Consider the following 57671-nt stretch of genomic DNA (forward strand, 5'->3'; position numbering starts at 1 on the left):
GATCGACAGGCCATCGAGATGGCGACCGATCGAGAGGCGGTATTTTACCGAATCGGGCGTTTCCGTCAAGCGGGAATTTCGTCAACTTGCTCGAAAAACCCAAACTGAAACAACCACTTCTGCCTCTCATCACCGCCTGCAACGTTGCCCGTCGCCGGCAGCGTACTTTACGGATTCTCCCGGGGCCACGCAAGACCCTCGGGAAGAAAAATGTCACGGCGATGATCGGCGCGTGAACATGCCATGACGGCTCGCCCTCCTCGCCCCCTATCCACAGCCTCTTGCAGCCCACCACCTGTGGATGAAACACCCCGCGGGCAGAGACAAAGACGCCCGCGCAGGGCGGGCGTCACGGGAAGGCTTGCCGACAGGCGTCAGGCGATGGTCACCCGGGCATAGCGCTTCTTGCCCGCCTGGATGACATAGCTGCGACCGGTCTCCAGCATATGGTCGCGCTGGACCACGTCACCATCCACCTTGACCCGGCCGTTACCGAGCATGTCCTTGGCCTGGGCGCTGTTGTTGGTTAGCCCCGAGCGGTTCAGCACCGCGGCGATGGGCGCCTGGGCGCTGCCCTCGAAGTCGACCTCGACCTCGGGCAGGTCCTCGGGCAACTCTCCCTCGGCCAGCTGGTTGCCGGCGCTGCGGTGGGCGTTGGCCGCCGCCTCCTCGCCGTGATAGCGAGCGATCAGCTCGCGGGCGAGGAGCATCTTGATGTCTCGCGGGTTGGCACCGGCCTCGACATCGCGCTTGAGCGCCTCGAGTTCCTCGTTGGGCTTGAGCGAGAGCAGCTCGAAATAGCGCCACATCAGGCTGTCGGGCATGGAGACCAGCTTGTTGAACATCGCCCCCGGCGCCTCGTCGACGCCGACATAATTGCCCAGGGATTTGGACATCTTCTGCACGCCGTCCAGCCCCTCGAGCAGCGGCATGGTGATCACGACCTGGGGCGCCTGACCGAAGTGCTTCTGGATCTCGCGCCCCATCAGCAGGTTGAACTTCTGGTCGGTACCGCCGAGCTCCACGTCGGCTTCCAGGGCCACGGAGTCGTAGCCCTGCACCAGCGGATAGAGGAACTCGTGGATGGAGATCGGCTGACCCGCGCTGTAGCGCTTGTCGAAGTCGTCGCGCTCGAGCATGCGCGCCACGGTGCTCTGGCCGGCCAGCTCGATCATGTCGGCCGCGCTCATGGCGGAGAACCATTCGGCATTGAAGCGCACCTCGGTCTTGTCAGGATCGAGGATCTTGAACACCTGCTCCTTGTAGGTCTGGGCGTTGGCCTTGACCTCCTCCTCGGTGAGCGGCTTGCGCGTCACGTTCTTGCCGGTGGGGTCCCCGATGCGGCCGGTAAAGTCGCCGATCAGGAAGATGACCTCGTGGCCCAGGTCCTGGAACTGGCGCATCTTGGTCAGCAGCACGCTGTGGCCGAGGTGCAGGTCGGGGGCCGTGGGATCGAAGCCCGCCTTGATGCGCAACTTGCGCCCGGACTCCAACTTCTTGACCAGCTCCTCCTCGAGCAGGATCTCATGGGTGCCGCGCTTCAGCAGCGCCAGGGCGCCAGCAACATCGGTCATTGTCTCCTCTCCACTCAGCAGGCGGCCCGCGTTCCCGCGGGCACTCGGTAGTCGAATGGTCGAGGATGTTACCATGTCCGGCCATCCACGGTTGAGCCCGCCCGGGAGTCCCCATGAGCCTCTTCATCGGCCTGATGTCAGGCACCAGCCTCGACGGCATCGATGCCGCCCTCGTCGAGATCCGGGAGGGAGGCACACCACGCCTGGTCGCCACCCATGAGACGCCGATGCCCGAGACGCTGCGCGACCTGCTGTGGCGGCTCTGCCATGCCGACCGGGTGGCCTTTGCCGAACTGGCGGCCGCCGAGGACGCCTTCTGCCGCCTGCAGGCCGCCGCCGTCGAGGCAGTGATCGCCGCGAGCGGGGTGGAGAGATCGACCATCTCGGCCATCGGCAGCCATGGCCAGACCATCGAGCACGCGCCCGGGGGCCATGACGGCGGCCCGGCCTATACACTGCAGCTTGACAACCCGAGCCTGCTGGCCGAACTCACCGGTCGCCCGGTGGTGGCCGACTTCCGGCGGCGTGACCTGGCCGCCGGCGGCCAGGCCGCGCCGCTGGCCCCGGCCTTCCATGAGGCGCTGTTCCGGGCGCCCGGCGAATGGCGCCTGGTGCTCAACCTGGGCGGCTTCGCCAACCTGACCCTGCTGCCGCCCGCCAAGGACGAGCGAGCACCGCTGGGCTTCGACACCGGCCCGGCCAATGCCCTGCTGGATGCCTGGCATGCCCGGCATCGCGGGGGGCGCTTCGATGCCGGCGGCACCTGGGCGGCCTCGGGACGGGTCGACGAGGCGCTGCTGGAACGCCTGCTCGCGGAGCCCTTCTTCCACCGGCCACCGCCGCGCAGCACGGGCCGCGAACTGTTTCATCTGGACTGGCTGCAAGGGCAGCTGCAGGGAGGAGAGTCGCCGCAGGACGTCCAGGCCACCCTCGCCGAGCTGACCGCAGCCAGCGTGGCCCTCGGCGTGGGGATGGCCAGGGAGCGCCTCGATGCCCCGCCGGCCGCGCTGCTGGTGCCCTGCGGCGGCGGCGCCCACAACCCGGACCTGCTGGCCCGCCTGGCCCGCCGGCTGCCCGAGACGCCGTTGCTCGCCGGGGACGACTGGGGCTGGCCCGCCGCGTGGCTGGAGGCCGGTGCCTTCGCCTGGCTGGCGTGGCGGCGGCTGGCCGGGCTGCCCGGCAACCTGCCCTCGGTGACCGGCGCCGCCGGCCACCGGGTGCTGGGCGGTCTCTACGCCGCCTAGAAGTCGTCCTCGCCGCGCAGCGACAGGTGGCTGGCCGCCTCCCTGGCCCCGGCCACGCCCTCGCTGCTCTCGTCGCTGTACTTGATCATCATGCGCAGGTCATTGGCCGAATCGGCATGCACCAGCGCCACCTCCTCGGTGATCTTGCCGGCCTTGAAGAGGTCGAAGAGCGCCTGGTCGAAGGTCTGCATGCCCAGATCCCGCGAGCGGGCCATGACGTTCTTGATCTCGGAGACCTCGCCCTTGCGCACCAGGTCACCGATCAGCGGCGACTTGAGCATGATCTCGATGGCCGGGCAGCGCCCGCCGTCCGCCGTGGGCAGCAGCTGCTGGGCGACGATGGCCCGCAGGTTGAGCGAGAGGTCGAGCCACACCTGGGCGTGTCGCTCGATGGGAAAGAAGTTGATGATCCTGTCCAGCGCCTGGTTGGCATTGTTGGCGTGCAGGGTGGCCAGGCAGAGGTGGCCGGTCTCGGCGAAGGTCAGGGCGTGCTCCATGGTCTCCCGCGTACGCACCTCGCCGATCAGGATCACGTCCGGCGCCTGGCGCAGGGTGTTCTTCAGCGCCACCTCGAAGGATTCGGTGTCGATGCCGACCTCGCGCTGGTTGACGATCGCCTTGCGGTGCGGGTGCACGTACTCGATGGGATCCTCGACGCTGATGATGTGGCCGCCGAGGGTCTCGTTGCGTTGCTGGATCATCGACGCCAGGGTGGTCGACTTGCCGGTGCCGGTTCCCCCGACCACGAACACCAGGCCACGCTTGTTGTTGGCCAGCTCGCCCAAGGTGGAAGGCAGCGACAGCTCCTCCAGGTGGGGAATCTCGAAGCCGATGCGCCGGATCACCATGGCCATCTGGTTGCGCTGCTGGAAGGCACTGACGCGGAAGCGCCCCTTGCCTTTTAAGCTCAGCGCGAAGTTGGCCTCGTGCTCGACGCGGAAGCGTTCCAGCACCGTGTCGGGGATCGAGGCACAGACCAGTTCGGTGACCTGTGCCACGCTGAGCCCCTGGTCGCCCAGCGGGGTGAGCTGGCCGGCCATCTTCAGGGTCGGCGGGGCGTTCACCGAGATCAGCAGATCCGACGCCTCCTTCTGCACCATGATGTCCAGCAGCTGGTGGAGCCACTCTTTCGCCGTCATGTCCCTGCTCCTTGTTGTCGTTGTGTCTTCCTAGCTTGCCAGCACGCCCTTGGCCTTCGCCTGGGCCTCCTCGCGCGCCACCATGTTGTCCGCCACCAGTCGCGCCAGCGAGGCGTCCAGGGTCTGCATGCCCAGGTTGCCGCCGGTCTGGATCGCCGAGTAGATCTGCGCCACCTTGTCCTCTCGGATCAGGTTACGCACCGCCGCGGTGGCCACCAGGATCTCGTGGGCCGCCACCCGGCCGCCGCCCTGGCGCTTGAGCAGCGCCTGTGAGATCACCGCCTGCAATGACTCGGAGAGCATCGAGCGCACCATGGACTTCTCGTCGCCGGGGAAGACGTCGATGATCCGGTCGATGGTCTTGGCCGCGGAGGTGGTATGCAGGGTGCCGAACACCAGGTGGCCGGTCTCGGCCGCGGTCAGCGCCAGGCGGATCGTCTCCAGGTCGCGCAGCTCGCCGACCAGGATGATGTCGGGGTCCTCGCGCAGGGCGCTGCGCAGCGCCGGGGCGAAGCCATGGGTATCGCGGTGCACCTCGCGCTGGTTGATCAGGCAGCGCTTGCTGCGGTGGACGAATTCCACCGGGTCCTCGATGGTGAGGATGTGCTCGAAGCGGTTGTCGTTGATGTAGTCGATCATCGCCGCCAGCGTGGTGCTCTTGCCCGAGCCGGTGGGGCCGGTGACCAGCACCAGGCCGCGGGGCAGCATGGAGAGCTGGCGGAAGACCGGGCCCATGCCCAGGTCCTCCAGGGTCAGCACCTCGGTGGGGATGGTACGGAACACCGCCCCGGCCCCGCGGGCCTGGTTGAAGACGTTGACACGGAAGCGCGAGACGCCCGGCACCTCGAAGGAAAAGTCGGTCTCGAAGAACTCCTCGTAGTCGCGGCGCTGGCGGTCGGCCATGATGTCGTAGATCAGCTTGCGGACCTCTCGGTCCTCCATGGCCGGCACGTTGAGCCGGCGGATGTCGCCATCGACGCGGATCATCGGCGGCAGGCCCGCCGAGAGGTGGAGGTCCGAGGCGTTCTGCTTTGCCGAGAATGCCAGCAGTTCGGTAATATCCATGCGTTTCCCCTGCTCCCGGGATAAGGTTCCCTTCAGTATGACCAGTATGACAGACACTCAGACATGACGGACCTGGTACTTTCCGAGTCCCTGGCCGCGGCCCGCACCCGGCTCGCCGAGGCACTGAATGCCGCCGGCCGGCCCGCCGATGCCGCCCGGCTGCTGGCCGTCAGCAAGACCAAGCCCGCCGCCATGATCCGCGAGGCCTGGCACCTGGGGCAGCGCGAGTTCGGCGAGAACTATGTCCAGGAAGCCCTGGACAAGCAGGCCGAGCTGACGGACCTGGACCCCATCGTCTGGCATTTCATCGGTCCGCTGCAATCCAACAAGACCCGCGAGGTGGCCGAGCACTTCGCCTGGGTGCATAGCGTAGACCGTGAGAAGATCGCCCGGCGACTGAACGATCAACGCCCCGCGGCGCTCGGCCCGCTGGACATCTGCCTGCAGGTCAACATCAGCGACGAGGCGAGCAAGTCCGGCGTCTCGCTCGAGGCACTGCCCGCCCTGGCCGAGGCGGTCCTGGCGCTGCCGCGCCTGCGCCTGCGCGGGCTGATGGCGATCCCCGCGCCGGCCGAAGGGCGTGACGCCCAGCGCGCGCCCTTCGCCCGCCTGCGCGAGGCCCTCGAGGGGCTCCGCGAGCGCTTCCCCGAGGCGCCGCTGGACACCCTCTCGATGGGCATGTCCGCCGATCTGGAGGCCGCCGTGCTGGAGGGCGCCACCCTGGTGCGCCTGGGCACCGCGATCTTCGGGGAGCGCTCCGCACGAGAGTGACAACCACCCGACGCCGGTGCACCACGCCGGCCACATTCGTCGACCGACACAGGACAGACCCCATGGCCAGCAGAGTCACCTTCATCGGCGCCGGCAACATGGCCGGCGCCATCATCGGCGGGATGATCGAGAGCGGCTTCTCGCCCGACGACATCACGGCCACCTCGCCCAGCGACGACATCCTCGCCCCGCTGCGCGAACGGCTGGGCATCCAGACCGCAACCGACAACGCCGCGGCCGTCGCCGAATCCGACGTGGTGGTGCTGGCGGTCAAGCCGCAGATCATGCGCGAGGTCTGCGAGAAGATGCGCGATGCCGTCCAGGCGCGCCGGCCGCTGATCGTCTCGGTGGCCGCCGGCCTGCCCGCCGAGACCCTGGAACACTGGCTGGGCGGCGACCTGCCGCTGGTGCGCTGCATGCCCAACACCCCCGCGCTGGTCGGTGCCGGGGCCGCCGGACTCTATGCCAACGCCAGGGTCGACGACGCCCAGCGGCGGCTCGCCACCGAACTGATGGAAGCCGTGGGCCTGGTGGAGTGGGTCGACGACGAGGCCCTGCTCGATGCGGTCACCGCCGTCTCGGGCAGCGCCCCGGCCTACTTCTTCCTGATGTTCGAGGCCATGGAGGAGGCCGGCGCAGCGCTGGGGCTGCCCGCCGACACCGCCCGGCGGCTGGCCATGCAGACCGCCCTGGGCGCGGCAAAGATGGCACTCTCCAGCGACAAGCCACCCGCCGAGCTCAAGCGCAACGTGATGTCGCCCGGCGGCACCACCGAGCGGGCCATCGAGCACCTCGAGCAGGCCGGCCTGCGCCGCATCTTGGCCGAGGCGATGACCGCCTGTGCCGACCGCGCCCGCGAAATGGCCGACGAGCTCGGCCAGCGCTGACCCGTCAGCCCGCCACGCAGGCGGGCTGACACGACGACGTTTCAAGGACATGGAGGAGCCCCGATGGGCAGTCAACTGGGAAGCGCCGGCCTGCTGCTGGTGAACACCCTGATCAACATCTACATCTTCCTGCTGATGCTGCGCTTCCTGCTGCAGGCATCCCGGGCCGACTACTACAACCCCATCAGCCAGTCGGTGGTGAAGGTCACCCAGCCGGCGGTACGCCCCTTCCAGAGCTTCCTGGGTCCGGTAATGGGGCGCTTCGACCTGGCCACCCTGGCCACGGCCTTCGTCATCAAGGCGGTCGCCATCATCGTGATCCTGCAGATCGCCGGCTTCGGCATGGCGCCCATCGCCGGCGTGGCGATCGGCTCCGTGGCCGCCATCGCCAACGCCATCCTCAAGATCTACTTCTTCGCCCTGATCGTGATGATCATCCTCAGCTGGGTGGCCCCCCAGGCCAGCCACCCTGGCGCCCTGCTGGTGATGCAGCTGGTGGAGCCGATCATGGCGCCGGTGCGCAAGGTGATCCCGCCGCTGGGCATGATCGACCTCTCGCCCATCGTGGTGTTCATCGCCATCAGCCTGATCGATGGTATCGTGGTGGGCTCGCTGACCCGTGCCGCCGGCATCGCCGGTGCCCTGGTCGGCCTGTGAGGCCGGCCGACACCCACGACTGGACACGACACGACTGATGCCCGAGTACCCCCGCGATTCGGTCGGCCTGGTGACGCCCGAGACGGCCCACTTCGACGACCCCCTGGCCCTGGCCTGCGGCAGGACGCTGCCGGCCTATGACCTGGTGTACGAGACCTACGGCACCCTCAACGCCGAGCGCTCCAATGCCATCCTGATCTGCCATGCCCTCTCCGGCCACCACCATGCGGCCGGCTACCACGCGTCGGACGAGCGCAAGCCGGGCTGGTGGGATGCGCACATCGGCCCTGGCAAGTCGATCGACACCGAGCGCTTCTTCGTGGTCTCGCTGAACAACCTCGGCGGCTGCCACGGCAGCACCGGCCCCACCAGCGAGAACCCGGCGACAGGGCAGCAGTGGGGACCCGACTTCCCGATCATGACCGTGGAAGACTGGGTCAACAGCCAGGCGCGGCTGGCCGACCGGCTGGGCATCGAGCGCTTCGCCGCGGTGATCGGCGGCAGCCTCGGGGGCATGCAGGTCCTGCAGTGGACCCTCGCCTACCCCGAGCGCATCGCCAATGCGGTGGTCATCGCGGCGACGCCGAAGCTGTCGGCCCAGAACATCGCCTTCAACGAGGTGGCCCGCCAGGCGATCCGCTCCGACCGCGACTTCTTTGAGGGCTGGTACGCCGACCATGACACGGCGCCGCGCCGCGGCCTCAAGCTGGCCCGCATGGTGGGCCACATCACCTACCTCTCCGAAGACGCCATGGGCAGCAAGTTCGGCCGCGACCTGCGCAGCAACGACCTGAACTTCGGCTATGACGTGGAGTTCCAGGTGGAGTCCTACCTGCGCTACCAGGGCGACACCTTCTCCACCTCCTTCGATGCCAACACCTACCTGCTGATGACCAAGGCGCTGGACTACTTCGATCCGGCCGCGGCCCACGACGGCGACCTGGCCCGGGCCCTGGCCCCGGCCGCCTGTCCCTTCCTGGTGGTCAGCTTCACCACCGACTGGCGCTTCCCGCCGTCGCGCTCCAAGGAGCTGGTCAACGCCCTGGTCCGCGCCGACAAGGCGGTCAGCTACGCCAACATCGACTCACCGCACGGCCACGACGCCTTCCTGATGCCCGAGCCGCGTTACCAGGCGGTGTTCGCCGCCTTCATGAACCGCGTCGCCCGCGACCAGGGCCTGGAGGAGCGCCCATGATGCGTGCCGACCTCAAGCTGATTCACGACTGGGTCCCGCGGGGCGCGAGGGTGCTCGACCTGGGCTGCGGCGAGGGCACGCTGCTGGCGGCGCTGGCGCGCGACAAGCAGGTCACGGGCTATGGCCTGGAGATCGACCCCGCCGGCATCACCGCCTGCCTAGCCAAGGGGGTCAACGTCATCGAGCAGAACCTCGACGAGGGGCTGGCCAACTTCGAGGACGACGCCTGCGACCTGGTGGTCATGACCCAGGCCCTCCAGGCCCTGCGCCGCCCGGACCTGATGCTCGACGAGATGCTGCGCGTCGCCGGCGAGTGCATCATCACCTTCCCCAACTTCGCCTACTGGCGCCACCGCGCCTACCTGGGCTTCAAGGGCTACATGCCGGTGTCCCGGTCGCTGCCCCATGCCTGGTACGACACCCCCAACATCCACCTCTCGACCTTCAACGACTTTGAACGCCTGTGCCGCGACAAGGGTCTGAGCATTGTCGACCGGGCGGTGGGCATCGGTGACCACGAGGGACACTGGACCTCGCGGTGGTGGCCCAACCTGTTCGGCGAGATCGCCATCTTCCGGGTCGCCCGCCGCAGGGCGTGACGCCGGGGAGGCACAGGCGCGAGACCCCGAAGGAGGGAGAACCGACGATGATCCGACACAGCCTGGCGGCCCTGGCCATGGGCCTGGCGCTGCTGCTGACCCTGCCGGCCCAGGCCCAGCAGTTCGAACAGGTGGGGGACTACCAGATCCACTACAGCGCCGTGAACACCAGCTTCCTGCCGGAGGAGGTGGCCCGGGAACATGGCATCCAGCGCAGCCAGGTCATGGCGCTGCTCAACGTCAGCGTGATGGAGGAGCTCGAGGATGGCTCGACCCGTCCGATCACGGCCTCGGTCGACGGGCGCATCGGCGGGCTCGACGGGGGGGATGCCACGTCGCTGGCGTTCCGCCCCCTGCGCATCGGCGACACGCCCTCCCAGGTGGCGGTGTTTCGTATCCACGAGGACGAGCCGATGCGCTTCGACCTGCGCGTGCGCTACGACCGCAATGCCGAACCCGCCGAGGTCAGCTTCATCCAGCGCTTCTATATCGATCGCTGAACCGGCGAACCATCCGGCTCAGTCGACGACCACAGCCGGGCCCAGCTCGCGGAAGAGCGAGACCGGCAACCGGCGGCCCAGGCGGATCGCCACCGGCACGCCGGCCTCGCGGATCACCTCGCAGCGCCGCGCCAGCACCTCCACGCCACGACCCGCCACCTCGCGCAGGGTATCGGCATAGGCCGGGTCCAGGTGGGCCGCGGGGGCCACGTCCCCGATGCCCTCGTGAGCCACGCAGAAGAGCAGCACGGCGCGGTGCCCCTGTGCCGCGAGGGCGGCCAGCGCCTCAAGATGCTTGCGGCCCCGCGCGCTCACAGCGTCGGGGAAGTAGCCGTGGCCATCGGCCTCCTTCAGCGTCACCTGCTTGACCTCGACGAAGGTGCTGCCGCGCTCGTCGTCATCGAGGCGGAAGTCGAGCCTCGCCCCCGCCACCGCGGCCTCGCGCCGGATCGTCGCCTGGCCGGCCAACTCCTCGACCCAGCCGCCGCGCAGCGCCTCCTCAACGATGCGGTTGGCCCGTCCGGTATGCACCGAGGCCGCCGCCGTGGTGCCGTCGGGTTGCGGCAGTTCGATCAGCTCCCAGGTCCAGGCCAGCTTGCGGGCCGGGTTGTCGCTGGACGACAACCAGACCCGGCAGCCCGGCACGTTCACCGCCCGCATCGAGCCGGTATTGGGGCAGTGGGCCACCACCTCGCGGCCGTCATCGAGGCGCACGTCGGCCAGGAAGCGCTTGTAGCGACGCAGCAGGATGCCGGGCACCAGGGCCGGATACTCCATCAGCTGCGCGCCAGGAAGCGCTCGAGGCGGCTCACCGCCTCCTCCAGCCGCGCCTCGCCGGTGGTGAAGGCGATACGCACATGGTGCTCACCGCCGAGCAGGGCGAAGTCGGTGCCCGGAGTGATGGCGACGTTCTCCTCCTCGAGCAGCGCCCGGCAGAAGGCCTCGCTGTCGTCGCTGTAGCGCGAGATATCCAGCCACAGGTAGAAGGCCCCCTGGGGCGGCAGCGGCGGCGCCAGCCCCAGACGGGAGAGCCCCGCCAGCAGGGCATCGCGGCGGCGCCCGAGTTCGCTGCGCCGAGCCTCGAGGATGCCGCGGCAGGCGGGCGTGAAGGCGGCCAGGGCCGCGTGCTGGGCCGGGGTGGAGGCGGCCAGGAAGACGTTCTGGGCCAGCCGGGAGAGGGGCTCCACCGCCGCCTCGGGCGCCAGCAGCCAGCCCAGGCGCCAGCCGGTCATGCCGAAGTACTTGGAGAAGCTGTTGACCACGAAGGCATCCGCGGTGAGCGAGGCCACCGAGAGCGGTTCGAGATCAAAGCAGAGCCCCTGGTAGATCTCGTCCACCAGCAGGTGGCCGCCACGCGCCGCCACGCTCTCCGTGACCGCCGTCAGTCGAGCACGATCGAGCATGTGGCCGGTGGGGTTCGAGGGCGTGGCGAGCATCGCCAGGCGGGTATCGCTGCGCCAGTGGGCCTCGACGAGCCCGGCATCGAGCTGCCAGCCGCTGGCCGGGCCCACCGGCACGGCGTCCACCTCGGCGCCTGCCAGGGCCATGAAGTGGCGGTTGCAGGGGTAGTTGGGATCGGCCATCAGCACCCGGTCACCCGGGCCGGCCAGCAGCTGGCTGGCCAGCAGCAGCGCCCCGGAGGCGCCCGGCGTGACCAGGACGCGCCTCGGGTCGACCGCGGCACCGAAGTGCTCGGCATAGTGGCCGGCGATCGCCTCGCGCAGCGTCGGCAGCCCCGCCGCCGGCGTGTAGCGGGTGTGGCCCGCGGACAGCGCGGCACGACCGGCCTCGATCACCGGTTCGGGGGTCGGGAAATCGGGCTCGCCGACCTCCAGGTGGATGACATCGTGCCCGTCGGCCTCGCGGGCCTGGGCCGTCTCCAGCAGGCTCATCACGCGGAAGGGGGCGATGCGCTCGACGCGCGAACTCCAGGACATGCACGGCTCCTCTCGACACGTCGCGGCACGACGGGCATCTTTCCCGCGGCCGGGGGTCAAAACCGGCATGTTACGACTTTTGGCGTGTCGACGCAGTCCCGGCGGCAGAAGAGGTTGCACGGCTGCGCTATTTACGCTAAACAAGCACCCCTTTGGCGTGAGATACCATGCATCACGGCGGGTATTGATCAGTAGTCACTCAAGTAACGAGGCAGTCCCATGCCAGTAGCAGAAAAGAAGATGGATGCTCCCAAGAAATTCACCCCGTACGAGCCGGCGCCGGGTGAAGAGTACATGAACGATAAGCAGCTGGAGCACTTCCGACAGATCCTGCTGGGCTGGAAACAGGAGCTCATGGAAGAGGTCGACCGCACCGTACGTCACCTGCAGGAGGAGGCGAACAACTACGCCGACCCGGCCGATCGCGCCACCCAGGAAGAGGGCTTCAACCTGGAACTGCGCACCCGCGACCGCGAGCGCAAGCTGCTCAAGAAGATCAACGAGACCCTCGAGAAGATCGACGAGGACGACTACGGCTTCTGCGAGGCCTGCGGCGTCGAGATCGGTATCCGCCGGCTCGAGGCACGGCCCACCGCCACCCTGTGCGTGGACTGCAAGACGCTGGCCGAGCTCAAGGAAAAGCAGCTGGGCGGCTGAGGCGGCCATGCCGATCACCGCAATCCCACCCCGCGACGGGCACCCCAGGGTGCCCGTTTGCATGTCGGCCTTCTGCGAGAGGGGGAGCCGGTGAGCGCCTACCGCGGACGCTTCGCGCCGACCCCCTCGGGGCCCTTGCACTTCGGCTCCCTGGTGGCGGCCCTGGCCAGCTTCCTGGATGCCCGGCGCGCGGGCGGCGAGTGGCGGCTGCGCATCGAGGATGTCGACCCGCCGCGCTGCCCCGCCGGGGCCGCCGACACCATCCTGCGCCAGCTCGAGGCCTTCGGCCTGCACTGGGATGGCCCGGTCACCTGGCAGCATGACCGCCACGACGCCTATGCCGCCGCGCTGGAGCGACTCAGGGGCCTGGGGCTCGCCTACCCCTGCAGCTGCTCGCGCAAGCAGTGGCGCGACTACCCGATCTACCCCGGCTGGTGCCGCGACGGGGTGCGCGAGCCCGGCAAGCCGGTGGCCTGGCGGCTGCGCAGCGACCTGGGCCTGCGCCCGGTGGTCTGGGAGGATCGCCTGTTCGGCGAGCAGCGCTTCGACCCGGCCGCGCTCGGCGACGTGGTGCTCCGGCGCAAGGATGGCCTCTGGGCCTACCAGCTCGCCGTGGTGGTCGATGACGCCGACCAGGTCACCACTGACGTGGTGCGCGGCTTCGACCTGCTCGACAATACCCCCTGGCAGCGCCAGCTGCAGCACGCCCTGGGCTATCCCGAACCGCGCTACCTGCACCTGCCGTTGATAATAGGCGAGGACGGCCAGAAGCTCTCCAAGCAGAACCTGGCGCCGGCCCTGCCGGAGCAGGACGACGCCGTGCGCCCGCTGCTGCATGCGGCCCTGGCGGCGCTGGACCAGGCCCCGCCCCGGGAACTGGCCACGGCAGCGGTGGAGGAGCAGCTTCACTGGGCCGTCGCCCACTGGGAGATCGCCCGGCTGCGCGCCGAGGCCCACCGCCAGGCCGGCAGCGTCACGCCCTGAGAGGAGCCCGCCATGTACGTCTATCGCATCATGCTGTTCCTGGTCTTCGGCGGCTACCTGCTCTCGCCGCTGCTGATGAGTGGCTGGGCCAGCCCCGAGGTGGCCTGGTATCGCCCCTTCGTCATCTGGGGGGTGCTGATCGCCCTGACCCTGTGGCTGGAACAGAAGCGGAGGCTCGATGAACGCTAGCCTCGGCGGCCTGCTGGCGCTGGGCAGCGGCTACCTGCTGCTGCTGTTCCTCGGCGCCCTGGCGGTGGAGCGGCACTGGATCCCCACGCGCATCGCCCGCCATCCGGCGGTCTACACCCTGGCGCTGGGGGTCTACGCCAGCGCCTGGGCGATCTACGGCAGCCTGGAGCTGGCCGGCAGTGCCGGCTATGGCTACCTCGCCTACTACCTGGGGGTGGCGGGCGCCTTCCTGCTCGCCCCGGTGCTGCTGGTGCCGATCCAGCGCATGACCCGGACCTATCAGCTGGCCTCGCTTGCCGACCTCTTCGCCTTCCGCTTTCGCTCGCGCTGGGTGGGCACCCTGATCACCCTGGTCAGCCTGCTGGCCGTGCTGCCGCTGCTGGCCCTGCAGGTGCAGACCCTGGGCGACACCATCCACCTGATGACCGGCACCGCTTCGCCGGCCCTGCTGGCCCTGTTGTTCAGCGCACTGATCGCGCTGTTCGCGATCCTCTTCGGCGCCCGCCACACCCGGCTCCACGCCCGCCACGACACCCTGCTCGCGGTGATCGCCCTGGAGTCGCTGGTCAAGCTCACCGCCATGCTGGCCCTGGGGGCCTTCGCGCTGTTCGTGGTCTTCGATGGCCCCGCAGACCTCCAGGCCTGGCTGGACGGCCCGGGAGGCGCGGCCCAGGCGCGCGTCGCCCACCTCGACCCGGCCCAGTGGCGCACCCTGCTGCTGCTGTTCTTCGCCGCGGCCTTCCTGATGCCGCACATGTTCCACATCACCTTCGCCGAGACCCTCTCGCGGCGCACCCTGCTGCAGGCCGCCTGGACGCTGCCGCTGTTCCTGCTGCTGATGGCGCTGCCGGTGCCGCTGATCCTCTGGGCCGCCCAGCGCCTGGGGGTCGATGCCGGTGGGCTCGGCACCGCCTACCTGGCCTATGGGCTCTCCGAGTCGCTGTGGCTCCAGGGCCTGGTGTTCATCGCCGGCCTGGCGGCCACCAGCGGCACCATGATCATCATTTCCCTGGCGCTGTCAGGCATGATCCTCAACCACCTGGTGCTGGTCGCCCATCCCCCGGTGGACCAGCCCGACCTCTACCGCTGGCTGCGCTGGCTGCGCCGCGCCCTGATCGTGGCGGTGATCCTCGGCGGCTGGCTGTTCTATCGCCTGGTGGGGGTGAACCACGACCTCACCACCCTGGGGCTGGCCGCTTTTATCGGCATGGCCCAGTGCCTGCCGGGCATGCTGGCGCTGCTCTACTGGCCGGGCGCCAACCGCAAGGGCATGGTCAGCGGACTGACGGCGGGCGTGCTGGTGTGGCTGGCCGGCACCTGGGTGCCCCTGCTGAGCGACGTTCCGGCCCTGGTGCTGCTGCCGCCGGGCCTCGAGGCACTGACCGGCGAGCCGGTCTGGTACGTGGTGACCCTGGTCTCGCTGGCGGCCAACATCCTGACCCTGATCCTGGTCTCGCTGGTCACGCCCACCTCCGCCGGCGAGCGGGCCGCCGCCGAAGCCTGCTCGGTGGATGCGGTGATCCGTCCCAAGCGCCTGCCACTGGTGGCAGGCAATGGCGAGGAGTTCAAGCATCACCTGGCCCGCGCCCTGGGCGAGGAGGTCGCCGGACGCGAGGTCGACCGGGCCCTGACCGACCTGGGCCTGTCGCCGCTGGATGGCCGCCCCTATGCGCTGCGCCGGCTGCGCGACCGCATCCAGGCCAACCTCTCGGGGCTGATGGGCCCCTCGGTGGCCCAGGACATCGTCGACCGCCACCTGCCCTATCGCCGCGGCGGCCTGGAGCCCAATGACGATGTCCACTTCGTCGAGAGCCGCCTGGAGGCCTATCGCACCCGGCTGACGGGCCTGGCCCGGGAGCTCGACGGCTTGCGCCGCTACCACCGCCGCATCCTTACCCGGCTGCCGGTAGGCCTGTGTGCCTTCGGCGTCGACGACGAGCTGCTGATGTGGAACGACGCCCTCGCCGAGCTCTCCGGGATCGATGGCAGCAGCGTGGTCGGCTCGCGCCGCGATGGCTTGCCGCCGCCCTGGGGGGACCTGCTGGGTCGCGTGCTCCTCGAGCATCACGACCACCTCTACAAGCAGCCGGTGACGCTTTCCGGCACCACCCGCTACCTGAGCCTGCACAAGGCCGAGCTCGAGGCCGACGAGGAGATGCGCGGCGGCACCGTGATCCTGGTGGAGGACCACAGCGAGATGAAGTGGCTGGAGGACGAGCTGGTGCATGCCGCACGGCTGGCCTCCATCGGCCAGCTGGCGGCGGGGGTGGCCCACGAGATCGGCAATCCGGTCACCGGGATCTCCTCGCTGGCCCAGAACCTGCGCTACGACGCCGACGACCCGGAGGTGCTGGAGACCGCCACCCAGATCCAGCAGCTCACCGACCGCATCTCGCGCATCGTCGAGTCGCTGGTGGGCTTCGCCCACGGCGGCCGCCACGTGACAGGCCGGCCCTTCGCCCCGGTGTCGCTGGCCCCGCTGGCCGACGAGGCCCTGCACTTGATCCACCTGGCCCGCTCGGGGGAGGATATCCGTTACCACAATCGCTGCCCGGCGGGCCTCGAGGTCAAGGGCGATGCCCAGCGGCTGTTGCAGGTGATGGTCAACCTGCTCGGCAATGCCCGCGACGCCAGCACCCCGGGCGGCGAGGTGATCATCGATGCCGTCCCCGAGGGGGAGTGGCTCCACGTCACCGTCACCGACCAGGGCCACGGCATCGACGAGCGGGTGCGCGACCACCTGTTCGAACCCTTCACCACCACCAAGCCCCCCGGCGAAGGCACGGGACTCGGCCTGCCGCTGGTCTACAGCATCATTGCCGAGCACGGCGGCCAGATCGATATCGACTCCCCGCCCCCCGGGCAGGCCAAGGGCACCCGCATCCACCTGTGGCTGCCCCTCAACCCAGAGCATGGGGAACGCACCGATGAGCCGGATCCTGATCGTTGAAGACGAAGCCATCATCCGCAGCGCCTTGAAACGGCTGCTGGAGCGCCACGACCACCGGGTCAGCGAGGCCGGCTCGGTGGCCGAGGCCCTCACACTCGAGCCCCGGGGCTTCGACCTGGTGATCAGCGACCTGCGCCTGCCCGGCGAGCCCGGCACCGAGCTGATCGCCCGCGCCGCCCCCGTGCCGGTGCTGATCATGACCAGCTATGCCAGCATGCGCTCCGCGGTGGAGGCGCTGAAGCTCGGGGCCGTGGACTACGTGGCCAAGCCCTTCGACCACGACGAGCTGCTCGAGACCGTGGCACGGGTCCTCCACCGGCAGGCCGCGCAGCAGGGCGAGCCGCCCGACATCACCGAGCCCGGCGGCAGCCGCCAGCCGATGATCGGCAACTGCCCGGCCATGCAGGTGGTCTACACCCGCATCCGCAAGGCGGCACCGGCCGACGTCACCGTGTTGATCCAGGGCGAGTCGGGCACCGGCAAGGAGCTGGTCGCCCGCGCCCTGCACCAGCAGAGCCGCCGTGCCCAGGCGCCGCTGATCTGCGTCAACTGCGCGGCCATCCCCGAGACGCTGATCGAGTCGGAGCTGTTCGGCCACGAGAAGGGTGCCTTCACGGGGGCCAGTGCCGCGCGTACCGGCCTGGTCGAGGCGGCCGATGGCGGCACCCTGTTCCTAGACGAGATCGGCGAACTGCCGCTCGACGCCCAGGCGCGTCTGCTGCGGGTGCTACAGGAGGGCGAGATCCGCAAGATCGGCTCGGTGGAGACCCGCCATGTCGACGTGCGCCTGATCGCCGCCACCCACCGCGACCTGCAGAGCCTGTCGAAGACCGGCGAGTTCCGCCTCGACCTCTACTACCGCCTCAACGTGATGCAGATCGACCTGCCGGCGCTGCGCGAGCGCGAGGACGATATCCTCGAGATCGCCGATGTCCTGCTGGGGAAGGCCTGCCAGCGCCACGAGCGCGACAGGCTGCGACTCTCGCGGGCCGCGCGGCGCACCATCCGCGACTACCCCTGGCCGGGCAACGTGCGCGAGCTGGAGAATGCCCTGGAGCGCGGCGTGATCCTCGCCGAGGGCCACCTCATCCATCCCGACGACCTGGGACTCGCGCCGACGCTCCAGCCGCCGGGCCGGTCACCGGCTCCTGCACCTGTCCGCGACGGCCAGGAGGAGCAGGAGACCGGCGACGAGGAGGACCTCTCCCTGGAGGATTACTTCCAGCACTTCGTGCTGGAGCACCAGGACCAGATGAGCGAGACCGAACTCGCCCAGAAGCTCGGCATCAGTCGCAAGTGCCTGTGGGAGCGCCGCCAGCGCCTGGGCATCCCCCGCAAGAAGAGCCCGCGCCGCAGCACGGGCTGAGGCATCTAGCCATGCGACCATGGTGCAAGTACCCGCGGCATCGTCCACCGTCCTGCCTTGCCCCCCTCCCGCCACTCCGCCTGCACCATTTGTTACCTTCCCACACAGCCATTGCCCCGCAACGGGGCCGATCGGGTAACACTCCACCCTCATGCCGGGACGCGAACTTTTCTTCCTGTACGCAAATATCTGTTTTATAAATAATTTTTTATCATTGGCACGCTGCCTGCTATATCCAGGGCAAGAAAAACAAATCCGGATGTCACCCGCTGCCAACAACAACAACAGGACAGCCAGGCGTGACAGGGCCCGACCCGCGAACAACAACAAGACCCCGGGCCCCTACGACTTCGGCGCTTGCCGACAACAAGAACAGCATCGGCACGGCGCGAGGCCTTCGGGCCCCAACAACAACAAGTTGCTCGAAGCACCGGAGCCATCAGGACGCGACGCACCCGGGTACGGCCGACCAACAATGACAATGGCCGTCGAGGTGCACTCTCGGCAACAACATCAACAAGCCGGGAGGAGGCATGCTTCCATGCCGTCGTGGTTGGACTATTGTTTTGAATACGAGACGGTCGCCGTCAGGAGCATCAACAAACACAACAACACCGCTTGCCTGAACACTCCTTGGTGACTGTGGTGCGTATTCAGGGCGATGCGCCATCACGAAGAAGAATCAGCAGCAGGGATGCTGCATCCTGCTTACAGGGGAGGCCAATGGCCTCCCCTTTCTGTTTCCTGGTCGCCCTCGGCACCGTGCCACGCTTTGCAAGGTGTCAGTGGTCGGCTACACTCAACGCTTTCCGCGTCCCGCGAGTCGATATCGCCGCATGATCAAAGGTTTTACCCGCTTTCTGCAGAGTCCGGGCGAGCGCATCAAGTCGCTATTCGGCCCTCAGGATGCGCCGGCCGGCAGCACCGGACCGCGCATCATTCCCCGCCAGGAACACCCTGTCTCGCGTCAGCACTTCAGCGACGCCGCCCTCAAGGTGCTCTACCGGCTTCACAATGCCGGCTTCCAAGCCTTCCTGGTGGGAGGGTGCATCCGCGATGCGCTGCTCGGCCACATGCCCAAGGACTTCGATGTCGCCACGGATGCCACGCCGGAGCAGGTCAAGGACCTATTCCGCAACTCGCGCATCATCGGCCGGCGCTTTCGCATCGTGCATGTCCGCTTCGGGCGCGAGGTGATCGAGGTCACCACCTTCCGCGGCAAGCCCAACGATGACCATGCCGACCATATCTCCCAGCAGTCGGACGATGGCCTGCTGCTGCGCGACAATGTCTGGGGCAACATCGAGGAAGACGCCCTGCGCCGCGACTTCACCGTCAATGCCCTCTACTACAACATCGCCGACTTCTCGATCCACGACTTCGCCGATGGCGTGCACGACATCGAGGCCCGCACCCTGCGCCTGATCGGCGACCCGGCCACCCGCTATCGCGAGGACCCGGTGAGGATGCTCAGGGCGGTGCGCTTCGCCGCCAAGCTCGATTTCCACCTCGACCCGGCCACCGAGGCCCCCATCCACGACGCCGCACCGCTGCTGTTGCAGATTCCCCCGGCGCGGCTGTTCGACGAGGTGCTCAAGCTATTCATGGCCGGCCAGGGCGTCGCCACCTTCCACCTGCTGCGCGACTACGGGCTCTTCGCGATGCTCTTCCCCGAGGCCGACGAGGCCATGGAGGAGCTGCCCTGGGCCGAGCGCCTGGTCGAGCTGGCACTGGAGAGCACCGACCGGCGCATCGCCGAGGACCGCCCGGTAACCCCGGCCTTCCTGTTCGCCGCCCTGCTCTGGGCACCCGTCCAGCAGCGCCAGGCGCTCCACGAGGCCGATGGCATGCCGCCCATCCCCGCGCTCCAGGCGGCCTCCCAGCAGGTAGTCTCGCGCCAGCTCCAGCATATCTCCATCCCCAAGCGCTTCAGCCTGCCGATGCGCGACATCTGGGACCTGCAGCAGCGGCTGCCGCTGCGCCGCGGCAAGCGCGTCTTCCAGACCCGCGAGCACCCGCGCTTCCGGGCCGCCTACGACTTCCTGCTGCTGCGCGAAGGCGCCGGCGAGATCACTCCCGGCCTGGGCGACTGGTGGACCGCCTTCCAGCAGGCCGACGAGCACGAGCAGCGCCGCCTGCTCGGCAAGGTCGGCGCCGACCCGGCCGGTAGCGGCCAGCCACGCAAGCGCCGCCGTCGGCGCCGGAAGCCGCGGGGCCCCGCGAGCGACACATGAGCCCGCCACGGCACTCTGCCTGGATCGGCCTGGGCAGCAACCTCGACGGCCCGCGCGGGCATGTCGAGCGCGCCCTGGGTGAGCTCGACCGCCTGCCCCTGACCCGTCGCATCGCTGCCTCGAGGCTCTATGCCAGCGTGCCGGTGGGGCCCGCCGACCAGCCCGACTACATCAATGCCGTGGCGCACCTGGAGACGCGGCTCTCGCCGCTCGCCCTGCTCGACCAGCTGCAGGCCCTCGAACAGCGCCACGGCCGCGTGCGCGGCCGGCGCTGGGGTCCCCGGACCCTGGACCTGGACCTGCTACTCTTCGATGAGCACCGGGTCACTCTGCCGCGGCTGACAGTGCCCCATCCGCAGATGCTCCAGCGCGCCTTCGTGCTGGTCCCGCTGGCCGAGCTGGCCCCGCGCCTGGTGCTCGAGGGGCAGCCCCTGGCGCGACTGGCCGCCGAGCTCGACACCGGGGGCCTGCAACCCGTGTTACCGCAAGGCTGAGGAACACCCCGAACTGTTACCTATCGACACTTCGGCACGATTCAGGTAACAATCTCGGGTTACACCGAGGCAGGCCCGCCAGAGGCCTCCCACGACCAGACGATGAGAGCACGCCATGAAAACCGTCACCCTGAGCACGCTGCAGGCCTTCAAGCGCGCCGGTGAGCCGTTCAGCTGCCTGACCGCCTACGACGCCTCCTTCGCCCGGGCGGCCGGGGAGGCTGGCATTGAGGTGCTGCTGGTGGGCGACTCCCTGGGCATGGTCCTGCAGGGCCATGCCAGCACCCTGCCGGTGACCCTCGACGAGATCTGCTACCACACCCGCTGCGTGGCCCGCGGCAGGGGCGCCAGCCTGCTGATGGTCGACCTGCCCTTCATGAGCAACTCGAGCACCGAGCGGCTGCTCCAGGATGCCGGCGAGCTGATGCGTGCCGGGGCCGAACTGGTCAAGGTCGAAGGCGAGGCCTGGATGGCCGACGGCATCCGCGAGCTGACCCGGCGTGGCGTGCCGGTCTGCGCCCACCTCGGCCTGACCCCCCAGTCGGTCTATCAGCTGGGTGGCTACAAGGTGCAGGGGCGCGAGGCCGAACAGGCGACCCGGATCCTCGAGGATGCCCGCACGCTGGTCGAGGCCGGCGCCTCGGTGATCCTGCTCGAGTGTGTGCCGGCAAGCCTGGGGCGGGCGGTGAGCGAGGCGCTGGCGGTGCCGGTGATCGGCATCGGCGCCGGTCCCGACACGGACGGCCAGATCCTGGTGATGCACGATGTGCTGGGGGTGACCCACGGCCGCACGCCGCGCTTCGTGAAGAACTTCATGGTTGATGCCAACGATATCCCGGGCGCCTTCCGCCGCTACCACGAGGACGTCAAGGCCCGCCGCTTCCCCGCCCAGGAGCACTGTTTCTAAGCCACGTTTCGAGGAGCTCGCCGCGATGCGTACCCTGCGAGAGATTGTGCCCCTGCGCGAGGCCCTGGACGAGTTCCGTCGTCGCGGCCAGCGCATCGCCCTGGTGCCGACCATGGGCAACCTGCACGATGGCCATCTGGCCCTGGTGGCGGAGGCGCGTCGCCGTGGCGACGTGGTGGTGGCGACCATCTTCGTCAATCCGCTGCAGTTCGGCGCCGGCGAGGACCTCGACGCCTACCCGCGTACCCTCGCCGAGGACCAGGCCAAGCTCGAGGAGGCGGGCTGCGACCTGCTGTTCGCCCCCGAGACGACGACCCTCTACCCACGCGGCCTCGCGGCCCAGACCCGGGTCTGCGTACCCGAGGTCAGCGAGGGGCTCTGCGGTGGCGACCGGCCCGGGCACTTCGACGGCGTCGCCACCGTCGTCACCATGCTCTTCAACCTGGTGCAGCCCGATGTGGCCTGCTTCGGCGAGAAGGACTATCAGCAGCTGGCGGTGATCCGGCGCCTGGTGGCCGACCTGCACCTCCCCGTGGAGGTCGTCGGCGTGCCCATCGTGCGCGCCGCGGACGGCCTGGCCCTCTCCTCGCGCAACGGCTACCTGGACGCCGCCCAGCGCGCCACGGCCCCGGCGCTCTACCGCACCCTGTGCGCGCTGCGCGATGCCCTGGAGGCCGGCGCCGACCCAGACGACACCCTGGCCGACGGTCTCGCCCGGCTGAGGGAGACCGGCTTCGCGCCGGACTACCTCGAGCTTCGCGACGCCGACCTGGGACCGGTGACGACCACCACTCGCGACGCCGTGCTGCTCGCCGCGGCGCGCCTGGGCCCGACCCGACTGATCGATAACCTGAGCCTGACCCTGCCACGCTGAGGGCGTGGCGTCGTCAAACAGAGGAACATACGCCCCATGCACACCATCATGCTCAAGGCCAAGCTGCACATGGCCCGTGTCACCCATGCCGTGCTCAACTACGAGGGCTCCTGCGCCATCGACGGAGCGCTGCTCGACATGTCCGGTATCCGCGAGAACGAGCAGATCCAGATCTACAACGTCGAGAACGGCCAGCGCTTCACCACCTACGCCATCCGCGCCGAAGAGGGCTCGAAGGTCATCTCGGTGAACGGTGCCGCAGCCCACCTGGCGAGCGAAGGCCAGCGGGTGATCATCTGCAGCTATGCCCACTACAGCGACGCCGAGCTGGAAAACCACCACCCGGCTCTGGTCTACCTGCAGGAAGGCAATGTCGTCAGCCACACCAGCAATGCCATCCCCGTCCAGCTGGCCTGACATCCACCTGCCACGGCACCCCGCGCCCGGGGTGCCGGTACCACCGCCCATCCTGACGCCTCCCCCGACTCTTCCCGCGCATTCGGCCATGGAAGCATTGCCGCGATGCACAAGCGTCCCCTATGCTGAGAGACCCGGCTCTGTCTGAGACGTCTTCGAGCTCAGGCTGTCCCCCAGACACGGCCGCAAGCCCGCTAGTCATTCTTCAGGAGTATCTCCCATGCAAGACGTGGTGATTGTCGCCGCTCGCCGCACCGCCGTCGGCACCTTCGGTGGCTCCCTGGCCGGCATTTCTGCCAGCGACCTGGGTGCACATGTCATCAAGGACATCCTGTCCAGCACCGGCGTTGCCGGGGACCAGGTCGACGAGGTACTGCTCGGCCAGGTGCTCACCGCCGGGGTCGGCCAGAACCCCGCCCGCCAGGCGTCCATCAAGGCCGGCCTGCCGGATGCCGTGCCCGCCATGACCATCAACAAGGTCTGCGGCTCCGGCCTCAAGGCGCTGCACCTGGGTGCCCAGGCCATCATGCTCGGCGATGCCGAGGTGATCATCGCCGGCGGCCAGGAGAACATGTCTGCCTCGCCCCACGTGCTGCCCAACTCCCGTACCGGCCAGCGCATGGGCGACTGGAAGGCCGTGGACACCATGGTCCACGATGGCCTGTGGGACGCCTTCAACAACTACCACATGGGCATCACGGCCGAGAACCTGGCCGAGAAGTACGGCATCACCCGCGAGGAGATGGATGAGTTCGCCGCCGGCTCCCAGCAGAAGGCCGCCGCCGCCATCAAGGAAGGCAAGTTCAAGGGGCAGATCGTCCCGGTGGAAATCCCCCAGCGCAAGGGCGACCCGGTGGTCTTCGACACCGATGAAGGCCCGCGCGATGTGACTGCCGACAAGCTCGGCGGCATGCGTCCGGCCTTCAAGAAGGACGGCACCGTCACTGCCGGCAACGCCTCCTCCATCAACGACGGTGCCGCCGTGGTAATGCTCTGCTCCGCCGACAAGGCCAAGGCGCTGGGCCTGGAGCCGCTGGCCCGCATCAAGGCCTACAGCAATGCCGGCGTCGACCCCTCCATCATGGGCATCGGCCCGGCACCGGCCACCCGCCGCTGCCTGGAGAAGGCCGGCTGGAGCCTGGACGACCTCGACCTGGTCGAGGCCAACGAGGCCTTCGCTGCCCAGGCCCTCTCGGTCAACAAGGAGCTGGGCTGGGATGTCAGCAAGGTCAACGTCAACGGCGGCGCCATCGCCATCGGCCACCCGATCGGCGCCTCCGGCTGTCGCATCCTGGTGACCCTGGTCCACGAGATGATCGCCCGGGACGCCAAGAAGGGTCTCGCCACGCTATGCATCGGCGGTGGGCAAGGCGTCGCACTCGCAATCGAGCGCTAAAAGCGCCGAGCGCCGAGCGCCGAGCGCCGAGCGCCGAGCGAACAGCATGCCCCGGGAGCAATATCCCGGGGCATGTTTTTTATGTCCGCCAAAAAGCAAACCGCCGCCAGGGCTGAACCCTGGCGGCGGTTTTTCTTGAAGCTCGGCGCTCGGCGCTTGGCGCTTTCCGCTGTGCTTAGAGCTGGGGTTCAGCGGCCGCTTCGGCCTCGAACGCCGCCTTCTCTTCCGGGGTGATCTCCTTGATGGTGAGCTTCACCCGGTTGCGGTTGTCGATGTCGAGCACCTTGACGATGGGCTCGTCACCCTCGTTGAGGAAGTCGCGGACGTCGTTGACCCGCTCCGGCACGATCTGGGAGATATGCACCAGGCCGTCGGTGCCCGGCATGATGTTGATGAAGGCGCCGAAGTCGGCGATACGCACCACCTTGCCACGATAGAGCTTGCCGATCTCGGGCTCGGCGGTGATCGCCAGCACGGTGTCGATGGCCGCCTTGGCCGCCGACTTGTCCTCGGCATAGATGCGCACGGTGCCGTCGTCGTCCAGGTCGATGGAGGCGCCGGTATCCTCGCAGATCTTGCGGATGGTAGCGCCGCCCTTGCCGATGACGTCGCGGATCTTCTCCGGGTCGATCTTGATGGTCGCCATGGAGGGGGCGTTCTCGGAGACCTCGGCACGGCTTTGGGCGATCACCGTGTTCATCTGCTCGAGGATCTGCTGGCGGGCCTCATAGGCCTGCTGCAGGGCCACCTCCATGATCTCCTCGTTGATCCCCTCGATCTTGATGTCCATCTGCAGGGCGGTGACGCCCTCGGCGCTGCCGGCCACCTTGAAGTCCATGTCGCCGAGGTGGTCCTCGTCACCCAGGATGTCGGTGAGCACGGCGAAGCCATCCTCGTCCTTGACCAGGCCCATGGCGATGCCCGCCACCGGGGCCTTCATCGGCACGCCGGCATCCATCAGCGCCAGCGACGAGCCGCACACCGAGGCCATGGAGCTGGAGCCGTTGGATTCGGTGATCTCGGAGACCACACGAATGGTATAGGGGAACTCCGCCTCGTCGGGCAGCATCGCTTGCACGCCGCGCCGCGCCAGACGGCCGTGACCGATCTCGCGGCGCTTGGGGCCGCCCATGAAGCCCGCCTCGCCCACACAGTAGGGGGGGAAGTTGTAGTGCAGCAGGAAGCGGTCCTTGCGCTCCCCCTCCAGCGACTCGATCAGCTGGGAATCACGCAGGGTGCCCAGCGTTGCCACCACGATCGCCTGGGTCTCGCCGCGGGTGAAGATCGCCGAGCCATGGGTCTTGGGCAGGCTGCCGACCTCGATGGAGAGTGGACGCACGGTCTTGTGGTCGCGGCCATCGATACGCGGCTCGCCCTTGACCACGCGTGCCCGCACCACGCGCTTCTCCAGGCCGGCAAAGGCACCCTTGACCTCGTCGGCGTCGTACTTGCCTTCTTCCTCGCCGGCGAACTGCTCGACCGCCTGCTCCTTGAGAGCGGCAAGGGCATCCTGGCGGGCCATCTTGTCGGTGATGCGATAGGCCTCGCCGACCTTCTTCTCGAAGGCATCGGCCATGGCGCCCTTGAGCGCGACGTTATCGGCGGGCGGCTGCCACTCCCACTTCGGCTTGCCGGCCTCGGCGGTCAGCTCGTTGATGGCCTGGATGGCCACCTGCATCTCCTGGTGGGCATAGAGCACGGCGCCGAGCATCTCGTCCTCGAGCAGCTCGTTGGCCTCGGACTCCACCATCAGCACGGCCTTCTCGGTGCCGGCGACCACCATGTTGAGCTCGGAGCCGGCCAGCTCCTCGACGGTGGGGTTGAGGAAGTAGCCGTTGTCCTCGGTGAAGCCCACGCGTGCGCCGCCGATGGGGCCGTTGAAGGGCACACCGGAGATGGCCAGGGCGGCGGAAGTACCGAGCATCGCGGCGATATCCGGGTCATGGTTGCGGTCGGTGGATAGCACCGAGCAGACCACCTGCACCTCGTTCATGAAGCCCTTGGGAAAGAGCGGACGGATCGGGCGATCGATCAGCCGTGAGGTGAGGGTCTCCTTCTCGGTGGGACGCCCCTCGCGCTTGAAGAAGCCGCCGGGAATCTTGCCGACCGCGTAGGTCTTCTCCTGATAGAAGACCCCCAGCGGGAAGAAGGGCTGGGCAGGATTGGCCTCCTTCTTGGCCACCACGGTGCACAGCACCACGGTGTCGTCCATGGTAACCATCACGGCACCGGTGGCCTGGCGGGCGATGCGCCCGGTTTCCAGGGTGACGGTACTGCGACCGTACTGAAACGTTTTCTTGACCGGATTCACGGCGACTTCCTTCAACTTTTCTGTGTTTGGTTCGTTTTGACTCGGCGACCATTTTAGGGGTTGACGCCCGCTGCGGCCACCGGTTAGCGACATTTCCGGCTCTGCATTACCGGGGCTGATCCGGCGACAGGCCCCGAAGTGTCGGACTTCCCCTCCGACCTGCCACCGGTGCCCCTGACATTGGCGCCAAAAAACAAAACGGGCAGCCCCGTAGGGCTACCCGTTTCGTATGACCTGAAGAAAAGGAGGATTTCGCGTTACGAGCGATGAGAGGCTGGTTGCCACCGGAGCGCAGGAACCGGAGTGTAGCCTGCTACATGAGGATTCCGAGCACCGCCGGCGGCCAGGATATCGAGCGCAGTAGCGAAATACCCTTTTCTTAGCGACGCAGGCCCAGGCGCTGAATCAGCGACTGATAGCGCTCGAAATCCTTGCGCTTCAGGTAGTCCAGCAGTTTGCGGCGCTGGTTGACCATGCGGATCAGGCCACGACGGGAGTGGTGATCCTGCTTGTTGGTCTTGAAGTGGTCCTGCAGGCCATCGATGTTGGCGCTCAGCAGGGCCACCTGCACTTCGGGGGAACCGGTGTCGTTCTCGCCACGACCGTACTCGTTGACGATTGCGGACTTCTGCTCGGCTGTCAGTGCCATCTGTCTCTCCAGTAAGCAATATGCCTGAATGATGAGTGTGTGAGACCACGCATATTTGCAGTCTCGGGCGTCTCTCCCTTCAATCGGCTGCGGTGCTCAGCAGCCGTTTCGGCGCCACCTCCTGTGGCCCCGCCACCACGCCGAGGCCCAGGAAGGCCCCGTCGCAGTAGAGTCTTGCCGTCTCCCCCCCGGCCAGCTCGCCGGGCTCGACCCGGGCCGCCTGGCCATGGGCCAGCCGGCTGGCCGCCGCGGCATCGACCCCGATCCGCGGCAGGTGGTCGACCAGCACGTCGACGGGCAGCAGCACCGCCTCGCGCTCGGCCTGGCCGGGCAGGGCCTCCAGCGCGTCGAGGGTCAGCATGCCCTCGCTCGTGAAGGGGCCCGTCTCCAGGCGGCGCAGCGCGCTGATGTGCGCGCCGCAGCCCAGGACCTGGCCGATGTCCTCGGCCAGGGTACGGATGTAGGTCCCCTTGCTGACGCGCACCTCGAGCTCGAAGGCGGCGTCGGCAAGGGAAAGAAGGCGCGCATCATACACCCTCACGCGCCTGGCTGCACGCTCGATCGACTTGCCCTCGCGGGCCAGCTCGTAGAGCTTGCGCCCCTGGTGCTTGAGCGCCGAGTACATCGGCGGCACCTGGTCGATCTCGCCGCGAAAGCGCGCGAGCACGCCCTCGACGTCGGCCTCGGTCAGCCGGGGCACCGCGCGGCGCTCGACCACCTCGCCCTCGGCATCACCGGTATCGGTGATCGCGCCGAGCTCCACCCGGGTGCGGTAGACCTTGTCGGCCTCCAGCAGGTGGGCAGAGAACTTGGTCGCCTCGCCGAAGCACACCGGCAGCAGGCCGGTGGCCATGGGATCCAGGGTTCCCGTGTGGCCGGCCTTCTGGGCCTGGAACAGGCGCCGGGCCCGCTGCAGCGCATGGTTGCTGGACAGGCCCGCGGGCTTGTCCAGCAGCAGCACGCCGTTCACCGGCAACCCGCGACGCCGCCGTGCCATCAGTCGCGCTCGTCCCTGTCTGCCGATCCACCTGCCGAACCGTCGACCGGGTCGCGGTCATCATCCGCCGCCTCGTCGTGCTGGGCCTGGTCGCTGGCGACGGCCTCGTCGATCAGCGAGGAGAGCCGCTGGCCACGCACCACGCTCTCGTCGTAGTGGAAGCGCAGCTCCGGCACATGGCGCAGCTTGATGCGGCGAGCGATCCGGCTGCGGAGGAAACCGGCGGCCCGCTTGAGCACCGCCAGGTTCTCCTTGATGTGCTCCGGGGTCTGCTCGCCCAGCAGGGTCACGTGGACGTCGGCATAGCCGAGGTCGCGGCTGACCTCGACGCCGCTGACCGTGACCATGCCCAGCCGCGGATCCTTGACCTCGCGCTGGATGAGCACCGCCAGCTCCTTCTGGAGCTGGTCGGCCACCCGGTCGGTACGCTTGAACTCGCGCATGTACGACTCCTCGAGCCCTTAGAGGGTCCGCTCGACCTTGACCTGATCGAAGACCTCGATCTTGTCGCCGACCTGGACATCGTTGTAGTTCTTCACGCCGATGCCGCACTCCATGCCGTTGCGCACTTCCTGGACATCGTCCTTGAAGCGGCGCAGCGACTCGAGCTCGCCCTCGTAGATCACCACGTTGTCGCGCAGCACGCGGATCTTCTTGTGACGATGGACGGTTCCCTCGACCACCATGCAGCCGGCCACGGCACCGATCTTGGGTGCGCGGAAGACGTCGCGGACCTCGGCCACGCCGACGATCTCTTCCTTCCACTCCGGCGCCAGCATGCCGCTCATCGCCTGCTTGACCTCGTCGATCAGCTGGTAGATGACGCTGTAGTAGCGCAGGTCCAGGCCTTCCCGCTCGATGATCTCGCGGGCCGCGGCATCGGCACGCACGTTGAAGCCGACCACGATGGCGTCACTGGCCAGCGCCAGGTTGGCATCGGTACCGGTGATGCCGCCCACGCCGGAGGAGACCACTGCCACTTCCACCTCGTCGGTGGAGAGCTCTTCCAGGGCGCCCTTGATCGCTTCCAGGGAACCCTGGACGTCGGCCTTGAGCACGATGTTGAGCTTGGCGGCCACCTCCTGGCCCATCTGGCTGAACATGTTCTCCAGCTTGGCCTTCTGCTGGCGCGCCAGGCGCACCTCGCGGTACTTGCCCTGGCGGAAGTTGGCGACCTCGCGGGCCTTCTTCTCGTCGGCCAGCACCATGAAGTCGTCGCCTGCCTCGGGGGTGCCGTCCAGGCCCTGGATCTCCACCGGGGTGGAGGGACCGGCCTCGTCGACCTGCTTGCCCAGCTCGTTGGTCAGCGCGCGAACACGGCCGTAGTGCAGGCCGGCCAGCACGATGTCGCCCTTCTTCAGGGTACCGTTCTGGACCAGCACCGTGGCCACCGGGCCGCGCCCCTTGTCCAGGCGGGACTCGACCACCACGCCCTTGCCGGGCGCCTCGGGAACCGCCTTGAGCTCGAGCACCTCGGAGACCAGCTGGATGGCTTCCAGCAGCTCCTCGATGCCTTCCCCGGTATGCGCGGAGACGTAAACGAACTGGGTGTCGCCGCCCCACTCCTCGGAGATCACGCCGTGCTGGGAGAGCTCGTTCTTGATCCGGTCCAGGTCGATGCCGGGCTTGTCAATCTTGTTGACCGCGACCACCATCGGCACCTCGGCCGCGCGAGAGTGCTCGATCGCCTCGATGGTCTGGGGCATGACCCCGTCGTCGGCGGCCACCACCAGCACGACCACGTCGGTGGCCTTGGCACCGCGGGCACGCATGGCGGTGAACGCCGCGTGGCCCGGGGTATCCAGGAAGGTCACGCCACCGTGGTCGTCCTCGACGTGGTAGGCACCGATATGCTGGGTGATGCCGCCGGCTTCGCCGGTGGCCACCTTGGCCTTGCGGATGTAGTCGAGCAGCGAGGTCTTGCCGTGGTCGACGTGGCCCATCACGGTGACCACCGGCGAGCGGGTGATCTCCTCGCCCTCGTAGGAGATGCCCTCGAGGACCTCGGTCTCCAGCGCATCGTCCTTGACCAGCTTGGGCTTGTGGCCCATCTCCTCGACCACGATGGCCGCGGTGTCCTGGTCGATGGTCTGGTTGATGGTCACCGCGGCGCCCATGTTGAACATGGCCTTGATGACCTCGTTCGCCTTGATCGACATCTTGTCGGCCAGGTCGGCGACGCTGATCGACTCGGGGATGGAGACCTCGCGGACGATCGGCTGGGTCGGCTTCTGAAAGCCGTGCTTGCCGCCACCGCCCTGGCTGCCGCCGCCGCGGCGGCCACCACGACGCTCGGCGCGCTTGGCCTTCTTGCCGCCACGGCGACGCTCCTCGCGGTCACCGCGATCGTCCTCGTCACGCTCGCCACGCCCCTTCTTGCCGGCGCCGGCCTTGGTGGTCGCCTTCTTGACCGCGGCGCGGCGCGACTCGGGGCGACCCTCCTTGGGCGGAGCCGGAGGCTCCTCCGCGGGCGGGGCGGTCTCGAGCTCCGGCACCGGAATCTCGGGCTCAACCGCGGCCTTCTCGGCCTCGAGCTTGGCCGCGGCCTCGCGGGCGGACTCCTCGGCGGCACGCGCCTTGGCTTCCTCGGCCTCGCGGGCATCCTGGGCGGCCTGGGCCTGCTGGGAATCGGCCATGTCGCCGACCAGCTGGCGCGGCCCGGCGTCTTCCGTCGGCTCCGGCTTGGTCTCTTCCTCGGCACGCTTGACGTAGGTGCGCTTCTTGCGCACCTGCACCTCGATGCTCTTGCCACGCTCGCCGGTCTTGATGCGGCTGCGCGTCTTGCGCGTCAGGGTGATGCGGTTCTTCGCCCCCGCGCCACTGCCGCCGTGGCTCTTGGTGAGATAGTCGAGCAGCTGACGCTTGTCCTCCTCGGACACGGCATCGCCCTCGGACTTCTGACCGAGCCCGGCTTCCTTCATCTGCTCCAGCAGACGGGGCACGTCGCGCCCCACCTTCGCTGCAAAATCCTTAACGGTCATTTCTGACATTACGACCCTCCTCAGCCCGTGACCCGTTTACTGTTCATTCTCGAACCATGGCGCACGGGCAGTCATGATCAGTGCCGCGGCGCGCTCCTCGTCTATTCCCTCGATGTCCAGCAGGTCATCGACGGACTGCTCGGCCAGGTCCTCCATGGTGACAATGCCCCGGCTGGCCAGGATGAAGGCCAGGTGGCGCTCCATCCCGTCCATCTCCAGCAGGTCGTCGGCCGGCTGGGCGCCATCGAGCTCCTCCTCGGAGGCGATGGCCAGGTTCAGCAGTTCGTCCTTGGCCCGAGCGCGCAGCTCCTCGATGGTCTCCTCGTCGAACTCCTCGATCTCGAGCATCTCCTCGACCGGCACGTAGGCGACTTCCTCCAGGGAGGTGAAGCCCTCCTCCACCAGCAGGCGCGCCACGTCCTCATCGATCTCCAGGTGCTGGATGAAATGCTCGACCAGGCTGTCGATCTCCTGGTCGCGCTTGTCCTCGGCCTCCTCCTCGGTCATGACGTTGAGACGCCATCCGGTGAGCTCGGAGGCCAGGCGCACGTTCTGGCCACTGCGGCCGATGGCCTGGGCCAGGTTGTCCTCGGCGACGGCCACGTCCATGGCATGGGCCTCCTCGTCGACGAGGATCGAGGCGACATCCGCCGGTGCCATGGCGTTGATCACCAGCTGGGCGGGGTTGTCGTCCCACAGCACGATGTCCACGCGCTCGTTCTGAAGCTCCGAGGAGACGGCCTGCACCCTAGAGCCGCGCATGCCCACGCAGGCCCCCACCGGGTCGATGCGCCGGTCGTTGGTCTTGACCGCGATCTTGGCCCGCGAGCCCGGGTCGCGTGCCGCGCCCTTGATCTCGATGAGCTGCTCGGCGATCTCCGGCACCTCGATGCTGAACAGCTCGATGATCAGCTCCGGGCAGGTGCGCGAGAGGATCAGCTGGGCGCCACGCGCCTCAGGGTCGACCTTGACCAGCAGCGCGCGGACCCGTTCGTTCATGCGGTAGCGCTCGCCGGGGATCATCTCGCTGCGCGGCAGGAAGGCCTCGGCATTCTCGCCGAGATCGATGATCAGGCCGTCGCGTGTCGTCTTCTTGACGATGCCCGCGACCAGCTCGCCTTCGCGCTCGGCATACTGGCGCACCACCTCGGCCCGCTCGGCCTCGCGCACCTTCTGCACGATGACCTGCTTGGCGGTCTGGGCGGCGATGCGGCCGAAGGAGGCATTCTCGATGCGCTCCTCGACCACGTCGCCCAGCCCCAGGGGCGGGTCACGGCGCTCGGCGAAGGAGAGCTTGATCTGGGCATCGGGCCCGTCGAAGTCATCGTCCTCGACCACCTCCCAGCGACGAAACGTCTCGTAGTCGCCGGTCTCGCGGTCGATGTGCACGCGCACGCTGGCTTCCTCGTCCTCGAAGCGCTTGCGCGATGCACTGGCCAGGGCCGCCTCGACTGCCTCGAAGATCACCTCGCGGGGGACCCCCTTCTCGTTGGAGATCGCGTCGACGACCGCCAGAATTTCTTTACTCATGCCTTAGCCTCGCCAGTGAACCTGTCCTTATGCACCGAGCCCATCATGTGAACTGCGGGACGACCCGCGCCTGATCGATGCCCTCGATGGGAAAGCAATATTCCTCGCCGTCGATCTGCAACAACACCTCGTCGCTCTCGACCCCGGCCAGCAGCCCCTGGAACTTGCGCCGCCCGTCGAAGGGCAGGCGCAGCTTCACGGCCACCACATGACCGGCATAGCGCTCGAACTGATCGAGGGTGAACAGCGGCCGGTCCATGCCCGGCGAGGAGACTTCCAGCCGATACTCGCCGGGCACCGGGTCCTCGACATCGAGCACCGCACTGACCTGGCGGCTGACGTCGGCGCAATCGTCCACGCTCACGCCATCCTGGTGATCGATGTAGATCACCAGGCGGGAATGTTTGCCCTGGGACAGATGATCGATGCCCCATAGCTCGAATCCCATGGCGGAGACCACCGGTTCGATCAGCGCATGCAGCGCAGCATCCTTGATTGCCACGGAAGAAAGCTCCTACAGCCGTTGCATCAGGCACCTGGCCGGGAGTGAAGAGAAGAGTCAGGTGGCTGATTGGCGTTGCCCGGAGCAGCGCCGCCGTCTCCGGCTGGCAAGCTGCTAACAAAAAGCCCCTTCACAGGAAGGGGCTTTCACAAGAAACCTGTATACCACTTCGGCTCTCTGGCATGCCCCTCGAACCGCTGCATGCCTGCCAGGAAGATGGTAGCGGGGACCGGATTTGAACCGATGACCTTCGGGTTATGAGCCCGACGAGCTACCAGACTGCTCCACCCCGCATCAATCTAGGCCGGTGATTGTAAGCCCACATGACGATCTCGTCAAGCGGCAACACCGCATACTGCCAATCCTGCTTCGAAGTCCCGACGGTTGTGTCGATCACTTCGCATATGGTGCCGAAGGCGGGACTTGAACCCGCACGGCCATAAGGCCACTACCCCCTCAAGATAGCGTGTCTACCAATTCCACCACTTCGGCATCGGGGAGGCTGGATGACGACCTCAGTCGCCGCTTTCCTCCAGCGCTGGCGCCGTATTATCCACATCGCGGTCGGCATCGTCAAGTGTCGGCACGCTGTTCTGCTGCTCGATCAGCTCGGCATCGGGAATGCCGGCCTCGGGCGCCTCGCCCGCCTGGGAGGCGAAGTAGGCCAGGGTCAGGGAGGTGGCGAAGAAGGCCACCGCCAGCAGCCCGGTGAACTTCGCCAGGAAGCTGCCGCTGCCCCGCGAGCCGAACACTGTCTGGGAGGCACCGCCACCGAAGGCGGCACCGGCTTCGGCGCCCTTGCCCTGCTGCAGCAGGATCAGGACGACCAGGGCGATGGCGATCGCCACATGGGTCATGAGAATGGCAACTTGCATGGATTCAACCTGCTGACTGACAAATGGCTAGGAAATCGTCGACCTTGAGCGAGGCACCGCCCACCAGGCCGCCGTCGATATCGGGCTGGGCGAGCAGCTCGGCGGCATTATCCGCCTTCATGCTGCCGCCGTACAGCAGACGCATGCCGCCGGCCAGGCCGGCGCCGTAGCGCGCCAGGCAGTCGCGGATGGCCGCGTGCACCGCCTGGGCCTGCTCGGGACTCGCCGTGCGGCCGGTGCCGATGGCCCAGACGGGCTCATAGGCGACCACCAGGCGAGCGCGCTCAGCCTCGTCGAGGGCGCCGAATACCGCCTCGATCTGGCCCAGCACCACCGCCTCGGTGCGCTCGGCCTCGCGCTCCTCGAGCGTCTCGCCGACGCACAGCACCGGGGTGAGCTGTTCGGCCAGCGCCGCCTTGACGCGCGCCAGCACCGCGGCATCATCCTCCGCGAACAGGGTGCGGCGTTCCGAGTGGCCGACCAGCACCAGCCGGGCCCCGCACTCGCGCAGCATCGCCGCGCTGACTTCCCCGGTGAAGGCCCCCGAGGGACGGTCGCTGAGCGTCTGGGCGCCGACCGTCACCGACGTCTCGCCGAGTGCCCGGCCCGCCGCCTCCAGGAAGGGGAAGGGCACCATCAGCGACACCTCGACGTTCACGGGCAGGGAGACGTCGGCGAAGGCCCGGCCGAACTCCTCGACCAGGGCCAGGGAGCCGTTCATCTTCCAGTTGCCGGCGATCAGCGGCATGCGCATGGGGGTTCCTCTTTCAAGGTGGTGCGAAATGGTATAGGAGGGGCCCCGTCAAGACAACCGACCCCGGGGCGCCTGCCCCCCGATCAGCCGAGCAGCCCCTCGACGTCATCGGCCAGGCGACGCGCCAGGGCGTCGACGTCCAGGTGGGGACGCCCCTCGACCATCACGCGGATCAGCGGCTCGGTGCCCGAGGCCCGCAGCAGCACGCGCCCCTGGTCGCCCAGCTCCGTCTCCAGGCTACCTACCGCCTGCTTGAGCGAGGCCTGCTCGAGCAGCGCCTTGGCATCGCTGCCCGGCGTCAGGCGCACGTTGACCAGCGCCTGGGGCGCCTTCTGCAGACCGGCCAGCAGGCTACCCAGCGACTGCTGCTCGCGGACCATGATCGCCAGCACCTGCAGCGCCGAGACGATGCCGTCGCCGGTGGTCTGCACATGCCCGCAGACGATATGGCCGGAGGACTCGCCGCCCAGCTGCCAGCCGTTGGTCGCCAGCCGCTCCATGACGTAGCGGTCGCCCACCTTGGCGCGCTCGAAGGGAATCTCGAGCTCATCCATGGCCGCCGCCAGGCCGAAGTTGGACATCAGGGTACCCACCACGCCACCGCCCAGCTCGCCCCGGGCATGGCGATCCCTGGCGATCAGGTAGAGGATGTCGTCGCCGTCGATCTCGCGGCCTTCGGCATCTACCAGCAGCACCCGGTCGCCGTCGCCGTCGAAGGCCACGCCGAGGTCGGCCCCCTGCTGGATCACTGCCGCCCGCAACGCGGCGGGGTGGGTCGAGCCCACCTCCTGGTTGATGTTCAGGCCGTCCGGGTTGGCGCCGATCAGGCTGACCTGGGCGCCCAATTCGCGGAACACACTGGGAGCGATGTGGTAGGTGGCGCCATGAGCGCAGTCGATGACCATCTTCAGCCCGTGCAGGCTGACCCGGTTGGGGATGGTCGACTTGCAGAACTCGATATAGCGACCGGGAGCATCATCGACCCGCATCGCCTTGCCCAGGCGATCCGGCGCCACGGTGGTCAGCGCCTGCTCGAGCATGGCTTCGATGCTCGCCTCGACCTCGTCGGCCAGCTTGGTGCCGGCGGCGGAGAAGAACTTGATGCCGTTGTCCTGGAAGGGATTATGCGAGGCCGAGATGACGATGCCCGCGTCGGCGCGGAAGGTGCGCGTCAGGTAGGCGATCGCCGGGGTCGGCATGGGCCCCAGCAGCATCACGTCGACACCGGCGGCGGAGAGCCCCGCCTCCAGCGCCGACTCGAACATGTAGCCGGAGATCCGCGTGTCCTTGCCGATCATCACCCGGGCGCGCCCCTTGTCCCGGGTCAGCACCCGGCCGGTGGCCCAGCCCAGCTTGAGCATGAAGTCGGCCGTGATGGGGGGCTCCCCCACGGTGCCGCGGATGCCATCGGTGCCGAAATAGCGTCTAGTCATGCGTACTGCCTTCCTCGAGTACGGCCCAGGTCATGTTCACCGCATCCACGTGGGGCCCCACGTCGTGGACGCGCAGGATGCGGGCGCCACGCTCCACCGCCAAGGCGGAGAGCGCCAGGCCACCGGCGAGGCGCTCCTCCACCGGCCGCCCCAGCACCTTGCCGATCATGCTCTTGCGCGACATGCCCACCAGCAGCGGCAGCCCCAGCGCCTCCAGGCGATCCATGTGCCGGAGCAGCCGCAGGTTGTGCTCCACCGTCTTGGCGAAGCCGAAGCCCGGGTCGAGCAGCATGCGCTCGCGCCGCAGCCCGGCCGCCTCGCAGGCCGCCACACGCTCCGCCAGGAAGGCGGCCACGGCCTCCTCCACCGGCGCATCGTAGCGCGGGTCGTCCTGCATGTCGCCGGGCTCGCCGAGCATGTGCATCAGGCAGACCGGCAGCCCGCTGGCGACCGCCGCCGACAACGCCCCCTCGCGGCGCAGGTTGCGCACATCGTTGATCATGCCGGCACCGGCCTGGGCCGTCGCCTGCATCACCTCGGGGGTGCTGGTATCCACCGAGACCAGGGCATCGAACTCGCGCACCAGGGCCTCCACCACCGGCACCACCCGGTCCAGCTCCTGCTGGACCGAGACCGGCTCGGCACCGGGACGCGTGGACTCGCCGCCCACGTCGATGATCGCGGCCCCCTCGGCCAGCATCCGTTCGGCATGGCGCAGGGCGTCATCCGGCACCGCATGGCGGCCGCCGTCGGAGAAGGAGTCGGGGGTGACGTTGAGGATCCCCATGATGCGGGGAAAGGAGAGGTCGAGCCGGTGCCGGCCACACGGCAGATGCGTCGCTGTTCGGGTATCCATCATCTTCCTGTCGGTCGAACGGCAAAGGCGCCCCGCGGGGCGCCTGTGGTTGCTTGGCGGACGGCCTCAGCTGCCGGCCGGGCCACCCAGCGGGTCGGAGGGCCGACGCGAGGGTGTCTCATCGTCCTCGGCATCGTCGCTCGACTCCGGGGCGGCCTCGGCGCGCGGCTCGCCGCCCGAGGGCGCGCCGCCGCTCGGGTCGTCCCAGCCCTCGGGGGGGCGTGGATCACGCCCGTCCATGATGTCCTTGAGCTGATGGGAGTCGATGGTCTCGTACTTCATCAGCGCTTCGGCCATGGCGTCGAGCTTGCCGCGGTTCTCCTCGAGGATCTTCTTGGCCTGCTCGTAGCAACCGTCGATGATCTTGCGCACCTCCTTGTCCAGCTTGGAGGTGGTCTCGCCGGACTTGAGCTTGCCGCCCTGGCCGGGTCCGCCGAGGAACTGGTGGGACTCGTCTTCGTCGTACATGATCGGGCCCATCTCCTCGGAGAGACCCCACTTGGCGACCATGTTGTGCGCCAGCTCGGTGGCCCGCTTGATGTCGTTGGAGGCACCGGTGGTGACGCCGTTCGGCCCCAGCGTCATCTCTTCGGCGATGCGGCCGCCGAACAGCGAGCAGATCTGGCTGATGATCTGCTGGCGGGAGAGGCTATAGCGGTCCTCCTCCGGCAGGAACATGGTCACGCCCAGGGCCCGGCCGCGGGGAATGATGGTCACCTTGTAGACCGGGTCGTGCTCCGGCATCACCAGGCCGATGATGGCGTGGCCCGACTCGTGGTAGGCGGTATTGAGCTTCTCCTTGTCGGTCATGACCATGGACTTGCGCTCGGCGCCCATCATGATCTTGTCCTTGGCCATGTCGAGCTCTTCCATGCCCACCAGGCGCTTGTTGCGCCGTGCGGCGAACAGCGCGCCCTCGTTGACCAGGTTGGCCAGGTCGGCGCCGGAGAAGCCGGGCGTGCCACGGGCGATCAGCGACGGCTTGACGTCGTCGGCCAGCGGCACCTTGCGCAGGTGCACGTTGAGGATGTGCTCGCGGCCGCGGATGTCCGGCAGCGGCACCACCACCTGGCGGTCGAAGCGGCCCGGGCGCAGCAGCGCCGGGTCGAGCACGTCGGGACGGTTGGTGGCGGCGATGACGATGACGCCCTCGTTGGCCTCGAAGCCGTCCATCTCGACCAGCAGCTGGTTCAGCGTCTGCTCGCGCTCGTCGTTGCCACCGCCCATCCCGGCGCCGCGCGAGCGGCCCACGGCGTCGATCTCGTCGATGAAGATGATGCAGGGCGCCTGCTTCTTGGCCTGCTCGAACATGTCACGCACGCGGGAGGCGCCCACGCCGACGAACATCTCGACGAAGTCAGACCCCGAGATCGAGAAGAACGGCACCTTGGCCTCGCCGGCGATGGACTTGGCGAGCAGCGTCTTGCCGGTACCCGGCGGGCCCACCATCAGCACGCCGCGGGGAATGGTGCCGCCCAGGCGCTGGAACTTGGTCGGGTCGCGCAGGAAGTCGACCAGCTCCTCGACCTCCTCCTTGGCCTCGTCGCAGCCGGCGACGTCGGCGAAGGTGGTCTTGATCTGGTCCTGGGAAAGCAGCTTGGCCTTGGACTTGCCGAAGCTCATCGGGCCGCCCTTGCCGGCGCCACCGCCCTGCATCTGACGCATGAAGAACATGAAGATCGCAAGGATCAGCAGGATCGGGAAGCTGGCGATCAGCAGGCGCATCCACAGGCTCTGCTGCTCGGGCTCCTTGCCCACCACGGTCACGTTGTTGGCGAGCAGGTCGTCCATCAGCTTGGGATCCTCCGCCGCCGGGCGGATGGTCCGGAACTGGGAACCGTCCGCACGCTCACCGGTGATGGTGTAGCCATCGATGGTCACGTTGCGGATCTGCTCGTTCTGCACCTGCTGGACGAACTGGGAGTAGTTCATCGCCTGCGGTGAGCTGTCGACGCTGAAGTTATTGAACACCGTCAGCAGCACTGCCGCGATGACCAACCACAGAATCAGGTTCTTCGCCATGTCGTTCAAGGGACTACCCTCATTGCAAGAATCTGTCGGCCGAAAATGCCTGGTCCTTCGACACTACATGAGCGGCACATGTTCAACCAGCCCAGGACCGGAGCGGGAAACTGCCGTCACTGTGACACAGTCGCGGCGCCCTGTCCGGCAATCGGCCCGTTAGGCGCGGCCTATCGTGGCCGCGCCTCCTGTGCGGCGAGAGCGTGCCTCAGCCGCGAAACCCTTCTGCCAGCAGGTAGACCTCGCGGGAGCGTGCCCGGGAAGCCTCCGGCTTGCGGGTCACCACCCGCGTGAAGCTGCCGCGCAGCTCCTTGAGAAACGCATCGAATCCCTCGCCCTGGAACACCTTGGCCAGGAAGGTACCGCCGGGGGAGAGCGTCTGGCGCGCCAGGTCCAGCGCCAGCTCGACGAGGTACATCGCCTGGGGCTGGTCGATGGCCGCCATCCCGCTCATATTGGGGGCCATGTCGGACATCACAAGGTCCACCGGCCGGTCGCCGAGGGTGGCGAGAATCGCCTCAAGCACACTCTCCTCGGTGAAATCGCCCTGGATGAAGTCGACATCCGCCAGGGCATCCATCTCGAGGATGTCGGAGGCGATTACCACCCCCTCGGAGCCGACCTTCTCGGCGGCCACCTGGCTCCAGCCGCCGGGCGCGGCGCCCAGGTCGATCACCGTCATCCCGTGGCGCAGCAGGCGGTCTTTCTCGTCCAGCGCCAGCAGCTTGTAGCTGGCGCGGCTGCGATAGCCGTCCTGCCAGCTCTGCTGCACGAAGCGGTCGTCGAAGTGCTCCTTCAGCCAGCCCTTGCTGGTCTTGCTGGCCGGCGCCTTGCCGGCAGCGGCCTTGGAGCGGGAAGCGTTGGAACGTGCCACGGCATCACCTGTGAATGACCATGAATGACAGGCAGTCGAGCGGATTCCGGGAAGACCTTAAGGAGGTGCGACGGGGTGCTGACCTGTGGGCCCGGCCGGAGGAACCATGCGGGGACGCGGTGGCGAGCTTTCGCCGCGCGGCGTTTCGCCGTACCATGTGCGCTGCGCGCCAACCGGGAAGAAGCAAGATACCATGAGCTTGTCACAGGCACAAAAGAAAGCATTTCGCAGCATCGGCCACCACCTCGACCCCGTGGTCACCGTATCCGAGAACGGGGCCTCCGAGGGCGTCCTGGCCGAGCTCGACCGCGCCCTGGGCGACCACGAGCTGGTCAAGGTCAAGCTCGCCCTGCCCGACCGCGACGACCGCGCCGCCATGCTCGACGAGCTGGTCGCGACGAGCGGTGCCGAACTGATCCAGAAGATCGGCAAGATGGCCCTGCTCTATCGCCACAACCCCCGGGTCAACCCGAAGCTCTCCAACATCACGCGCTTCGAGAATCACCACGGGCGGCGCTGACGCCAAGCTGGATCAAGGATACGAAAGGCCCGCGGCAATACCGCGGGCCTTTTGCTTGGCACCCTGTAGGAGCTCAGCTCCGCTGAGCGATCCGCCGCGAAGCGGCGGCGTATGATATGGCATTGGCCGGGGCGCCTATCGGCGCCATTCGCGCAGAAAATCTGCGCTCCTACAGGCTCGGCGCTCGGCGCTTAGAGGTGCTCCACGCTTGCAATCTCGTACTCGACCTCGCCGCCGGGGGTCCGCACCACCACCACGTCACCCTCCTCCTTGCCGATAAGGGCACGGGCGATGGGCGAGGTCACCGAGATACGACCCTCCTTGATGTTGGCCTCGTCCTCGCCAACGATGCGGTAGGTCACCTCGTCGTCACTCTCCAGGTTGATCAGCCCCACGGTCACGCCGAAGATCACCTTGCCGGTCTGGGGCAGCTTGGTGACATCGATCACCTGGGCGTTGGAGAGCTTGCCCTCGATCTCCTGAATGCGCCCCTCGATGAAGCCCTGCTGCTCGCGGGCCGCATGGTACTCGGCGTTCTCCTTCAGGTCGCCGTGCTCGCGAGCCTCGGCGATGGCGGCAATCACCCTCGGCCGCGCCTCGCCCTTGAGCTCCTCGAGCTCCTTGCGTAGCCGCTTCTCACCGGCGACGGTCATCGGGACCTTGTTCATTGTGTAGCTCCTGCATGCAGTTCCTGTAGCCGCCGCACGGTGATGGCATTGCCGTACTCGAGCGCCATGCAAACGGCATTGGCCCCTGCCAGGGTCGTGGCATAGGGAACCTTGCGGGCGAGTGCGGTGCGGCGGATCACCGAGGAGTCATTGATGGCCTGGCGGCCCTCGGTGGTGTTGACGATATAGGCGACCTCGTCGTTCTTGAGCAGATCGACGATATGCGGACGGCCCTCATAGACCTTGTTGACGACCTCCACCGGCAGGTCGGCGGCCTCGAGGGCCTCCGCCGTGCCACGGGTCGCGCACAGAGTGAACCCCAAGGTTACCAGAGAACGGGCCACCTCGATAACTCCCGCCTTGTCCGGGTCACGCACCGAGAGGAACGCCTTGCGCTTGCCCTCGAGGGGCGGGATCGCCTCGCCGGCGCCGAGCTGTGCCTTGTAGAAGGCCTCGGCGAAGGTATCGCCACTGCCCATCACCTCGCCGGTGGACTTCATCTCCGGTGAGAGGATCGGGTCGACCCCAGGGAACTTGTTGAACGGGAAGACCGCCTCCTTGACGCTGAAGAAGTGCGGCACGATCTCGCGCGTGAAGCCCTGCTCGGCCAGGCTGGTGCCGGCCATGCAGCGCGCGGCGACCTGGGCCAGCGAGGTGCCGATGCACTTGGAGACGAAAGGCACGGTGCGCGAGGCGCGCGGGTTGACCTCGATGACGTAGATCTCGCCGTCCTGCCAGGCCAGCTGCACGTTCATCAGACCCTTGACGCCGAGCTCCACGGCCATCTGCCGGACCTGCTCACGCATCGCGTCCTGCACCTCGGCGGGCAGCGAGTAGGGCGGCAGCGAGCAGGCGGAGTCGCCGGAGTGCACGCCGGCCTGCTCGATGTGCTGCATGATCCCGCCGATCACCACCTGGGTGCCGTCGCTGACCGCATCGATGTCGATCTCGACGGCCGCATTGAGGAAGTGGTCGAGCAGCACCGGGGAGTCGTTGGAGACCTTGACCGCGTGGGTCATGTAGTTCTCCAGCTCCGAGGCGTCGTAGACGATCTCCATGGCGCGCCCACCCAGCACGTAGCTGGGGCGCACCACCAGCGGGTAGCCGATCGCCTCGGCCTTGGCGAAGGCCTCCTCGAAGCTGCGCGCGGTGGCGTTGGGCGGCTGCTTGAGGCCCAGCTTGTCGATCATCTGCTGGAAGCGCTCGCGATCCTCGGCGCGGTCGATGGCGTCCGGGGTGGTGCCGATGATCGGCACGCCGGCGGCTTCGAGCGCGCGGGCCAGCTTCAGCGGGGTCTGGCCGCCGAACTGCACGATCACCCCCACCGGCTGCTCCTTGTCGGCGATCTCCAGCACGTCCTCCAGGGTCACCGGCTCGAAGTAGAGGCGGTCACTGGTGTCGTAGTCGGTGGAGACGGTCTCCGGGTTGCAGTTGACCATGATGGTCTCGTAACCGTCGTCGTGCATGGCGAAGGCGGCGTGGACGCAGCAGTAGTCGAACTCGATGCCCTGGCCGATGCGGTTGGGCCCGCCGCCCAGCACCATGATCTTCTGGCGGTCGGAGACCTCGGCCTCGCACTCCTCCTCGTAGGTGGAGTACATGTAGGCGGTGTCGGAGGCAAACTCGGCGGCACAGGTATCGACCCGCTTGTAGACCGGGCGGATGCCGGCCTGCTGGCGAGTCTTGCGGAACTCCTTCTCGGCGACCCCCAGCAGGCTCGCCAGGCGGGCGTCACTGAAGCCCTTGCGCTTGAGGGCGTACAGCTCGCTGGGGCTGAACTCCGAAAGCGAGCGCTTCGCCACCGCCTGTTCGGTCTTCACCAGGTCCTCGATCTGCACCAGGTACCAGCGGTCGATGTTGGTCAGCGCGAAGACCTCCTCGACGCTCATCCCGGCGCGCATGGCGTCGGCGACGAAGAAGATGCGCTCGGCCCCGGCGGCCTGCAGCTCGCCCTTGATATGCGACAGGGCCTCGTCGCTAAACTCGCCGGCCTTGAACTCGGGAAACTTGGGGTCGAGGCCGTCGTTGCCGGTCTCCAGGCCGCGCAGCGCCTTCTGCAGCGACTCCTGGAAGGTGCGGCCGATGGCCATCACCTCGCCCACCGACTTCATCTGGGTGGTCAGGCGATCATTGGCCTGGGGGAACTTCTCGAAGGTGAAGCGCGGGATCTTGGTGACCACGTAGTCGATGGCCGGCTCGAAGGAGGCCGGGGTGCGCCCGCCGGTGATGTCGTTCTGCAGCTCGTCCAGGGTGTAGCCCACCGCCAGCTTGGCGGCGATCTTGGCGATCGGGAAGCCGGTGGCCTTGGAGGCCAGCGCCGAGGAGCGCGACACCCGCGGGTTCATCTCGATGACCACCACGCGCCCGGTGTCGGGATCCACGCCGAACTGCACGTTGGAGCCACCGGTCTCGACGCCGATCTCGCGCAACACCGCCAGCGAGGCGTCGCGCATGATCTGGTATTCCTTGTCGGTCAGCGTCTGGGCCGGGGCCACGGTGATGGAGTCGCCGGTGTGCACGCCCATGGGGTCGAAGTTCTCGATGGCGCAGACGATGATGCAGTTGTCGTTCTTGTCACGAACGACCTCCATCTCGTACTCCTTCCAGCCCAGCAGCGACTCGTCGATCAGCAGCTCATGGTTGTTGGAGAGCTCGAAGCCGCGGGTGCAGATCTCCTCGAACTCCTCCTTGTTGTAGGCCACGCCGCCGCCGGAGCCGCCCATGGTGTAGGAGGGACGGATGATCACCGGGAAGCCGAACTGCGACTGGATGCGCCAGGCCTCTTCCATGCTGTGCGCCACCTCGGCCTTGGGGCACTGCAGGCCGATGCGCCTCATGGCCTGGTCGAAGAGGTCACGGTCTTCAGCCATGTTGATGGCATCGGCGTTGGCGCCAATCATCTCCACGCCGTACTTCGAGAGCACGCCGTGCTTGTCCAAGTCCAGGGCACAGTTGAGCGCCGTCTGGCCGCCCATGGTCGGCAGCACGGCATCCGGGCGCTCGGCCTCGATGATCTTCTCCACCGCCTGCCAGGTGATCGGCTCGATATAGGTGGCGTCGGCCATCACCGGGTCGGTCATGATGGTGGCCGGGTTGGAGTTGACCAGGATGACCCGGAAGCCCTCCTCGCGCAGCGCCTTGCAGGCCTGGGCGCCGGAGTAGTCGAATTCGCAGGCCTGGCCGATGACGATGGGGCCAGCACCAATGATCAGGATGCTCTGGATGTCGGTACGCTTGGGCATGACGGTTCCCGCGGCTAATCGATGAATGACGGTCTGATGGAGGGCGATGCGGCCTAGCGGCGTTCCTTCATCATGGTGACGAAGCGGTCGAACAGCGGCGATACGTCGCGCGGTCCCGGGCTCGCCTCGGGGTGGCCCTGGAAGCTGAAGGCCGGGCGGTCGGTGCGTTCGACGCCCTGCAGGGTGCCGTCGAACAGCGAGCGGTGGGTGGCCCGCAGGTTGGCCGGCAGGCTCGCCTCGTCGGCGGCGAAGCCGTGGTTCTGGCTGGTGATCATCACCTTGCCGGTATCGAGGTCCTGCACCGGGTGGTTGGCGCCGTGGTGGCCGTGGCCCATCTTCACCGTCCTGGCACCGGAGGCCAGCGCCAGCAATTGGTGCCCCAGACAGATGCCGAACACCGGAATCTCGGTCTCGAGGAGCTCCTGGATCGCCTTGATGGCGTAGTCGCAGGGCTCGGGGTCGCCGGGCCCGTTGGCCAGGAAGACGCCGTCGGGTTTCATGGCCAGCACCTCGGCGGCCGGGGTCTGGGCCGGCACCACGGTCAGGCGGCAGCCGCGGGAGGCGAGCATGCGCAGGATGTTGCGCTTCACCCCGTAGTCGTAGGCGACCACGTGGAAGGGGCGCTCACCCCGGGTAGTGTCGGCGTAACCCTTACCCAGGGCCCACTCGCCCTCGCTCCATTCGTAGGGCGTCTGGCAGGAGACCACCTTGGCCAGGTCCATGCCCTTGAGGCCCGGGAAGGCACGGGCCGCGGCCAGGGCCCGCTCCACGGCGTCGTCGCCCTCGGCCTCGGAACCCGCCAGGATCGCGCCGTTCTGGGCGCCCTTGTCGCGCAGGATGCGGGTCAGGCGGCGGGTATCGATGTCGGCGATGCCCAGCACGTTCTGGCCCTTGAGGTAGTCGGAGAGCGTCTGTTCGCTGCGGAAGCTGCTGGCCAGCAGTGGAAGGTCGCGGATCACCAGGCCGGCGGCGGCGATGGCGCCGGACTCGACGTCCTCGGCGTTGACGCCGGTGTTGCCGATATGCGGATAGGTGAGGGTGACGATCTGACGGGTGTAGGAGGGGTCGGTCAGGATTTCCTGGTAACCGGTCATGGCCGTATTGAACACCACCTCACCGCTGGTTTGTCCATCGGCACCGATGGCCGTGCCGTGGAATACACTTCCGTCTTCCAGGGCCAATATCGCGGGTCTGTTCAATGCAACGTCCTCCCATGCTCATCTAGGAATACTGCGGGGCCATGGCCGGGCCCGGGTGGCCGTACCGCGGATGGCCGCCCCGCAAAAAAGCGGGACGAAACCCGATGTAAGACCGGTTTCATCCCGCTTGTTGTCATTCGCTCGGAACTGATGCATTCAGAGCGGGGGGCCGAAGCAACAAGCGCAGCGAAGGGGGCTCTCGCCCAGGCGCCCGGCCAAAATTTTTGGGATATTACAGGAAATGGCGCCCGGCGGCTACCCCGGGGGGCTGCGAGGCCAGTCTTGCTCGGGGCTCATTCGGCGACAGGCCTACGGGGAGGCGCTGTGAACCCTTCCCTGGGCGCTACCGATGCCATCCCTGGCATAGGACCTCCCCTTTGGCCTGTCCCCGACGCCCCTCACGGCATGCAACTCTGCTCACCTCGCAATCAAAGACCCAGCACATCCTGCATGGAGTAGCGGCCGTTGGCCTGGCCGGCCACCCAGCGCGCCGCGCGCACCGCGCCCTTGGCGAAGGTCATGCGACTCGAGGCCTTGTGGGTGATCTCGATGCGCTCGCCCTCGGTGGCGAACATCACGGTGTGCTCGCCAACGATGTCGCCGGCGCGCACGGTGGCGAAGCCGATCTCCTTGTCACTGCGAGGCCCGCACTGGCCCTCGCGGGTGAAGACCCCGTGCTCCTTGAGGGTGCGGCCCAGGCTCTCGGCCACCACCTCGCCCATCTTCAGTGCCGTGCCGGAGGGCGCATCCACCTTGTGGCGATGGTGGGCCTCGATCACCTCGATGTCGTAGCCCTCGTCGCCCAGCGCCCTGGCCGCCGTCTCGAGCAGCTTCAGCGTCAGGTTCACCCCCACGCTCATGTTCGGCGCGAACACCATCGGCACCCGGTCGCGATAGCCATCGAGCTCGGCGAGCTCGTCATCGGACAGGCCGGTGGTACCGATGACGATGCGCTTGCCGTGCTCGGCGCAGAAGGCCAGGTTGGCAAGCGTCACCTGCGGCGCGGTGAAGTCGATCAGCACGTCGACGTCGTCGGCGATGGCGGCGAGGGAGTCCACGGCGGCCACGCCCAGCTTGCCGAGGCCCGCCAGCTCACCGATATCGGCGCCCACCAAGGAGCTTCCCGGCTCGACGATGCCGCCGGCCAGGGTGGCATTCTCATCCTGCTGCACGGCGTTGACCAGGGTGCGGCCCATGCGGCCGGCGACGCCGACGATGGCGATACGGGTCATGCGGACTCCTGCGAATTCGATGGCTGCGGAATGGGCGGCAGTATACCAGAGGCCACTCGACCGGGGTGGCCGCCCCTCGGCAATCCCCCCACACTGGGCATATCGATGCCGAGGGCGCCACCATGCCTGCACCGACCGAGCACCTCCCTGCGCACCACCCCCTGCTGGCCCTGCTGCAGCGCCATGAACGCGTGCTGGTAGCCGGCGCCCCGGGCAGCGGCAAGAGCACCCTGGTACGCGCCGCGTCGGCGACCCTGGCCGCCGAGGGCCAGCCGTGCCACTGCCTGAGCGCCGACCCGGGGCTGCCCGGCATCGGGCCGCCCGGCGCGGCCTGCCTGGCCCGCTGGGAAGATGGGGCGTGGCGGCTGGCAGCGATCGTCGCCCTGGCCACCCTGGATGCCGCCCGCTTCCGCCTGCCGCTGGTGCAGGCGGTACGCCGACTGGCCGAGCAGGCCCCCGCCGGGGCGCTGCTGCTGGATGCCCCGGGGGTGGTGCGCGGCGCCGCCGGGGCCGAGCTGCTGCCGGCGCTGGCACAGGCCGGCAGCGTCGGCGCCCTGCTGCTGCTGGCGACAGAGGACACCCCCTTCCCGCTGCACGAGGAGTGTCGCGCCCTGGGGCTAGAGACCGTCACCCTGGCGCCGGACCCGCGTGCCCGCCACCCCGGCAAGCGATGGCGCCGCGCGCGTCGCAGCGACGACTGGGCGGCCTGGCTGGCGACCGCCCGCGAGGCCGGGTTCGCGCTACCCGAGCTGGCCGTGACCGGCGCCGCCCCGCCGCGCAGCGCCCCCGAGGCCTGGGCGGGGCGCCAGGTCGGGCTGCTCGACGCGCGAGGCGACACCCTGGGGCTGGGCGAGATCCTGGCGCTGGAGGGGGAGCGGCTACGGATTCTCGCCCCCACGCACGCCGGCACGCCCCGCGCCCTGGTGATTCGCGATGCCCGCCGCGGCCGCGATGGCCAGCTGGGCACCGCGCTTCCCCACTCCCCTATCCATGAAACGCCGGAGCCGGACGACACCCCCGCGCCCCTGGAAAGCCGCGACGGCCCGCGCCCCCGGGCCGACCTCGGCAGCTTCACCGCGACCCTGGTCAACGGCGTCTTCGGCGACCCGCTGCTGCACCTGCGGCTGCGCCACCAGTCGCGCAGCCTGCTGTTCGACCTCGGCGACCCCGGCCGCCTGCCGGCGCGCCTCGCCCACCAGGTCAGCGACGTCTTCATCAGCCACGCCCACTTCGACCACATCGGCGGCTTCCTGTGGCTGCTGCGCTCGCGCATCGGCGACTACCCGCCCTGCCGGCTCTACGGCCCGCCGGGGCTCGCGGAGCACCTGCAGGGGCTGGTGAGCGGCATCCTCTGGGACCGGGTCGCCGAGAAGGCGCCCCGCTTCGAGGTCGGCGAGCTGCATGGCGAGCATCTCGTGCGCTGGCGGATCGTCGCCGGCGAGGCGCGCCCCGCTCCCCTGCCTTCGCGCCCGGCCCCCGGCGGCCTGCTGCACGAGGAGCTCGGCTTTCGCGTACGCGCCACCCCCCTCGACCACGGCACGCCGGTGCTGGCCTTTGCCCTGGAGCCCGAGCGGCAGGTGGCGGTGCGCAAGGAGCGGCTGGCGGCTCACGGCTGGCCGCCGGCCCCCTGGCTCGGCACGCTCAAGCATCATGTCCTGGCGGGCGAGGGAGAGGCCCGGGTCGAGCTGCCGGACGGCACCACCCGGACGGCGGCCTGGCTGGCGGAAAGACTGCTGATGACGCGGCCCGGGGAGCGGTTGGTGTATGCCACCGACCTCGGCGACACCGCGGAGAACCGCCAGCGCCTGGTCGCACTGGCGCGGGGCGCCCGGGTGCTCTTCTGCGAGGCCCCCTTCCTCGAGGCCGAGGCGGAGCAGGCCCGCCGCACCGGCCACCTGACCGCCCGGGCCTGCGGCGAGATCGCCGCCGCGGCCGGGGTGGCGCGCCTGGTGCCCTTCCACTTCTCGCGCCGCCACATCACCGACACCCGCCACCTGCACGACGAGATCCGCCGGGCCTTTCCCGGCAAGCCCGCGGAGGATGGCGAGACCGGCTAGGCGGCCGCGCGGCCGTTGCGCAGCAGCATCGCGATCGCCAGCAGGACCAGGGCGCTGCCCGGCAGCCAGACCCAGCCGACCCGCTCGGGCTCACGGATGAACAGCAGCAGCATGGAGACGAAGGGCACCAGGTAGCTGTAGGCGGTGACCGCCCCCGGTGTGAGCGCCGAGGTGGCGCGCTGCAGCAGCCAGAAGGTCAGGGCACTGGAGAAGAGCCCCAGATAGACCAGCAGCAGCAGGTCACGGCCGCTCATGGTGGCCAGGCGCGCCACCGGCTCCACGGCGAGCCCCAGCAGCCCGATCAGCACGGCGCCCAGGCCCAGGCTCCAGAAGGTGCGCACCGCCGCCGACTGCGGCAGGCGCCCGGTCGACAGCCCCCACTTGCTGAGCACCGGATAGAGCGCCGTGGAGAGACAGCCCAGGAAGAACACCCCCTCGCCGATACCGAACTGCAGGCGCCCGCCCTTGGCCAGGGATTCCGCGAACGCCAGCCCCAGCGCCCCCGACGCCCCCAGCGCCAGGATCAGTGGCAGGCGCCAGGCCAGGCGTTCCACGCCCAGGCCCAGCCCCAGCAGGAAGGCCAGCAGCGGCACCGTGACGAAGAGGGTGGCCATGGAGAGCGCCGTGGCATGGTGCGCCGCCCAGAACATGGCACCGAAGAAGCCGGCCAGGCAGAGACCCATCAGGGCATAGAGGGGAAGCTGCCGCCAGGCGGGCAGGAAGTCCGGCGAGCGCCGGGCCAGCCACCACAGGCCACCGCAGGCGATGACGAAGCGCAGCGCGGTAAGCGAGAACGGCGGCAGCTCGCTCATCGCCCCCACCGCCGGAAACGACAGCCCCACCAGCGCCGCCCACAGCAGCATGCCGAGGTGGGCAGTGCGGGGCGAGACGCCGTCGCTCAATTTTCCCAGACGATCTCCAGGGTCACGCCGGCCAGCCCCTCGAGCGCGGCGTTCACCTTGCCCTCGAGCCGATCCAGAGTCTCGTCATCCAGCGTCTCGACGGCCACCACCAGCCGGTCCGGCTCGGCCTGGAGCAGACAGAGGCCCTCATCGAAGGTGACCCGCGCCTGGGTTTCCTCGCGGTCGACTGGTCGCGCATCGGCCCACTCCCGGCACAGGCGCTCGACCAGCCCCTTGGCATCCTCGGCGGGAATCTCGGCTCGTGAAATCGGCATGGCGGCCTCCGCGTCTCGTTGGGTGAAATCCCAGACTATGACGACGCCCCGATGAACGCCACCCCTCCGCCGATGTGCCTTGTCATGACACCCCGCTCGCGCTGGGGGAAGACAGGAACCCACCTCCAGGCACTATGCTGTTGCACAGCGCACCACCACTGAACGGGAGAGTTCGGCAATGATCGTCAACTGCGTGGCCTACGAGAAGGGACATCGCCTGCACGATATCCAGCCCGACGAGATCGACGACTACCAGGGGCAGCCTGACCGTTTCGTGTGGGTAGCACTGCACGAGCCCGACGAGCAGGAAATGGCCCGGTTCCAGGCGGTGTTCGGCCTGCACGAACTGGCCGTGGAGGACGCCCTGAACGGGCACCAGCGCCCCAAGCTCGAGGAGTATGGAGAGTCGCTGTTCGTGATCATGCACATGGTCACGATGCGCGACGACCAGCTGGAGACAGGCCAGGTGGCGGTGTTCGCCGGCCCGGGGTACGTGCTGTCGGTGCGCCTGCATCCGGGCCGTGGCTTCGCCGAGGTCCGCCAGCGCTGCGAGCACGAGCCGAAGCTGCTCAAACATGGCCCCGCCTTCGTGATCTATGCCCTGATGGACACCATCGTCGACCGCTACTTCCCGGTGGTCGAGGCCCTGCAGGCCGAACTCGAGAGCATCGAGGACCAGATCTTCGTCAAGGGCTCGGCCCGCCGCAGCCTGGAGCGCCTCTACCAGCTCAAGCGCCAGACCATGCGGCTCAAGCATGCCGCCATGCCCCTGGGCGAGGCGGCGAGCCACCTGTTCGGTGGCCGGGTCCCGGCGCTGTGCCGCAAGACGCGGGAGTACTTCCGCGACGTGTACGACCACCTGAATCGCATCGAGTCGGCGGTGGATACCATCCGCGAGATGACCATCACCGCGATCCAGGTGAACCTCTCGATGGTGGCGATCGACGAGGGCGAAGTGCACAAGCGGCTGGCGGCCTGGGCCGCCATCTTCGCGGTAGCCACCATCCTCGCCGGCATCTGGGGCATGAACTTCGCCCACATGCCGGAGCTCGACTGGCGCCTGGGCTACCCGCTGGCGCTGCTGGTGATGGGCAGTGCCTGCGGCGTTCTCTACCGACGCTTCCGGCTCGCCGGCTGGCTGTAGCGTGGGCCATTGGCCTGCACACCAGCACATGAGTGATATAGGGTAGCCCCATGCCTGAGGAGCAATGAATCACAGTCTGGATCAAGCCCAGGGCAGCGGGAACAGGGATCGAAAGAGGGAGTGCAGATGGATACGCGGCTGGAGTACCTGACACGGCTCAGAGTGGGGCAACGCAAAGCCGGACCGGCGCCCAACAAGCCGTGCCTGCTGCTGGCCGTAATCTGCGAGATCCAGTCGGGGCATTTCAGCTCGCCCAGGGTGGCCATTAATAAGCGCCTGCTTGCCCGTTATCACGACCTCTATGAGGCCGCCACAGGGAACAGGCAAGCTGCCAATCCTCGGCTTCCCCTCTGGCACCTGCGCAATGACCGGGGTCCCGCCGGACCGCTCTGGTCGCCGGACTACGCGCCCGAGCTGGCCCCTCACGCGGATCAGCTTGGCCAGCCGAAGTCCCTGGATAACCTGCTGGCACGCTTTGCCTCGGCCTGCCTCGATGCGCAGCTGTTTGCCGCCCTGCAGGATAGCGACATTGCACGACAGGCCTGCGCGCTCCTGACCCACCACTACCTTTCCGACGACCCGCCGGCCCTGAAGCGCCTGACGGAATATCTCGAGCGGGCGCTGGCCAGTGGCGAATACGAGAAGGCGCCCGAAAGCCTGGCCGGCACCCTCCAGGAAAGCAGCCAGCAATATGCCCGCTCCGCGGCCTTTCGCTCCCTGGTGCTGGAGGCCTACGACTACCGCTGCGCGGCCAGCCGGCTACGCTATATCACGCCGGACTACCGCTACCTGGTGGAGGCGGCCCACCTGATCCCCTTCAGCGTCAGCCAGGATGATCGCCCCGTGAATGGCCTGGCGCTTACGCCCAACCTGCACTGGGCGATGGATACCCACCTGATTGCCCCGGGCCCCGATCATCGCTGGCATGTCAGTCAGGCGGTCGACACCCTGGTGCCCGACAACGACTGGCTCTGCCAGCTCGACGGTCAGCCGCTGGTACTGCCCAGGAACCCGCGATGGCAACCGACACCTGAAGCGCTGGCCTGGCGGATGGACCACCTGCAGCGCTGATCAGCATGGTCCGGACGCGACAGGGCCCCGGCATCACGCGATCCCGGGGCCCTGTGGTTTCCGCGCAGACTCGCCTTACGGCTTCATGTCCTCGAAGAACTTCTTCACCCCGTCGAAGAAGCTCGACTTCTTCGGCGAGTGGTGATGGCCGTTGCTGCCGCCCAGGCTGTCCTGGAAGGTGCGCAGCAGGTCCTTCTGCTCCTCGTTGAGCTTGACCGGGGTCTCGACCACGACCTTGCACAGCAGGTCGCCCGGCGGGCCGCCACGCACCGGCTTGACGCCCTTGCCCTTGAGCCGGAACAGCTTGCCGGTCTGGGTCTCGGGCGGGATCTTCAGCTTGACCCGGCCGTCCAGGGTCGGCACCTCCAGCTCACCACCCAGCGCCGCGTCGACGAAGTTGATCGGCACCTCGCACTGCAGGTGGCGGCCGTCGCGCTGGAAGATGTGGTGCGGCTTGATCGCCACCTGGACGTAGAGATCCCCGGGCGGGCCACCGTTGATGCCGGCCTCGCCTTCGCCGTTGAGGCGGATGCGGTCGCCGGTATCCACCCCGGCCGGAATCTTCACCGAGAGAGTGCGGGTCTCGCGCACCCGGCCCTCGCCATGGCACTTGTGGCACGGCACCTTGATGTGCTGGCCGCTGCCGTGGCAGGTCGGGCAGGTCTGCTGCACGGCGAAGAAGCCCTGCTGCATGCGTACCTGACCCATGCCGTTACAGGTCGGGCAGGTCTCCTTGCTGGAGCCCGGCTCGGCACCGCCGCCGTCACAGCGTTCGCACTCGATGTGGCGCGGCACGCGGATGTCCACGCTGGTGCCGGCCACGGCATCCTCGAGGTCGAGCTCGAGGTTGTAGCGCAGGTCGCTGCCGCGCTGCGGGGCGTTGGGGTGGCGGCGCCCGCCGCCCCCGCCGAAGATATCGCCGAACACGTCGCCGAAGATGTCGCTGAAGCCGCCGGCCCCGGCACCGCCGAAGCCGCCTCCGCCGAAGCCACCGGCCTGTTCGTCGACGCCGGCATGGCCGAACTGGTCATAGGCGGCGCGCTTCTCGCTGTCGCTCAGGACCTCGTAGGCCTCCGAGACCTCGCGGAACTTCTCCGCCGCGCTGTCATCCTCCGGATTGCGGTCCGGATGGAATTTCTGGGCGAGGCGTCGGTAGGCCTTCTTGATGTCCTTCTGGTCGGCCCCGCGCTCGACGCCCAGTACTTCGTAGTAATCACGCTTGGACATGAGTCTGTCCGCCTCCGTAGGGACTCTGCGGAAACACCAACGCGGGAGTCAGGCCCCCGCGCTGGCGTCATCCGTGGTTCCGATGTCGTGGTTTACTGCTTTTTCTGGTCGTCGTTGACTTCTTCGTACTCGGCGTCGACCACGTCATCTTCCTGCTTGGCGCCAGCCTCGCTGCCGGCCTCGGCGCCCTGGGCGGCCTCGCCCTGCTCGGCGTACATCTTCTGCGCCAGGTTGCCGGAGGCCTCGGTCAGCTTGTCCAGCTTGGCCTGGATGTCGTCCTTGTCGTCGCCCTTGATGGCCTCCTCGAGCTCAGTCGCGGCGCTCTCGATAGCCTGCTTCTCCTCGTCGCTGGCCTTGTCGCCGGCTTCCTCGAGGGTCTTGCGGGCGGCATGGACCATGCCGTCGGCCTGATTGCGCAGCTGCACCAGCTCCTCGAACTTCTTGTCCTCGTCGGCGTGGGCCTCGGCGTCCTGCATCATCTGCTCGACTTCTTCCTCGGAGAGACCGCTGGAGGCCTTGATGACGATCGACTGCTCCTTACCGGTAGCCTTGTCCTTGGCGGAGACGTGCAGGATGCCGTTGGCGTCCAGGTCGAAGGCGACCTCGATCTGTGGCACACCGCGCGGCGCCGGCGGGATATCGCTGAGGTCGAAGCGCCCCAGTGACTTGTTGCCGCTGGACTGCTTGCGCTCACCCTGCAGCACGTGAATGGTCACGGCGGTCTGGTTGTCATCCGCGGTCGAGAAGGTCTGGGTCTTCTTGGTCGGGATGGTGGTGTTCTTCTCGATCAGCGGGGTCATCACGCCACCCAGGGTCTCGATGCCCAGGGTCAGCGGGGTGACGTCGAGCAGCAGCACGTCCTTGACGTCGCCGCCCAGCACGCCGCCCTGGATGGCAGCACCCACGGCCACGGCTTCATCCGGGTTGACGTCCTTGCGGGCGTCCTTGCCGAAGAAGTCGGCCACGGACTTCTGCACCATGGGCATGCGGGTCTGGCCGCCGACCAGGATGACGTCGTCGATCTCGGAAGCGGACAGGCCGGCATCCTTGAGCGCGGTCTTGCACGGATCCATGGAACGCTTGATAAGATTCTCGACCAGCGATTCCAGCTTGGCACGGGTCACCTTGACGTTAAGGTGCTTGGGCCCGGTGTTGTCGGCCGTGATGTACGGCAGGTTGACGTCGGTCTGCTGGGCGCTGGAGAGCTCGATCTTGGCCTTCTCGGCGGCTTCCTTGAGGCGCTGCATGGCCAGGTTGTCGCCGGAGAGGTCGATGCCGCTGTCGGACTTGAACTGGTCGACCAAGTAGTTGATCAGCGCCAGGTCGAAGTCCTCGCCGCCCAGGAAGGTGTCACCGTTGGTGGCCAGCACCTCGAACTGGGTCTCGCCGTCGACGTCAGCCACCTCGATGATGGAGATGTCGAAGGTGCCGCCGCCCAGGTCGTAGACCGCGATGGTCTTGTCACCGCGCGCCTTGTCCATGCCGTAGGCCAGCGCCGCCGCGGTCGGCTCGTTGATGATGCGCTTGACCTCGAGACCGGCGATACGACCGGCGTCCTTGGTGGCCTGACGCTGGCTGTCGTTGAAGTAGGCCGGCACGGTGATGACCGCCTCGGTGACTTCTTCACCCAGGTAGTCTTCCGCGGTCTTCTTCATCTTCTTCAGTATTTCGGCGCTGACCTGCGGCGGAGCGAGCTTCTTGCCCTTCACTTCCACCCAAGCGTCACCGTTGTCGGCCTCAGAGATGGTGTAGGGCACCATCTTGATGTCCTTCTGGACGACGTCGTCCTTGAAGCGACGGCCGATCAGGCGCTTGATGGCGTAGACGGTGTTATGCGGGTTGGTCACCGCCTGGCGCTTGGCCGCCTGGCCCACCAGGATCTCGCCGTCCTCGGTGTAGGCGATGATGGAGGGCGTGGTGCGTGCGCCTTCGGCGTTCTCGATCACCTTGGCCTGGTCACCGTCGAGCACGGCGACACAGGAGTTAGTGGTCCCCAGGTCAATACCAATGATGCGTCCCATAGGAAATCCTCGAAATTAGTGCAGTTGAATTCGTCGTCTGCGGCTTTCACCGCGGGGTTGCCGTCTATCTGGGGGCCCTCGAGACCTTTTCAAGACCCGAGGGCCGCTTTTGTATGGCCCGGCCTCAGCCGGCGGCCTGGCTGACCACCACCATGGCCGGGCGCACCAGGCGCCCGTTGAGCAGGTAGCCCTTCTGCATCACTTCCATGACGGTGTTGGGCTCCATCTCGGGGTTGGGCACCATGGCCATGGCCTCGTGGTACTGCGGGTCGAAGGGCTCGCCGTGGGGCTCCACCACCTCGACGCCGAACTTGGCCAGCACGTCGTGCTGCATCTTGAGGGTCATGGAGACGCCCTCGCGGTGCGCCTCGCTGGCGCCGTCCTGCATGGCGTCCAGCGCCTTCTCCAGGCTGTCGACCACCGGCAGCAGCTCCTTGACGAACTTCTCAAGGGCGAACTTGCGCGACTTCTCGGCCTCCTGCTCCGCCCGGCGACGCACGTTCTGTGCCTCGGCGGCGGCACGCATGGCCTGGTCCTTGGCCTCGGCGACGCTCTGCTCGAGCTCCTCGACCCGGGCGGCCAGCACCTCGGCCTCGGGGTTGTCCGCGGCCTGGGCCTCGGTGGCGGCCTGCTCGGCGCCCTCGATGGCGTCCTCCAGCTCACCCTCCACGGTCTCGGGCTCGGCCTGCGGCTCGGCTTCCTGCTCCTCGCGAGCGAGTTCGTCGTCCAGCGGGGTCTGGGGGTCTTTGGCCATGTGGGTCTCCTGAATGGCAATCAGCGGCCAGGGGCCGCTGGCAAGGCATGAATGATGGCTTGAGTGCGTGTCTGCGAGGTATATGGGGCTGGCCGTGGCGAACTCAAGGCATCATCGGGCGACGATGGCGAGCGTGCATTGTGGGCGAACCTTGACTACTGTATAAACGCACAATACGTGTATGGATAACCAGTAGCCACAGACAGAGTATTCCGAGACAGGCCCCGGGAGGCACCATGCTGACAGAGCTTGCCATTCGCGACTTCGCCATCGTCGACCACCTCGAGTTGGAGCTCTCCGGCGGCATGACCGCCATCACCGGTGAGACGGGGGCCGGCAAGTCCATCCTGCTGGGTGCCCTGGGGCTCTGCCTGGGCGAGCGCGCCGACAGCGCCAGCGTGCGCCATGGCCGCGAGCGCGCCGACTTGAGCGCGCGCTTCGACCTCCAGGCGCTGCCCGCGGCCCGCGCCTGGCTCGAGGCCCGCGAGCTGCCCACGGACGACTGCCTGCTGCGCCGGGTGGTCACCCGGGCCGGGCGCTCCAAGGCCTGGATCAACGGCCAGCCGGCCACGGTGGCCGACCTGCGCGCCCTGGGCGAGCACCTCATCGAGATCCACGGCCAGCATGCCCACCAGGCACTGCTGCACGAGGAGACCCACCTGCGCCTGCTCGACGACTTCGCCGGCCACCGCGAGCAGGTGGCCGCGATGCGCCAGGCCTTCCGCGACTGGCAAGCGACCCGCCGCCGCCTGGAGCGCCTCACCGAGGACGGCGACGAGATCCGCGCCCGCCGCCAGCTGCTGCGCTACCAGGTCGAGGAGCTCGACCAGCTGGCGCTGGCCGAGGACGAGCTCAAGGGGCTGGAGGAGGAGCAGGAGGAGCTGGCCCACGCCGAGGAGCGGCTGCGCGAGGCCCAGTTCGCCGCCGAGTGCTGCGACGGCGACGAGGGCGGCGCCCTGTCGCTGCTCAACCAGGCGATCCAGCACCTCGCGGCGCTGCCGGGCAGCGAGCGCGGCAGCCTGGCCGACACCCTCGCCATGCTCGGCGATGCGCGCATCCAGGTCGAGGAGGCCAGCCGCGAGCTAGGCCATTTCGCCGCCGGCGTCGAGCTGGACCCGGAGCGGCTGGCCTGGGTCGAGGCGCGCCTGGGCGAGGTGCATCGCATCGCCCGCAAGCACCATGTGCTGCCCGAGGAGCTGCTCGCCCTGCACCGGCGGCTGGCCGAGGAACTCGAGGGCCTGGAGGGCGGCGACGGCGACCTGGAGGCGCTGGCCGCCGAGGCCGAGACCCTCAAGCACCGCTGGCAGGAGCAGGCCACCGCGATCTCACGGGCCCGCCGCCAGGCCGCCCGTCGCTTCGGCGAAGCCGTGCAGGAGCAGCTGGCCTTCCTGGCCATGGACAAGGCGACCTTCGAGGTCGAGCTGGAGCCCCGCGAGGCCCCGGCCGCCGAGGGGCTCGAGGTGGCCCGCATGCTGATCAGCGCCAACCCCGGCCAGCCGGCCCGGCCGCTGGCCAAGGTCGCCTCCGGCGGCGAGCTCT

51 protein-coding genes and 2 tRNA genes (1 of these 53 running past the window's edge) are annotated in these 57671 nt (G+C 68.1%); 24 read left to right on the plus strand and 29 right to left on the minus strand.

Annotated elements, in window-relative coordinates:
- Positions 1–236: hypothetical protein (locus tag M8009_RS13320; RefSeq protein ID WP_250061949.1), on the plus strand; the 236-nt coding region annotated here is incomplete at its 5' end.
- A gap of 138 nt (positions 237–374) precedes the next feature.
- On the opposite strand, the gene tyrS is transcribed toward M8009_RS13320, so the two are convergent.
- The gene (tyrS, locus tag M8009_RS13325; RefSeq protein WP_250061951.1) at positions 375–1574 is read right to left on the minus strand and encodes a tyrosine--tRNA ligase; all 1200 of its coding nucleotides are present in this window, start codon (positions 1572–1574) and stop codon (positions 375–377) included.
- 113 nt (positions 1575–1687) lie between these two features.
- Between tyrS and M8009_RS13330 the strand changes: the two genes are divergently transcribed.
- Positions 1688–2818, plus strand: coding sequence for an anhydro-N-acetylmuramic acid kinase (locus M8009_RS13330; protein ID WP_250061953.1), 1131 nt, complete (start codon positions 1688–1690; stop codon positions 2816–2818).
- Here the strand turns inward: M8009_RS13330 and M8009_RS13335 are convergent.
- Entirely contained in the window at positions 2815–3957 is a 1143-nt protein-coding gene (locus M8009_RS13335) for a PilT/PilU family type 4a pilus ATPase (RefSeq protein WP_250061954.1), read from the minus strand. The genes M8009_RS13330 and M8009_RS13335 overlap by 4 nt on opposite strands.
- Positions 3958–3987: 30 nt before the next feature.
- Complete coding sequence (locus M8009_RS13340) at positions 3988–5022, minus strand: type IV pilus twitching motility protein PilT (RefSeq protein ID WP_250061957.1); 1035 nt, start codon at positions 5020–5022, stop codon at positions 3988–3990.
- Positions 5023–5085: 63 nt separating this feature from the next.
- Here M8009_RS13340 and M8009_RS13345 point away from each other — a divergent pair, with 63 nt between their 5' ends.
- From M8009_RS13345 to M8009_RS13370, 6 genes are all read left to right on the plus strand, one after another.
- On the plus strand, positions 5086–5793 hold the full coding sequence (locus M8009_RS13345) for a YggS family pyridoxal phosphate-dependent enzyme (RefSeq protein ID WP_250061959.1): 708 nt from the start codon (positions 5086–5088) through the stop codon (positions 5791–5793).
- 62 nt (positions 5794–5855) lie between these two features.
- Complete coding sequence (gene proC, locus M8009_RS13350; RefSeq protein WP_250061969.1) at positions 5856–6680, plus strand: pyrroline-5-carboxylate reductase; 825 nt, start codon at positions 5856–5858, stop codon at positions 6678–6680.
- A 63-nt stretch (positions 6681–6743) separates the two neighbouring features.
- Positions 6744–7337: a YggT family protein gene (locus M8009_RS13355; protein WP_250061971.1), complete on the plus strand. Its 594-nt coding sequence runs from the start codon at positions 6744–6746 to the stop codon at positions 7335–7337.
- 37 nt (positions 7338–7374) lie between these two features.
- Positions 7375–8532 carry a homoserine O-succinyltransferase MetX gene (gene metX / locus M8009_RS13360; protein ID WP_250061973.1) on the plus strand — a complete coding sequence of 386 codons (1158 nt, stop codon included), beginning with the start codon at positions 7375–7377 and terminating at the stop codon, positions 8530–8532.
- Positions 8532–9131, plus strand: a complete 600-nt coding sequence (gene metW / locus M8009_RS13365; protein ID WP_250062628.1) for a methionine biosynthesis protein MetW — start codon at positions 8532–8534, stop codon at positions 9129–9131. Before metX ends, metW begins: the two co-directional genes overlap by 1 nt.
- Before the next feature lie 47 nt (positions 9132–9178).
- Entirely contained in the window at positions 9179–9631 is a 453-nt protein-coding gene (locus M8009_RS13370) for a DUF4426 domain-containing protein (protein ID WP_250061974.1), read from the plus strand.
- Between the two features lie 18 nt (positions 9632–9649).
- Here the strand turns inward: M8009_RS13370 and sfsA are convergent, their stop codons facing one another.
- Both sfsA and M8009_RS13380 read right to left on the minus strand, forming a co-directional pair.
- On the minus strand, positions 9650–10408 hold the full coding sequence (sfsA, locus tag M8009_RS13375) for a DNA/RNA nuclease SfsA (protein ID WP_250061976.1): 759 nt from the start codon (positions 10406–10408) through the stop codon (positions 9650–9652).
- On the minus strand, positions 10408–11568 hold the full coding sequence (locus M8009_RS13380) for a pyridoxal phosphate-dependent aminotransferase (RefSeq protein WP_250061978.1): 1161 nt from the start codon (positions 11566–11568) through the stop codon (positions 10408–10410). Before M8009_RS13380 ends, sfsA begins: the two co-directional genes overlap by 1 nt.
- Positions 11569–11787: 219 nt before the next feature.
- On the opposite strand from M8009_RS13380, the gene dksA reads away from it, so the two are divergent.
- The 11 genes from dksA to M8009_RS13435 all read left to right on the plus strand — a co-directional run bounded on the left by dksA (position 11788) and on the right by M8009_RS13435 (position 24036).
- Complete coding sequence (gene dksA, locus M8009_RS13385; protein ID WP_106232261.1) at positions 11788–12225, plus strand: RNA polymerase-binding protein DksA; 438 nt, start codon at positions 11788–11790, stop codon at positions 12223–12225.
- A gap of 90 nt (positions 12226–12315) precedes the next feature.
- Entirely contained in the window at positions 12316–13209 is an 894-nt protein-coding gene (gene gluQRS / locus M8009_RS13390) for a tRNA glutamyl-Q(34) synthetase GluQRS (RefSeq protein ID WP_250061980.1), read from the plus strand.
- A 12-nt stretch (positions 13210–13221) separates the two neighbouring features.
- Positions 13222–13398 carry a hypothetical protein gene (locus M8009_RS13395; protein WP_250061982.1) on the plus strand — a complete coding sequence of 59 codons (177 nt, stop codon included), beginning with the start codon at positions 13222–13224 and terminating at the stop codon, positions 13396–13398.
- Complete coding sequence (locus M8009_RS13400; protein ID WP_250061990.1) at positions 13388–16348, plus strand: ATP-binding protein; 2961 nt, start codon at positions 13388–13390, stop codon at positions 16346–16348. Before M8009_RS13395 ends, M8009_RS13400 begins: the two co-directional genes overlap by 11 nt.
- Entirely contained in the window at positions 16326–17714 is a 1389-nt protein-coding gene (locus M8009_RS13405) for a sigma-54-dependent transcriptional regulator (protein WP_250061992.1), read from the plus strand. The genes M8009_RS13400 and M8009_RS13405 overlap by 23 nt, the downstream gene beginning before the upstream one ends.
- An 836-nt stretch (positions 17715–18550) precedes the next feature.
- Positions 18551–19948 (plus strand): polynucleotide adenylyltransferase PcnB, encoded by a 1398-nt coding sequence (pcnB, locus tag M8009_RS13410; protein WP_250061994.1) that lies wholly within the window; start codon positions 18551–18553, stop codon positions 19946–19948.
- Complete coding sequence (folK, locus tag M8009_RS13415; protein WP_250061996.1) at positions 19945–20442, plus strand: 2-amino-4-hydroxy-6-hydroxymethyldihydropteridine diphosphokinase; 498 nt, start codon at positions 19945–19947, stop codon at positions 20440–20442. Before pcnB ends, folK begins: the two co-directional genes overlap by 4 nt.
- Positions 20443–20557: 115 nt before the next feature.
- Positions 20558–21349 (plus strand): 3-methyl-2-oxobutanoate hydroxymethyltransferase, encoded by a 792-nt coding sequence (gene panB / locus M8009_RS13420; RefSeq protein WP_250061998.1) that lies wholly within the window; start codon positions 20558–20560, stop codon positions 21347–21349.
- A 25-nt stretch (positions 21350–21374) separates the two neighbouring features.
- The gene (panC, locus tag M8009_RS13425; protein WP_250062000.1) at positions 21375–22223 is read left to right on the plus strand and encodes a pantoate--beta-alanine ligase; all 849 of its coding nucleotides are present in this window, start codon (positions 21375–21377) and stop codon (positions 22221–22223) included.
- A gap of 36 nt (positions 22224–22259) precedes the next feature.
- Positions 22260–22640: an aspartate 1-decarboxylase gene (panD, locus tag M8009_RS13430; RefSeq protein WP_250062003.1), complete on the plus strand. Its 381-nt coding sequence runs from the start codon at positions 22260–22262 to the stop codon at positions 22638–22640.
- Between the two features lie 220 nt (positions 22641–22860).
- Positions 22861–24036: an acetyl-CoA C-acetyltransferase gene (locus M8009_RS13435; RefSeq protein ID WP_250062005.1), complete on the plus strand. Its 1176-nt coding sequence runs from the start codon at positions 22861–22863 to the stop codon at positions 24034–24036.
- Positions 24037–24211: 175 nt separating this feature from the next.
- Here the strand turns inward: M8009_RS13435 and pnp are convergent, their stop codons facing one another.
- The 15 genes from pnp to rlmE all read right to left on the minus strand — a co-directional run bounded on the left by pnp (position 24212) and on the right by rlmE (position 39820).
- Entirely contained in the window at positions 24212–26347 is a 2136-nt protein-coding gene (gene pnp, locus M8009_RS13440; protein WP_250062007.1) for a polyribonucleotide nucleotidyltransferase, read from the minus strand.
- A 379-nt stretch (positions 26348–26726) separates the two neighbouring features.
- The gene (rpsO, locus tag M8009_RS13445; RefSeq protein WP_250062010.1) at positions 26727–26996 is read right to left on the minus strand and encodes a 30S ribosomal protein S15; all 270 of its coding nucleotides are present in this window, start codon (positions 26994–26996) and stop codon (positions 26727–26729) included.
- A gap of 79 nt (positions 26997–27075) precedes the next feature.
- On the minus strand, positions 27076–27993 hold the full coding sequence (truB, locus tag M8009_RS13450; protein WP_250062011.1) for a tRNA pseudouridine(55) synthase TruB: 918 nt from the start codon (positions 27991–27993) through the stop codon (positions 27076–27078).
- Complete coding sequence (rbfA, locus tag M8009_RS13455) at positions 27993–28436, minus strand: 30S ribosome-binding factor RbfA (protein ID WP_250062013.1); 444 nt, start codon at positions 28434–28436, stop codon at positions 27993–27995. Before rbfA ends, truB begins: the two co-directional genes overlap by 1 nt.
- Before the next feature lie 18 nt (positions 28437–28454).
- Positions 28455–30983: a translation initiation factor IF-2 gene (infB, locus tag M8009_RS13460; RefSeq protein WP_250062015.1), complete on the minus strand. Its 2529-nt coding sequence runs from the start codon at positions 30981–30983 to the stop codon at positions 28455–28457.
- 27 nt (positions 30984–31010) lie between these two features.
- A complete protein-coding gene (nusA, locus tag M8009_RS13465) occupies positions 31011–32504 on the minus strand; it encodes a transcription termination factor NusA (RefSeq protein ID WP_250062024.1) in 1494 nt (497 codons plus the stop codon).
- A gap of 43 nt (positions 32505–32547) precedes the next feature.
- Positions 32548–33006 carry a ribosome maturation factor RimP gene (rimP, locus tag M8009_RS13470; protein ID WP_250062026.1) on the minus strand — a complete coding sequence of 153 codons (459 nt, stop codon included), beginning with the start codon at positions 33004–33006 and terminating at the stop codon, positions 32548–32550.
- 217 nt (positions 33007–33223) lie between these two features.
- Positions 33224–33300: transfer RNA gene (locus tag M8009_RS13475), tRNA-Met, on the minus strand.
- Positions 33301–33411: 111 nt separating this feature from the next.
- A tRNA-Leu gene (locus M8009_RS13480) sits at positions 33412–33498 on the minus strand.
- A gap of 23 nt (positions 33499–33521) precedes the next feature.
- Complete coding sequence (gene secG / locus M8009_RS13485; protein WP_250062028.1) at positions 33522–33881, minus strand: preprotein translocase subunit SecG; 360 nt, start codon at positions 33879–33881, stop codon at positions 33522–33524.
- Between the two features lie 4 nt (positions 33882–33885).
- A complete protein-coding gene (tpiA, locus tag M8009_RS13490; RefSeq protein ID WP_250062030.1) occupies positions 33886–34635 on the minus strand; it encodes a triose-phosphate isomerase in 750 nt (249 codons plus the stop codon).
- Between the two features lie 83 nt (positions 34636–34718).
- On the minus strand, positions 34719–36068 hold the full coding sequence (gene glmM / locus M8009_RS13495; protein ID WP_250062032.1) for a phosphoglucosamine mutase: 1350 nt from the start codon (positions 36066–36068) through the stop codon (positions 34719–34721).
- Complete coding sequence (gene folP / locus M8009_RS13500; RefSeq protein ID WP_488592967.1) at positions 36061–36927, minus strand: dihydropteroate synthase; 867 nt, start codon at positions 36925–36927, stop codon at positions 36061–36063. Before folP ends, glmM begins: the two co-directional genes overlap by 8 nt.
- Before the next feature lie 63 nt (positions 36928–36990).
- Positions 36991–38955, minus strand: a complete 1965-nt coding sequence (ftsH, locus tag M8009_RS13505) for an ATP-dependent zinc metalloprotease FtsH (RefSeq protein WP_250062034.1) — start codon at positions 38953–38955, stop codon at positions 36991–36993.
- A 199-nt stretch (positions 38956–39154) separates the two neighbouring features.
- Positions 39155–39820, minus strand: coding sequence for a 23S rRNA (uridine(2552)-2'-O)-methyltransferase RlmE (gene rlmE / locus M8009_RS13510; protein WP_250062036.1), 666 nt, complete (start codon positions 39818–39820; stop codon positions 39155–39157).
- 193 nt (positions 39821–40013) lie between these two features.
- Between rlmE and M8009_RS13515 the strand changes: the two genes are divergently transcribed.
- Complete coding sequence (locus M8009_RS13515) at positions 40014–40340, plus strand: YhbY family RNA-binding protein (protein ID WP_250062038.1); 327 nt, start codon at positions 40014–40016, stop codon at positions 40338–40340.
- A gap of 191 nt (positions 40341–40531) precedes the next feature.
- Here M8009_RS13515 and greA read toward each other — a convergent pair whose 3' ends face one another.
- The 4 genes from greA to dapB all read right to left on the minus strand — a co-directional run bounded on the left by greA (position 40532) and on the right by dapB (position 46681).
- Entirely contained in the window at positions 40532–41008 is a 477-nt protein-coding gene (greA, locus tag M8009_RS13520; protein WP_250062046.1) for a transcription elongation factor GreA, read from the minus strand.
- On the minus strand, positions 41005–44250 hold the full coding sequence (carB, locus tag M8009_RS13525) for a carbamoyl-phosphate synthase large subunit (protein ID WP_250062048.1): 3246 nt from the start codon (positions 44248–44250) through the stop codon (positions 41005–41007). The genes greA and carB overlap by 4 nt, the downstream gene beginning before the upstream one ends.
- Before the next feature lie 53 nt (positions 44251–44303).
- Complete coding sequence (carA, locus tag M8009_RS13530; protein WP_250062050.1) at positions 44304–45449, minus strand: glutamine-hydrolyzing carbamoyl-phosphate synthase small subunit; 1146 nt, start codon at positions 45447–45449, stop codon at positions 44304–44306.
- A gap of 428 nt (positions 45450–45877) precedes the next feature.
- Entirely contained in the window at positions 45878–46681 is an 804-nt protein-coding gene (dapB, locus tag M8009_RS13535; protein WP_250062052.1) for a 4-hydroxy-tetrahydrodipicolinate reductase, read from the minus strand.
- A 122-nt stretch (positions 46682–46803) separates the two neighbouring features.
- On the opposite strand from dapB, the gene M8009_RS13540 reads away from it, so the two are divergent.
- On the plus strand, positions 46804–48738 hold the full coding sequence (locus tag M8009_RS13540; RefSeq protein WP_250062054.1) for an MBL fold metallo-hydrolase: 1935 nt from the start codon (positions 46804–46806) through the stop codon (positions 48736–48738).
- On the opposite strand, the gene M8009_RS19125 is transcribed toward M8009_RS13540, so the two are convergent.
- Positions 48735–49640 (minus strand): DMT family transporter, encoded by a 906-nt coding sequence (locus tag M8009_RS19125; RefSeq protein ID WP_284047834.1) that lies wholly within the window; start codon positions 49638–49640, stop codon positions 48735–48737. The genes M8009_RS13540 and M8009_RS19125 overlap by 4 nt on opposite strands.
- The gene (locus M8009_RS13550) at positions 49637–49915 is read right to left on the minus strand and encodes a DUF2218 domain-containing protein (protein WP_250062055.1); all 279 of its coding nucleotides are present in this window, start codon (positions 49913–49915) and stop codon (positions 49637–49639) included. The genes M8009_RS19125 and M8009_RS13550 overlap by 4 nt, the downstream gene beginning before the upstream one ends.
- Positions 49916–50093: 178 nt before the next feature.
- Between M8009_RS13550 and corA the strand changes: the two genes are divergently transcribed.
- Together corA and M8009_RS13560 are read left to right on the plus strand one after the other, a co-directional pair.
- The gene (corA, locus tag M8009_RS13555) at positions 50094–51059 is read left to right on the plus strand and encodes a magnesium/cobalt transporter CorA (RefSeq protein WP_250062057.1); all 966 of its coding nucleotides are present in this window, start codon (positions 50094–50096) and stop codon (positions 51057–51059) included.
- 126 nt (positions 51060–51185) lie between these two features.
- Positions 51186–52130 (plus strand): HNH endonuclease, encoded by a 945-nt coding sequence (locus M8009_RS13560; protein ID WP_250062059.1) that lies wholly within the window; start codon positions 51186–51188, stop codon positions 52128–52130.
- Positions 52131–52205: 75 nt separating this feature from the next.
- Here the strand turns inward: M8009_RS13560 and dnaJ are convergent, their stop codons facing one another.
- The 3 genes from dnaJ to grpE form a co-directional block, all read right to left on the minus strand.
- Positions 52206–53357, minus strand: a complete 1152-nt coding sequence (gene dnaJ, locus M8009_RS13565; protein ID WP_250062061.1) for a molecular chaperone DnaJ — start codon at positions 53355–53357, stop codon at positions 52206–52208.
- 92 nt (positions 53358–53449) lie between these two features.
- Complete coding sequence (gene dnaK, locus M8009_RS13570; RefSeq protein WP_250062063.1) at positions 53450–55378, minus strand: molecular chaperone DnaK; 1929 nt, start codon at positions 55376–55378, stop codon at positions 53450–53452.
- A gap of 124 nt (positions 55379–55502) precedes the next feature.
- Complete coding sequence (gene grpE / locus M8009_RS13575) at positions 55503–56132, minus strand: nucleotide exchange factor GrpE (RefSeq protein WP_106232293.1); 630 nt, start codon at positions 56130–56132, stop codon at positions 55503–55505.
- 236 nt (positions 56133–56368) lie between these two features.
- Between grpE and recN the strand changes: the two genes are divergently transcribed.
- Positions 56369–57671, plus strand: partial view of a DNA repair protein RecN gene (gene recN / locus M8009_RS13580; protein WP_250062065.1) — the 5' portion only. The gene runs 371 nt beyond the window's last position; only the first 1303 of its 1674 coding nucleotides appear in the window; its start codon is at positions 56369–56371; its stop codon lies beyond the right edge, outside the window.

Source organism: Halomonas gemina (assembly GCF_023554995.1).
Classification (GTDB): Bacteria; Pseudomonadota; Gammaproteobacteria; order Pseudomonadales; family Halomonadaceae; genus Halomonas; species Halomonas gemina.

Excerpts from the sequence above, each read along its gene's own strand:
- tyrS (WP_250061951.1), bottom strand. The coding sequence starts at position 1,574 with ATGACCGATGTTGCTGGCGCCCTGGCGCTGCTGAAGCGCGGCACCCAT.
- M8009_RS13330 (WP_250061953.1), top strand. The coding sequence starts at position 1,688 with ATGAGCCTCTTCATCGGCCTGATGTCAGGCACCAGCCTCGACGGCATC.
- M8009_RS13335 (WP_250061954.1), bottom strand. The coding sequence starts at position 3,957 with ATGACGGCGAAAGAGTGGCTCCACCAGCTGCTGGACATCATGGTGCAG.
- M8009_RS13340 (WP_250061957.1), bottom strand. The coding sequence starts at position 5,022 with ATGGATATTACCGAACTGCTGGCATTCTCGGCAAAGCAGAACGCCTCG.
- M8009_RS13345 (WP_250061959.1), top strand. The coding sequence starts at position 5,086 with ATGACGGACCTGGTACTTTCCGAGTCCCTGGCCGCGGCCCGCACCCGG.
- proC (WP_250061969.1), top strand. The coding sequence starts at position 5,856 with ATGGCCAGCAGAGTCACCTTCATCGGCGCCGGCAACATGGCCGGCGCC.
- M8009_RS13355 (WP_250061971.1), top strand. The coding sequence starts at position 6,744 with ATGGGCAGTCAACTGGGAAGCGCCGGCCTGCTGCTGGTGAACACCCTG.
- metX (WP_250061973.1), top strand. The coding sequence starts at position 7,375 with ATGCCCGAGTACCCCCGCGATTCGGTCGGCCTGGTGACGCCCGAGACG.
- metW (WP_250062628.1), top strand. The coding sequence starts at position 8,532 with ATGCGTGCCGACCTCAAGCTGATTCACGACTGGGTCCCGCGGGGCGCG.
- M8009_RS13370 (WP_250061974.1), top strand. The coding sequence starts at position 9,179 with ATGATCCGACACAGCCTGGCGGCCCTGGCCATGGGCCTGGCGCTGCTG.
- sfsA (WP_250061976.1), bottom strand. The coding sequence starts at position 10,408 with ATGGAGTATCCGGCCCTGGTGCCCGGCATCCTGCTGCGTCGCTACAAG.
- M8009_RS13380 (WP_250061978.1), bottom strand. The coding sequence starts at position 11,568 with ATGTCCTGGAGTTCGCGCGTCGAGCGCATCGCCCCCTTCCGCGTGATG.
- dksA (WP_106232261.1), top strand. The coding sequence starts at position 11,788 with ATGCCAGTAGCAGAAAAGAAGATGGATGCTCCCAAGAAATTCACCCCG.
- M8009_RS13395 (WP_250061982.1), top strand. The coding sequence starts at position 13,222 with ATGTACGTCTATCGCATCATGCTGTTCCTGGTCTTCGGCGGCTACCTG.
- M8009_RS13400 (WP_250061990.1), top strand. The coding sequence starts at position 13,388 with ATGAACGCTAGCCTCGGCGGCCTGCTGGCGCTGGGCAGCGGCTACCTG.
- M8009_RS13405 (WP_250061992.1), top strand. The coding sequence starts at position 16,326 with ATGAGCCGGATCCTGATCGTTGAAGACGAAGCCATCATCCGCAGCGCC.
- pcnB (WP_250061994.1), top strand. The coding sequence starts at position 18,551 with ATGATCAAAGGTTTTACCCGCTTTCTGCAGAGTCCGGGCGAGCGCATC.
- folK (WP_250061996.1), top strand. The coding sequence starts at position 19,945 with ATGAGCCCGCCACGGCACTCTGCCTGGATCGGCCTGGGCAGCAACCTC.
- panB (WP_250061998.1), top strand. The coding sequence starts at position 20,558 with ATGAAAACCGTCACCCTGAGCACGCTGCAGGCCTTCAAGCGCGCCGGT.
- panC (WP_250062000.1), top strand. The coding sequence starts at position 21,375 with ATGCGTACCCTGCGAGAGATTGTGCCCCTGCGCGAGGCCCTGGACGAG.
- panD (WP_250062003.1), top strand. The coding sequence starts at position 22,260 with ATGCACACCATCATGCTCAAGGCCAAGCTGCACATGGCCCGTGTCACC.
- M8009_RS13435 (WP_250062005.1), top strand. The coding sequence starts at position 22,861 with ATGCAAGACGTGGTGATTGTCGCCGCTCGCCGCACCGCCGTCGGCACC.
- rpsO (WP_250062010.1), bottom strand. The coding sequence starts at position 26,996 with ATGGCACTGACAGCCGAGCAGAAGTCCGCAATCGTCAACGAGTACGGT.
- truB (WP_250062011.1), bottom strand. The coding sequence starts at position 27,993 with ATGGCACGGCGGCGTCGCGGGTTGCCGGTGAACGGCGTGCTGCTGCTG.
- rbfA (WP_250062013.1), bottom strand. The coding sequence starts at position 28,436 with ATGCGCGAGTTCAAGCGTACCGACCGGGTGGCCGACCAGCTCCAGAAG.
- infB (WP_250062015.1), bottom strand. The coding sequence starts at position 30,983 with ATGTCAGAAATGACCGTTAAGGATTTTGCAGCGAAGGTGGGGCGCGAC.
- nusA (WP_250062024.1), bottom strand. The coding sequence starts at position 32,504 with ATGAGTAAAGAAATTCTGGCGGTCGTCGACGCGATCTCCAACGAGAAG.
- secG (WP_250062028.1), bottom strand. The coding sequence starts at position 33,881 with ATGCAAGTTGCCATTCTCATGACCCATGTGGCGATCGCCATCGCCCTG.
- tpiA (WP_250062030.1), bottom strand. The coding sequence starts at position 34,635 with ATGCGCATGCCGCTGATCGCCGGCAACTGGAAGATGAACGGCTCCCTG.
- glmM (WP_250062032.1), bottom strand. The coding sequence starts at position 36,068 with ATGACTAGACGCTATTTCGGCACCGATGGCATCCGCGGCACCGTGGGG.
- folP (WP_488592967.1), bottom strand. The coding sequence starts at position 36,927 with ATGATGGATACCCGAACAGCGACGCATCTGCCGTGTGGCCGGCACCGG.
- M8009_RS13515 (WP_250062038.1), top strand. The coding sequence starts at position 40,014 with ATGAGCTTGTCACAGGCACAAAAGAAAGCATTTCGCAGCATCGGCCAC.
- greA (WP_250062046.1), bottom strand. The coding sequence starts at position 41,008 with ATGAACAAGGTCCCGATGACCGTCGCCGGTGAGAAGCGGCTACGCAAG.
- carB (WP_250062048.1), bottom strand. The coding sequence starts at position 44,250 with ATGCCCAAGCGTACCGACATCCAGAGCATCCTGATCATTGGTGCTGGC.
- dapB (WP_250062052.1), bottom strand. The coding sequence starts at position 46,681 with ATGACCCGTATCGCCATCGTCGGCGTCGCCGGCCGCATGGGCCGCACC.
- M8009_RS13540 (WP_250062054.1), top strand. The coding sequence starts at position 46,804 with ATGCCTGCACCGACCGAGCACCTCCCTGCGCACCACCCCCTGCTGGCC.
- M8009_RS13550 (WP_250062055.1), bottom strand. The coding sequence starts at position 49,915 with ATGCCGATTTCACGAGCCGAGATTCCCGCCGAGGATGCCAAGGGGCTG.
- corA (WP_250062057.1), top strand. The coding sequence starts at position 50,094 with ATGATCGTCAACTGCGTGGCCTACGAGAAGGGACATCGCCTGCACGAT.
- M8009_RS13560 (WP_250062059.1), top strand. The coding sequence starts at position 51,186 with ATGGATACGCGGCTGGAGTACCTGACACGGCTCAGAGTGGGGCAACGC.
- dnaJ (WP_250062061.1), bottom strand. The coding sequence starts at position 53,357 with ATGTCCAAGCGTGATTACTACGAAGTACTGGGCGTCGAGCGCGGGGCC.
- dnaK (WP_250062063.1), bottom strand. The coding sequence starts at position 55,378 with ATGGGACGCATCATTGGTATTGACCTGGGGACCACTAACTCCTGTGTC.
- grpE (WP_106232293.1), bottom strand. The coding sequence starts at position 56,132 with ATGGCCAAAGACCCCCAGACCCCGCTGGACGACGAACTCGCTCGCGAG.